At 54.6% G+C, this 57,671-nt stretch carries 53 protein-coding genes, 2 tRNA genes and 1 pseudogene (1 of these 56 running past the window's edge); 28 read left to right on the plus strand and 28 right to left on the minus strand.

Going from position 1 to position 57,671, the window contains the following annotated elements:
• Both KP705_RS05420 and KP705_RS05425 read right to left on the minus strand, forming a co-directional pair.
• Window positions 1-217, minus strand: a 217-nt coding sequence (locus KP705_RS05420) for a hypothetical protein (RefSeq protein ID WP_215764154.1), incomplete at its 3' end; no start/stop codon positions are given.
• Between the two features lie 162 nt (window positions 218-379).
• Window positions 380-1,031: pseudogene (locus KP705_RS05425) on the minus strand (SDR family NAD(P)-dependent oxidoreductase).
• Between the two features lie 1,817 nt (window positions 1,032-2,848).
• On the opposite strand from KP705_RS05425, the gene KP705_RS05430 reads away from it, so the two are divergent.
• Complete coding sequence (locus KP705_RS05430) at window positions 2,849-3,085, plus strand: hypothetical protein (RefSeq protein WP_235271806.1); 237 nt, start codon at window positions 2,849-2,851, stop codon at window positions 3,083-3,085.
• 101 nt (window positions 3,086-3,186) lie between these two features.
• On the opposite strand, the gene KP705_RS05435 is transcribed toward KP705_RS05430, so the two are convergent.
• From KP705_RS05435 to KP705_RS05450, 4 genes are all read right to left on the minus strand, one after another.
• On the minus strand, window positions 3,187-4,599 hold the full coding sequence (locus KP705_RS05435; RefSeq protein WP_215764155.1) for a GGDEF domain-containing protein: 1,413 nt from the start codon (window positions 4,597-4,599) through the stop codon (window positions 3,187-3,189).
• 514 nt (window positions 4,600-5,113) lie between these two features.
• The gene (locus tag KP705_RS05440; RefSeq protein WP_046902086.1) at window positions 5,114-5,713 is read right to left on the minus strand and encodes a nucleoside 2-deoxyribosyltransferase; all 600 of its coding nucleotides are present in this window, start codon (window positions 5,711-5,713) and stop codon (window positions 5,114-5,116) included.
• A gap of 66 nt (window positions 5,714-5,779) precedes the next feature.
• The gene (xylB, locus tag KP705_RS05445) at window positions 5,780-7,240 is read right to left on the minus strand and encodes a xylulokinase (RefSeq protein WP_215764156.1); all 1,461 of its coding nucleotides are present in this window, start codon (window positions 7,238-7,240) and stop codon (window positions 5,780-5,782) included.
• Window positions 7,241-7,358: 118 nt separating this feature from the next.
• Window positions 7,359-8,231: an N-formylglutamate amidohydrolase gene (locus tag KP705_RS05450; RefSeq protein ID WP_046901600.1), complete on the minus strand. Its 873-nt coding sequence runs from the start codon at window positions 8,229-8,231 to the stop codon at window positions 7,359-7,361.
• A 78-nt stretch (window positions 8,232-8,309) separates the two neighbouring features.
• On the opposite strand from KP705_RS05450, the gene KP705_RS05455 reads away from it, so the two are divergent.
• Together KP705_RS05455 and KP705_RS21410 are read left to right on the plus strand one after the other, a co-directional pair.
• A tRNA-Val gene (locus KP705_RS05455) sits at window positions 8,310-8,384 on the plus strand.
• 506 nt (window positions 8,385-8,890) lie between these two features.
• Window positions 8,891-9,100: a transposase gene (locus KP705_RS21410; protein WP_374195554.1), complete on the plus strand. Its 210-nt coding sequence runs from the start codon at window positions 8,891-8,893 to the stop codon at window positions 9,098-9,100.
• A 762-nt stretch (window positions 9,101-9,862) separates the two neighbouring features.
• On the opposite strand, the gene KP705_RS05465 is transcribed toward KP705_RS21410, so the two are convergent.
• A complete protein-coding gene (locus KP705_RS05465; protein ID WP_046901547.1) occupies window positions 9,863-10,372 on the minus strand; it encodes a hypothetical protein in 510 nt (169 codons plus the stop codon).
• A 589-nt stretch (window positions 10,373-10,961) separates the two neighbouring features.
• Between KP705_RS05465 and KP705_RS05470 the strand changes: the two genes are divergently transcribed.
• On the plus strand, window positions 10,962-11,129 hold the full coding sequence (locus KP705_RS05470) for a hypothetical protein (RefSeq protein ID WP_198150435.1): 168 nt from the start codon (window positions 10,962-10,964) through the stop codon (window positions 11,127-11,129).
• Between the two features lie 9 nt (window positions 11,130-11,138).
• Here the strand turns inward: KP705_RS05470 and KP705_RS05475 are convergent, their stop codons facing one another.
• The 5 genes from KP705_RS05475 to KP705_RS05495 form a co-directional block, all read right to left on the minus strand.
• On the minus strand, window positions 11,139-11,873 hold the full coding sequence (locus tag KP705_RS05475) for a transglycosylase SLT domain-containing protein (RefSeq protein WP_308267188.1): 735 nt from the start codon (window positions 11,871-11,873) through the stop codon (window positions 11,139-11,141).
• Between the two features lie 133 nt (window positions 11,874-12,006).
• Window positions 12,007-13,806: an aminopeptidase P family protein gene (locus KP705_RS05480; RefSeq protein ID WP_215764157.1), complete on the minus strand. Its 1,800-nt coding sequence runs from the start codon at window positions 13,804-13,806 to the stop codon at window positions 12,007-12,009.
• Window positions 13,803-14,333, minus strand: coding sequence for a GNAT family N-acetyltransferase (locus KP705_RS05485; protein ID WP_046901544.1), 531 nt, complete (start codon window positions 14,331-14,333; stop codon window positions 13,803-13,805). Before KP705_RS05485 ends, KP705_RS05480 begins: the two co-directional genes overlap by 4 nt.
• A 1-nt stretch (window position 14,334) precedes the next feature.
• The gene (locus KP705_RS05490; protein WP_215764217.1) at window positions 14,335-15,240 is read right to left on the minus strand and encodes a 50S ribosomal protein L11 methyltransferase; all 906 of its coding nucleotides are present in this window, start codon (window positions 15,238-15,240) and stop codon (window positions 14,335-14,337) included.
• The gene (locus KP705_RS05495; protein ID WP_046901542.1) at window positions 15,240-17,468 is read right to left on the minus strand and encodes an ATP-dependent helicase; all 2,229 of its coding nucleotides are present in this window, start codon (window positions 17,466-17,468) and stop codon (window positions 15,240-15,242) included. The genes KP705_RS05490 and KP705_RS05495 overlap by 1 nt, the downstream gene beginning before the upstream one ends.
• Between KP705_RS05495 and KP705_RS05500 the strand changes: the two genes are divergently transcribed.
• Together KP705_RS05500 and radC are read left to right on the plus strand one after the other, a co-directional pair.
• Complete coding sequence (locus tag KP705_RS05500) at window positions 17,460-18,191, plus strand: RadC family protein (protein ID WP_252348254.1); 732 nt, start codon at window positions 17,460-17,462, stop codon at window positions 18,189-18,191. The genes KP705_RS05495 and KP705_RS05500 overlap by 9 nt on opposite strands.
• 128 nt (window positions 18,192-18,319) lie before the next feature.
• Window positions 18,320-19,078 carry a RadC family protein gene (gene radC, locus KP705_RS05505; protein WP_215764158.1) on the plus strand — a complete coding sequence of 253 codons (759 nt, stop codon included), beginning with the start codon at window positions 18,320-18,322 and terminating at the stop codon, window positions 19,076-19,078.
• A gap of 12 nt (window positions 19,079-19,090) precedes the next feature.
• On the opposite strand, the gene KP705_RS05510 is transcribed toward radC, so the two are convergent.
• From KP705_RS05510 to rpmE, 6 genes are all read right to left on the minus strand, one after another.
• Entirely contained in the window at window positions 19,091-20,221 is a 1,131-nt protein-coding gene (locus KP705_RS05510) for a 5-(carboxyamino)imidazole ribonucleotide synthase (RefSeq protein ID WP_064273286.1), read from the minus strand.
• Window positions 20,218-20,742, minus strand: coding sequence for a 5-(carboxyamino)imidazole ribonucleotide mutase (purE, locus tag KP705_RS05515; RefSeq protein WP_064273283.1), 525 nt, complete (start codon window positions 20,740-20,742; stop codon window positions 20,218-20,220). The genes KP705_RS05510 and purE overlap by 4 nt, the downstream gene beginning before the upstream one ends.
• Window positions 20,742-20,942: a YdcH family protein gene (locus KP705_RS05520; RefSeq protein ID WP_046901537.1), complete on the minus strand. Its 201-nt coding sequence runs from the start codon at window positions 20,940-20,942 to the stop codon at window positions 20,742-20,744. Before KP705_RS05520 ends, purE begins: the two co-directional genes overlap by 1 nt.
• Before the next feature lie 161 nt (window positions 20,943-21,103).
• Window positions 21,104-21,688: a DUF1013 domain-containing protein gene (locus KP705_RS05525; protein ID WP_046901536.1), complete on the minus strand. Its 585-nt coding sequence runs from the start codon at window positions 21,686-21,688 to the stop codon at window positions 21,104-21,106.
• A 210-nt stretch (window positions 21,689-21,898) separates the two neighbouring features.
• Complete coding sequence (locus KP705_RS05530) at window positions 21,899-22,381, minus strand: Hsp20 family protein (RefSeq protein ID WP_046902068.1); 483 nt, start codon at window positions 22,379-22,381, stop codon at window positions 21,899-21,901.
• A 154-nt stretch (window positions 22,382-22,535) separates the two neighbouring features.
• A complete protein-coding gene (gene rpmE, locus KP705_RS05535) occupies window positions 22,536-22,760 on the minus strand; it encodes a 50S ribosomal protein L31 (RefSeq protein WP_046901535.1) in 225 nt (74 codons plus the stop codon).
• Window positions 22,761-22,954: 194 nt separating this feature from the next.
• Between rpmE and mscL the strand changes: the two genes are divergently transcribed.
• Entirely contained in the window at window positions 22,955-23,413 is a 459-nt protein-coding gene (gene mscL / locus KP705_RS05540) for a large-conductance mechanosensitive channel protein MscL (RefSeq protein WP_046901534.1), read from the plus strand.
• Window positions 23,413-23,745, plus strand: coding sequence for a hypothetical protein (locus KP705_RS05545; RefSeq protein ID WP_046901533.1), 333 nt, complete (start codon window positions 23,413-23,415; stop codon window positions 23,743-23,745). The genes mscL and KP705_RS05545 overlap by 1 nt, the downstream gene beginning before the upstream one ends.
• Before the next feature lie 78 nt (window positions 23,746-23,823).
• Here KP705_RS05545 and secF read toward each other — a convergent pair whose 3' ends face one another.
• Both secF and secD read right to left on the minus strand, forming a co-directional pair.
• Entirely contained in the window at window positions 23,824-24,768 is a 945-nt protein-coding gene (secF, locus tag KP705_RS05550; protein ID WP_046901532.1) for a protein translocase subunit SecF, read from the minus strand.
• Window positions 24,769-24,773: 5 nt separating this feature from the next.
• Window positions 24,774-26,315, minus strand: a complete 1,542-nt coding sequence (secD, locus tag KP705_RS05555) for a protein translocase subunit SecD (RefSeq protein ID WP_046902067.1) — start codon at window positions 26,313-26,315, stop codon at window positions 24,774-24,776.
• A 151-nt stretch (window positions 26,316-26,466) separates the two neighbouring features.
• Here secD and KP705_RS05560 point away from each other — a divergent pair, with 151 nt between their 5' ends.
• Complete coding sequence (locus KP705_RS05560) at window positions 26,467-27,462, plus strand: Gfo/Idh/MocA family protein (protein ID WP_046902066.1); 996 nt, start codon at window positions 26,467-26,469, stop codon at window positions 27,460-27,462.
• Between the two features lie 12 nt (window positions 27,463-27,474).
• Here the strand turns inward: KP705_RS05560 and KP705_RS05565 are convergent, their stop codons facing one another.
• Both KP705_RS05565 and KP705_RS05570 read right to left on the minus strand, forming a co-directional pair.
• Window positions 27,475-29,286, minus strand: coding sequence for an ABC-F family ATP-binding cassette domain-containing protein (locus KP705_RS05565; protein ID WP_046901531.1), 1,812 nt, complete (start codon window positions 29,284-29,286; stop codon window positions 27,475-27,477).
• A gap of 58 nt (window positions 29,287-29,344) precedes the next feature.
• On the minus strand, window positions 29,345-30,076 hold the full coding sequence (locus KP705_RS05570) for a response regulator (protein WP_046901530.1): 732 nt from the start codon (window positions 30,074-30,076) through the stop codon (window positions 29,345-29,347).
• Window positions 30,077-30,308: 232 nt separating this feature from the next.
• Between KP705_RS05570 and KP705_RS05575 the strand changes: the two genes are divergently transcribed.
• From KP705_RS05575 to recQ, 8 genes are all read left to right on the plus strand, one after another.
• Entirely contained in the window at window positions 30,309-30,785 is a 477-nt protein-coding gene (locus KP705_RS05575; protein ID WP_232309066.1) for a sigma-70 family RNA polymerase sigma factor, read from the plus strand.
• A gap of 114 nt (window positions 30,786-30,899) precedes the next feature.
• Window positions 30,900-31,475: a sigma-70 family RNA polymerase sigma factor gene (locus KP705_RS05580; protein ID WP_046901528.1), complete on the plus strand. Its 576-nt coding sequence runs from the start codon at window positions 30,900-30,902 to the stop codon at window positions 31,473-31,475.
• A gap of 208 nt (window positions 31,476-31,683) precedes the next feature.
• Window positions 31,684-31,857 (plus strand): NepR family anti-sigma factor, encoded by a 174-nt coding sequence (locus KP705_RS05585; RefSeq protein ID WP_160298815.1) that lies wholly within the window; start codon window positions 31,684-31,686, stop codon window positions 31,855-31,857.
• A gap of 91 nt (window positions 31,858-31,948) precedes the next feature.
• Window positions 31,949-33,754 (plus strand): sensor histidine kinase, encoded by a 1,806-nt coding sequence (locus tag KP705_RS05590; protein ID WP_235271804.1) that lies wholly within the window; start codon window positions 31,949-31,951, stop codon window positions 33,752-33,754.
• 84 nt (window positions 33,755-33,838) lie between these two features.
• Window positions 33,839-35,530: a thiol reductant ABC exporter subunit CydD gene (gene cydD / locus KP705_RS05595; RefSeq protein ID WP_046901526.1), complete on the plus strand. Its 1,692-nt coding sequence runs from the start codon at window positions 33,839-33,841 to the stop codon at window positions 35,528-35,530.
• Entirely contained in the window at window positions 35,527-37,200 is a 1,674-nt protein-coding gene (cydC, locus tag KP705_RS05600) for a thiol reductant ABC exporter subunit CydC (protein WP_046901525.1), read from the plus strand. The genes cydD and cydC overlap by 4 nt, the downstream gene beginning before the upstream one ends.
• Window positions 37,201-37,259: 59 nt before the next feature.
• The gene (locus tag KP705_RS05605; protein WP_046901524.1) at window positions 37,260-37,667 is read left to right on the plus strand and encodes an OmpA family protein; all 408 of its coding nucleotides are present in this window, start codon (window positions 37,260-37,262) and stop codon (window positions 37,665-37,667) included.
• 13 nt (window positions 37,668-37,680) lie between these two features.
• Window positions 37,681-39,531, plus strand: coding sequence for a DNA helicase RecQ (recQ, locus tag KP705_RS05610; protein WP_046901523.1), 1,851 nt, complete (start codon window positions 37,681-37,683; stop codon window positions 39,529-39,531).
• 15 nt (window positions 39,532-39,546) lie between these two features.
• Here recQ and KP705_RS05615 read toward each other — a convergent pair whose 3' ends face one another.
• Complete coding sequence (locus KP705_RS05615; RefSeq protein WP_202207421.1) at window positions 39,547-40,014, minus strand: copper chaperone PCu(A)C; 468 nt, start codon at window positions 40,012-40,014, stop codon at window positions 39,547-39,549.
• Window positions 40,015-40,121: 107 nt separating this feature from the next.
• Here KP705_RS05615 and nrdR point away from each other — a divergent pair, with 107 nt between their 5' ends.
• The 3 genes from nrdR to thiL are packed head-to-tail and all read left to right on the plus strand — an operon-like array spanning window position 40,122 to window position 42,055.
• Window positions 40,122-40,625 (plus strand): transcriptional regulator NrdR, encoded by a 504-nt coding sequence (gene nrdR, locus KP705_RS05620; protein ID WP_064273249.1) that lies wholly within the window; start codon window positions 40,122-40,124, stop codon window positions 40,623-40,625.
• The gene (nusB, locus tag KP705_RS05625) at window positions 40,622-41,104 is read left to right on the plus strand and encodes a transcription antitermination factor NusB (protein WP_046901521.1); all 483 of its coding nucleotides are present in this window, start codon (window positions 40,622-40,624) and stop codon (window positions 41,102-41,104) included. The genes nrdR and nusB overlap by 4 nt, the downstream gene beginning before the upstream one ends.
• A 3-nt stretch (window positions 41,105-41,107) precedes the next feature.
• On the plus strand, window positions 41,108-42,055 hold the full coding sequence (gene thiL / locus KP705_RS05630) for a thiamine-phosphate kinase (RefSeq protein ID WP_215764159.1): 948 nt from the start codon (window positions 41,108-41,110) through the stop codon (window positions 42,053-42,055).
• Window positions 42,056-42,076: 21 nt separating this feature from the next.
• Here the strand turns inward: thiL and KP705_RS05635 are convergent, their stop codons facing one another.
• A complete protein-coding gene (locus tag KP705_RS05635; protein WP_215764160.1) occupies window positions 42,077-43,246 on the minus strand; it encodes a hypothetical protein in 1,170 nt (389 codons plus the stop codon).
• Between the two features lie 150 nt (window positions 43,247-43,396).
• On the opposite strand from KP705_RS05635, the gene KP705_RS05640 reads away from it, so the two are divergent.
• Window positions 43,397-44,200, plus strand: coding sequence for an SDR family oxidoreductase (locus KP705_RS05640; protein WP_064273466.1), 804 nt, complete (start codon window positions 43,397-43,399; stop codon window positions 44,198-44,200).
• A 93-nt stretch (window positions 44,201-44,293) separates the two neighbouring features.
• Window positions 44,294-45,262: a glucokinase gene (gene glk / locus KP705_RS05645; RefSeq protein WP_046901518.1), complete on the plus strand. Its 969-nt coding sequence runs from the start codon at window positions 44,294-44,296 to the stop codon at window positions 45,260-45,262.
• Between the two features lie 150 nt (window positions 45,263-45,412).
• Here glk and KP705_RS05650 read toward each other — a convergent pair.
• A tRNA-Cys gene (locus tag KP705_RS05650) sits at window positions 45,413-45,486 on the minus strand.
• Window positions 45,487-45,639: 153 nt separating this feature from the next.
• Here KP705_RS05650 and KP705_RS05655 point away from each other — a divergent pair.
• The 4 genes from KP705_RS05655 to KP705_RS05670 are packed head-to-tail and all read left to right on the plus strand — an operon-like array spanning window position 45,640 to window position 51,187.
• The gene (locus KP705_RS05655; RefSeq protein ID WP_046902063.1) at window positions 45,640-47,097 is read left to right on the plus strand and encodes a TolC family outer membrane protein; all 1,458 of its coding nucleotides are present in this window, start codon (window positions 45,640-45,642) and stop codon (window positions 47,095-47,097) included.
• Between the two features lie 36 nt (window positions 47,098-47,133).
• Window positions 47,134-47,604, plus strand: coding sequence for a DUF2497 domain-containing protein (locus KP705_RS05660; protein ID WP_215764161.1), 471 nt, complete (start codon window positions 47,134-47,136; stop codon window positions 47,602-47,604).
• Window positions 47,605-47,649: 45 nt separating this feature from the next.
• Entirely contained in the window at window positions 47,650-50,316 is a 2,667-nt protein-coding gene (locus tag KP705_RS05665; protein ID WP_215764162.1) for a valine--tRNA ligase, read from the plus strand.
• Window positions 50,273-51,187, plus strand: a complete 915-nt coding sequence (locus KP705_RS05670; protein ID WP_252348256.1) for a hypothetical protein — start codon at window positions 50,273-50,275, stop codon at window positions 51,185-51,187. Before KP705_RS05665 ends, KP705_RS05670 begins: the two co-directional genes overlap by 44 nt.
• Here the strand turns inward: KP705_RS05670 and ilvD are convergent.
• Window positions 51,165-53,021, minus strand: a complete 1,857-nt coding sequence (gene ilvD / locus KP705_RS05675) for a dihydroxy-acid dehydratase (RefSeq protein ID WP_215764163.1) — start codon at window positions 53,019-53,021, stop codon at window positions 51,165-51,167. The two genes, KP705_RS05670 and ilvD, sit on opposite strands and share 23 nt — an antisense overlap.
• A 153-nt stretch (window positions 53,022-53,174) precedes the next feature.
• Here ilvD and KP705_RS05680 point away from each other — a divergent pair, with 153 nt between their 5' ends.
• Both KP705_RS05680 and msrA read left to right on the plus strand, forming a co-directional pair.
• On the plus strand, window positions 53,175-55,106 hold the full coding sequence (locus KP705_RS05680; RefSeq protein WP_215764164.1) for a CocE/NonD family hydrolase: 1,932 nt from the start codon (window positions 53,175-53,177) through the stop codon (window positions 55,104-55,106).
• A gap of 50 nt (window positions 55,107-55,156) precedes the next feature.
• Window positions 55,157-55,699, plus strand: coding sequence for a peptide-methionine (S)-S-oxide reductase MsrA (gene msrA, locus KP705_RS05685; RefSeq protein ID WP_046901514.1), 543 nt, complete (start codon window positions 55,157-55,159; stop codon window positions 55,697-55,699).
• Window positions 55,700-55,736: 37 nt separating this feature from the next.
• On the opposite strand, the gene KP705_RS05690 is transcribed toward msrA, so the two are convergent.
• Both KP705_RS05690 and KP705_RS05695 read right to left on the minus strand, forming a co-directional pair.
• A complete protein-coding gene (locus KP705_RS05690) occupies window positions 55,737-57,050 on the minus strand; it encodes an AAA-associated domain-containing protein (protein WP_046901513.1) in 1,314 nt (437 codons plus the stop codon).
• A protein-coding gene (locus KP705_RS05695; RefSeq protein ID WP_215764165.1) for an ABC transporter permease subunit crosses the window boundary here: on the minus strand, window positions 57,047-57,671 show its 3' end. Its footprint extends 1,022 nt past the window's final position; only the last 625 of its 1,647 coding nucleotides appear in the window; the start codon falls outside the window, past its right edge; the stop codon is at window positions 57,047-57,049. Before KP705_RS05695 ends, KP705_RS05690 begins: the two co-directional genes overlap by 4 nt.

Raw genomic sequence — 57,671 nt, forward strand, 5'->3', positions numbered from 1 at the left:
GTGGTGCCGAGCCGGTGCGCAATCGCAGTGTTGTTCTCCCATCGGCTGAGGCCAGAACAATCTGCGCACGACGAACCACACTGTGTGGAGCGGAATGCGAACGGCTGATCCGCTCCAACTCTTCACCCTCGCTTTCACTAATGCAAAGGCCGCAGTGCTCCACAGAAAACAGACTGGCGGTGCTACAGGAACCGCAACCGCATCGAGCGATGTTCAACCACCTCAAGCAGATGCGTTGTATCACGACCCGCTACGACAAAACCGCCTTATCCTTCATGAGCTTTCTCAACCTCGACGTCGTAAGGCTCTGGGTCCGATCTTTTGTCAATGTGACCTAAACGATGTCGTGCTTGATATCGCTGTCAGCGAACTGCATGCCTTAGGACATCAGGTTCAGGTCTCGGACCTCTATGCCATGAACTGGAAAACCACTGTCGATTGTGACGATTTTCCTAGCCTCAAAACGGCCCATCGTTCCGCGCGGGATCAGGGATTCGAACATTTGTTTGGCTTCCGGAGTCAGCACCTGATCCTGCATTGGTGTGGCGATTGGCCCTGGATGCAGCGTGGCCTTGCTCGCCGCATACACGCTGTAGCCAGGGAAACCTTTGAGGCCGCAACGGACCCGGTCATGAAGATCGACCCACAGTCATTGAATAGTGGAAACGCCTTCTGCACCGTGAACAGCGTGACACGCACATTCAGGTTAAAGGTCGTATCGAAGTGCCGCTCGGTAATCTAGCCCAGTGGGAGGGCTTCACCAGTACCTGCACTGGCGTAAAGGATGTCGATCGTGCCTTTTCGCGTTTGATCGTCTCAAAGAGGCGATCAAGGTCATCAAGATTGGCGGCATCCCCACGTAGGCCCGTTACGTTTCGGACGATCTGCCTAACAGCCTCGTCCAAGGTCTCCTGCCTTCGGCCCACGATAAAAACATCGGCGCCTTCTTCAACAAACAGTCGTGCGCTCGCCAGCGCCATGCCGCTTGATCCACCTGTGATGACAGCGATCTTACCTTCAAGCTTTCCCATGAGTTTTTTTACTTTGTCTTTGGTTAGTCGGGACATGCCCCGTGCCACTCAAATTAGGCTGTTGTTCATGAAGCGGTGAGTGCGCAATCGTACATATTGGTGGTGCAAAATCGATCCGGACTTCCGCATGACACAAACCGAGTGCTTGGATCTTACTCGCGGAAGGCCCAGCGACGACTGTCTGGGGCCGCTAAGGTCACATGATGGTCAGGAGAAAAAAATGTCGAATATGGTTTTGAAAGAGCCGCATCATGGTGCCCGAGCGCACTATGATGGACTGGGATGACGTTCGTTACTTTCTTGCGGTAGCACGGGGGGCAGTGCGATCTGTGCAGGCTACCGCCTGACTTTAGCCGGTCGGGAAATCATTGAGTTTGCAACCCAAATGGAAGCGTCATCTCACCAACTCGAGACGAGCGTTCTGGGACGTGATCAGACCGTACAAGGCCTCTCACGCGTAACGTTGCCGCCGTTCCTGGCGACACATCTCCTGATGTCCAAATCTCGCCGAGTTTTCACGGCTACATCCGGACATCGAGATGAATGTCGCGCCAACAGGTGAAGTCGTAAATTTGACCAACCGGGACGCTGATGTCGCCATCCGCATCGTGCGCTGAACCATGACACATTATCGCTTAATCTTCACGGTCTGATCGGCCTGTTTTATCCACCAGTATCTATATGTCTCGTGATCTTTTGGCGGCGTGGCACTCTGATAGGCTGGCCCCCATACGCTGAATTGTCGCAAAAACCGAAGGACAACCGAGGTGGGCACGCGAAGGGAAGGTACATACCACTGGGGCTCTATTCAAAACGCCTGATGCTGAAACGCAGATTGGTGCTGTTCAGCAAAGGATCGGGACGACGAAACTCCCATGTTTCGTGGGAGATGTGGCCCGTCGCTCGTCGGGATCCCTGGCGCCGAGTTGTACGGGCACGGAACGCTGTGACTTCTGACCCAGAGACAGACACGCAAGACAAAACGCGTGCGATTATTCACCGAATTTACATCCCGAAGGCTTGCCGCCCATGCCCGCTTCTCGCAGGGATGTCATCGTCGAACGATTAATGCGCACGTGAGGCAATTCGTGTCATCCGATTAAAAGCTCCGAAAAAAACTCTTCTCAACTATCTCCATACTTAAGACCCGGTGCAGCATTCGGAAATTAGCTGTCCCATTCGCACAATTGAGATGACTCTGATCTTATCAGTAAAAAGATATCTGTGAGGCGATAGAAAAAGCTTCAGATGTCTTTTTTCGAAAATTAAAAGAAGATTACAGGCTTGTAAAATATCAACCGTATTAATTAAAATATATTCTATACTAATACACGACAACATAAATATAATTATGTTTAATAAAAATAATCCTTCGATATAGTTAATTATAAATAAACAAAAAAAATTTCTGGTATCATCATTTGTTCTGGCGCAATCAGTTGCCAATGATGCAGTCGTGACTAAAAATTTTCTTCCCCCTATGCCATTGTCGGCGGGAACTCGACACGTGTTATAAAATATCGATTTCCTGAAGGCATAATAGAACAGCTTTTAGAAATTGCGGAGTGGGATTGGCCTGAAGACGTTATCCGAACGAGAATGAAACTGTTGATGAACGACGATATAGAGGAATTTCATAAGGTCATTTTACGTGGATTATCCAAGAAAATAGTATCATATTTTTGTAAATACTTACAATAATCTTATCTAGTTCAATATATTCACCACGACAAAGGCAATGCTTCAGTTTCTTTTTGTTTCAAGTTCGCCATCCTCCTACTTCAAAGTTCGTGCGTTAATGTCATTAGGAGGAACGTATGAACACGATTGTAAAAATTAGTACAGGCGTGAGCCTAGCACTTGCTCTGTCAGCCTGTTGGGGCCCTGGGCCCGATGGTATGGGCGGCGGCCATCATGGTGGTGGCCATCGTCACGAGGGCGGTCAAGGCAATTATGGTAATGGGCCGGGCGGCAATGGCGGTGGTGGATACAGCCAAGGCGGAGGACATGGTGGTGGAATGGGCGGCGGCAACGGCCCAAATGGCGGCATGTGATTTAAAACCCAGCTTCGGCTGGGTTTTAAATTAATAAGCATAAACCAAAAATTTTTCTAAATCCCAATCAAATACTAACTCCGAGGATTGGAAAAATATTTTTAAATTGACGAAGAGTATTTAACAATGCAATTACGACCAGAAGCCTTAGCTTCATAGAGAGCTGCATCAGCTTGCGTCAAAATAGACTGAAAATCCACAACTTTTACGTCCTTTCGATGAACAACACCTATACTTACTGTCATTTGCAAGCCTGCTTCAGGGGTGAAGCACGAAACATTCTCTACTGTTTGACGGATTTTCTCTGCCAGAGCGAGCGCCATGTTTTCATCGATAGCGGCAACAGTAATCGCGAACTCTTCTCCGCCAACCCGACCAAATATCTGCTCGGCACACAAAATATCAGAAATAGCTGTGCTCACGGCAACAAGTGCTGCGTCTCCGGTGAAATGGCCATACGTGTCGTTGATATCCTTGAAGCGATCAAGGTCCAGCATGAGTATAGCGACGCCCTCATCCGTTCGCGTTTCCACAATATTTTTGATCAGAGCCACACTTCTCTCCAAATAAGCTTGGCGGCTTAGAGCATGCGTCAGACTATCCCAGGTAATGGACTGATTCAGTCGAGCAACGAGAGCACGCTGGGTATTCATAATGGCTGCAACCGTAAGTGGGCCAAGCACTAAAAAAGAGAGCCCGAGCCGAAAAGAAACAGTAACGCCGATAGTTTCATTCGTTTGGTGAAAATTCAGTAGACCCGCTTCTACAATTCCCATCACCGTGACGTTGAAAATCAGAACGACAAGGCACATTGGCAACACGCTATAGGTGAGAGCACACCACAGCAGGGCAGGGACGGGAAAGGCAATAGCACCCGGGCCGCCAGTAAGTGTCGCAAGAACAACTGATGCGGCCAAACTTACAATCGGTGCAATATTGAAGCTTTGCGCTGACAAAACGCTGCGCCATCCCGCATGTACGAGATCTGAGAACCATTTTTTCCCCGCAAAACAGACAGGCAGCAAAACGAGATATCGGTTGAGTTCGCTACTGAACCACAGAATGAAGCGGCCCCAAGGCGTACTACTAGGAAGAGAAAATGCTATTCCTGTTCCGACCAATGCGGCCGCAGCCGCTGCACCGGAACACACGAGAAGCAACGCAAGAACAGACTGAGGGCCATCCAGCTCTTTTTCTTGTCGCTCCAATCGTCGGAACAGAGCGTACCCTACGCTGACGCCAGCTAGATTAGCCGTGGCCAGCCAAATATTTACGAAAAGTGGATCCGACATTATCCACCCCGCGAGCAAATAACCGGCCAATGCGCTGATCCAGCAGCTTTTTTGGCTAAAGCGCGGGTAAGTGATCATAAGCCAGAGCAGCAAGGCGTTTGCTGGCCAGATTTGGGCAAGTTGCCCGATATAGCGGGAGGATATGCCAATCGTTGCCGCTAAAAATACAACGACGCCGACAAAAAGAAATGGTGGACATTTTTTTGTCAGACGTAAAAGCATGAAAAATCAAACTATCCCAAATCTAAAATAAGCCGACCTTTTAAAGTCTGCATCAAACATGTTTTCCAAACAATTAAGAAGCGCTTATGGGTGCAGGCAAACACCCTGATAAAGACCTACCAAACACAACTTGTCATGTTTCCCGAAATGGAAAAATCACTTTTGATGATTGAGTTTTTTACCAGCCGCCCAATGGCCCAACGTTTCCCAATCCATTAGGCGCCCGACCGGTTCCAAAACCCGTGCTCATCGACATGGAGCCATGCAATTTGCCATCCTTCAACTCATTCATCGCATTACTTTCTGGAGATGCAGAATGAATTGGCTTCAAAAGATCCCCGCGGACATCTTTGTGAGGTGAAGAAGCACACCCGGATAGGATGCTGAAACAGACAAAGGTCAGTCTGTGAAATCGCAAGGCGGTAACCTCTCAAAATGATAGGCGCCACCGCTCTTGATCTTAAAGCCTGCTGGCGAACCTGTTCAGATCCTGTACCAAAGAGTGGAATACACTTTAACTCCCAAGGCGCCCTGAGAGACGTTTTGCTGCTTTTCGAAATGCTTCATAAAAATCTGGATCCACAGAAATTTCCCCACCCGAGAAACCAATAAATCCATCGACCATCCCATTCTGAAAAAGGCCTTCAGAATGAACCAGCATTCCATCCGGATCTTCCTGACTTCCTGATGCTGGCGCACCATCCTCTACCCGCGGGCGAAGCGTCTGCTTCCAGGATTTCCCCCAATAGGATTCAACTTTTTCGGGATACAGCCGGCCATCAACCGTATAGCCCTCCATCGGCTTCCCTAGACCGTGCATATACCCGATCTCCACGGCAGTACCTGGATCCATATCCGCCGCACGACGAAAAGGATCCACACAGAACAAGCCAGCATCGCACTGATCCATCAGTGCGCGGTCAGCGCGAACAAATGCCAAAATAGTCTCCCGTCCTGGCGGCATCAGGCGAGCCTCTGCCTGCCCATCGAACGGAGCAACTCCTTCAAGCCCGTAGTCTGCGCAAATGGCTTTAAGACGCTCAAATATGGAGAGGGCCTCAGGTCGGAAGACCAAATCCCCAGCAAGATAGACGGATGGAAGTTTTGTCTGCATGAACATGGGCCCTATCACGCGTTTGCAGCAGAAAAAACCTCTTCTTCTCGCAGCGCTAAAATTAATTCATGCATTCTGAATATTACGAAGTGCCGGATACACCTTCCGGTATCTGCGATATGCTGCGGCATACTCATTTTGAAGATGTGAATCAGGGTCTGTCGCCGAAACGCGCTCCGGAGACGTGCAAACGCTCTCCACGCTCTCACCCGTTGCTGCGATACGAGCCAGTCTAGCGGCGCCGAATGCTCCACCATGCTCACCATGTGCCAGACAATGGAGCCTGAGCCCCAACACGGACGCCAGAATGGAAATCCAGAATGGGCTTCGCGAACCTCCGCCAATCACATCAGCTTCCTGAATGGAAGATCCTGACACTTTCAGGCCCTCAAGAGCGTCCCGAAAGGAGAATGCTACTCCTTCCAGCACAGCCTGGGTCAGTTCAGCACGGCTTGTATCTTGTGAAAGCCCAATAAATGCCCCGCGAATAGTACCATCGTTGTGAGGCGTTCTTTCGCCAGAGAGATAAGGCGCAAACAAGACAGGGGCAGGGTAAGCAGGTTTTTCAGGGAGTTCGGCCAGCAAATCAATCTCCTTCATTCCGCATGTTCTCGCCCACCAGGCTAGCGAGGCCGCAGCAGAGAGGGTGACACCCATCTGATGCCATGTCTTGGGAACGGCATGACAAAACGCATGGATGGCAGATTGGTGCTCGGGCCGAAATACGTCGGTCGTGACCCAAACCACACCGGACGTTCCCAACGAAATGAACGCATCGCCATTGCGAATTGCACCCAACCCGACAGCACCCGCAGCATTATCGCCAGCACTTCCAGCAAAGACAGGAGCGGCGGCCATCCCCCACCGTTTCGTTAGCTCGTCGTTCAGATAGCCTGCGGCCGAGGTTCCTTCACGAAGCTCAGGCATGTTCGCGCGCGTCAGACCCGTTGCTTTCAAAGCCTCAACTGACCATTCACGCTTTCCCACGTCCAGCCAAAGTGTGCCTGACGCATCGGACATGTCTTCAATCATCTGGCCCGTCATTTTGTAGCGCAACCAGGCCTTGGGTAGCAGAACATGCTGAAGACGTTCGAAGATTTCAGGTTCATGTCGTGCGACCCAAAGAATTTTTGGAGCGGTAAAGCCAGGCATTGCCACATTGCCTGTAATTTCCCTGCTCCCTGGGAAGCGCTCTTCAAAAAGGACGCATTCAGCTTCTGCACGGGTGTCATTCCATAGAATGCAAGGCCGCAGAATATCTCCTGCAGAATCCAGTAAAACCGCACCATGCTGCTGGCCAGAAAGACCAATTCCCCGGATCGCAGAAACAGCGTCCGGAACTCTGGACTTCAAAACGTCGATGCCGCGACAGGTCGCAGTCCACCAGTCTTCCGGGTTCTGTTCACTCCAGCCATAGTGCAGCCGGCTAACCGTCAATCCCTCTGTATGGGACGCAACTTCCTGCTGGTTTTCGTCCACTAACAGAACCTTGATTCCGGAAGTTCCGACATCAATTCCCAGAAACATGCCTATGTCCCAAACCCGAGTTTAAAATCTGGAGCTTAGCGCATAGTTTTGGAGAATAATCAGGGCACAATTTAGTGACCGCGTTTCTCAGTAGAAAACCATAAAAAAGCCATTAGGATCATTCGGCTGCTTCTACTTCGGCCGTCTCAAAAGAGTGACATACGAAGTCAGCCAATTCCCGAACGAGACCTTCCATATCTGCTTTAACCTGCTCAAAACCGCGCGACGGCTCGAGCGTGGCTGGATTCAAATATCGGGATCGACAGATTTCCAGTTGAAGAACGTGGACTCCATCAGATGGCTGGCCGTAATGCCGCGTAATGTAACCACCCGCATAGGGCACATTTCTGCGAACAGCATAACCTTTTCCTGAAAGATACTGCTCCACACAGTCCGTCAGGGCAGGGGAACAGGATTTACCATGCAAATCCCCCAAAACCATGTCGCAGCTTTTCGCTTGATGGAGGCGAGGCATGGAGTGAGCTTCGAGAAGAATGACCGAGCCAAACTGCTCCTTCACTTCGCGCAAAAGATTATGCAGGGCCTCATGATAGGGCACCCAAGACGTAACCAGCCGCCTTTGGACCTCATCCAATGGCAGGCAATGCGTGTAAATTGGCCGACCCTGCGTGGCACAACGGGGAATAACACCAAAGCCCGCACGAACTTTGGAAGTCTGCAGAAGACCAGAAGGAGGAAGGGGAGGTTTGAACATTCCCGAATCCAGCTCTCGACAATCCCGGTTTACGTCGCACCAGATCCGGGGAAATTCTGTTGAAAGCAATGCGCCCCCCGTGACCGGAACACACTCAAACAACTGATCGACAAATCGATCTTCCGTCTGTTGCAACTCCCATAACGAAAGACGACTGCTCTGCAAAAAGTCCTGAAAATATTTCTGCCCGGAATGCGGAGAGGAAACCACCAGAGGAATGGCCGTTTTCTGAGGCTTTTGAATGATTACAGCAGGATAGGGGGTAGGGGTGGTCATAACCTCAGTGCATTTTTTTGTTCAAAGGGGGGTTGTCACGCCCATTCGAGACAGCTAAACACCGCCTCACCGGATCGGGGGCGCATAGCTCAGCGGTAGAGCACTACCTTGACATGGTAGGGGTCACAGGTTCAATCCCTGTTGCGCCCACCACCCGATCCGGTCAGAAAATCCTTATGAAATATGCATATGAACGCTGTGTGCTGCCGATATCTATCGGGCAAAATAATGCTTCACCGAAAAAATCTGTGCAGAAGCTAGCAACAAGTCGAATGGATTTTTTTGATTACACAGTATTCGAGGCGTACTCTAGAATTCTGACGTTGTGGCGGTATGGACAAACATACTTACGGGACAGAGGTGACTATTCGTTCGATCTGAACGCCTGACATAATGCGCCTGAAACTGCATCGACCGCCGGTATCGAGCTCGGCCCGCAGCAACTCATCAGCTTCTTTTACAAGTTAACCACCCGGAACCTCCGGATAGTTTAATCCCGCATAATTTCATCCTAGATAATCCGGGCAATGACGATGGCGCATAGCGGGTGAGGATAATCAGTGCAACGACAGCTATCTTTTCAAGCATGTCCGTAACTAGGGCTGCAGCCCGATATAGCCACCAATCGAGACGCACGGTCTGCGGCCTGGAGGTTTGTCCTGAGCAGCAATTTGTCACGGACCCACATCGCGTCGGATCTGGAGATTAGCAAATCAGCGCTTGAGCACTGGATTTCGCAATATCAGATGACTGATCTGACAGTGCCTGCAGTAGAAACAGATCTTGCTCAGGAGAACAAGCGCCTCTGCCTGGAAACCCGCGTTCTTCATTCAGGAGACGAGGGAGATCCTAGAAAAAAATCTATGTAGTTCTTCGCGAGCCAAACGACGTAAGATTCGCGTCTATCTGCGCGCCCCATGACTGGTCCATCGAAAGATTGTACCGGACTCGGAAAATAGCGGAAGCCTGATGGTCAGCACGAGGTAAAATCTTATTGTGCGTCCTTGGGAAAAATGAAAAGATTGCTTTGCCCCGCAGCGAGAGACGATATGAAAAAGACTATTGCAATTATCCTTGGAATTTCTTTTGCCTCATTCTGCATCAAACAGATCCCGAGTTACATCATCATAGAACTGTTTGAAGAAACCGCAGCGAACGTTCTGGAATGGATTACGATTCTAAAACATCGGGTTTCATCAAAAAACGTCAGGTAATTGCGCTTTTTGCTGCGACACAAAAAAGACGACCGATAAGGGCGACCAAGGCATCACGCAGCAATACTAACCCGCTTGAGCCAGACATAAGAAACGAAGCTCATAAACCAGAGCTTTCTCTTTAGTCCGATGGAAGACTAAGGCGCGTAGGCCTCCATCTCGTACTAGGGATCCACTTCAATCTAATCAGCAAGAACGCCATTCCAGCACCGAGGCTCCCCAAACCTGAGCGCGCAATGCCATTTAACATATAACGCAAGGTTCGAAACCAAACCGCGACACATCCATAATACACTTACGCCAAATTTTTCCTCATCGGAAGATTAAACCTCCCTTGTATTTCAATACATAATAGGAAAAGGCGTAAATTTATTACAGGAAATATTTATAAATTAAAAATATAAAAACAATTTCAAATTACACCCCTTTGCAAATACGATCCCTGATAAAATCGGCATTATATGAAGAAATTATTCCATACGGACCCGAAACTAGACCAGATAATATTTCAACAAGAGGAATAATTGACTGAACGGTTTGTATATAAGTACTGGCAGATGGATAATAGACTTGTACAATCGGGCTTGCGATGTTCAAGAGCCCCTTTAGATCAACCCCAAGAGATTTAGCCCAGTCTCTGCCAGTATCGACCGTAACAGCTCCACCCGAACTGGCTTCAATCGAGGCCGTAATACTTTTGATTTGCGCCACAAGACTATCGAACTTGGCCTTATCATCAGCCGAAAGGTGATCAGCCACGCCAGGCATCGTTTCAATAACCTGCACGGCATAAGCAATTGCCGTGGCATCTTTATTGAGAGCCGCAGTATCGAAGGTGGTGGTGTTGCCGTTAGTAGAACAAGCTACCGTGGTGACTATCAAATAAAATAAAAGACCCAGAGCGGCAAGGCGACTGAAAATACGCATGAAATACAAATCTCCGGATATAAAAAAACCGCCCATTTGGGCGGTTAAAGAAACGAATAGCTAATATTGATCGGGCCAGATGGCGTTTGAAATATATCAGGGAATTCGTTCCTGAATTATGCGCTGTAGCGAAGTTCATATGCGCGCAGCAACCGCGCGAAAGGTGTCAATACACCAATCCTCCTTCATATCCTTCATTCCTCTGATGCCTCTCTGCCACATTCAAGCAAGGCATCAGGAAAAACTGGCGAGTAGCTACTGACCTCAAGCTCTCCAAAAATCTCAGTCCGTTGTGACGTTCATGAGATCTTTCAGAACGCTTTGAAATCATACACGGGCTTCTTAAGGAGATATTTTTCGTTTATCGAAAAGCAACTTTAAAACCCGAAGGAACAGCCAGCTGTCAGTTAGCGCAAATTTTGATCCATTTGAGGTCTTTCGTGCTTTCTGGGTGCTCCTGAAAGAACTCTACTGGCTTATGCTGTATCTCTATCATCTTTTGACAGGTTTCTCCCCGCAACGTTGATCCCCTCTAACGCGTTGTCGTCAGCCTCCTGCTGCTAGGCTGGCTATATCGTGCAGAGAAATCATGAGGTTCCGCTTTCTTCTGGGGCCTGTTCTGTTGGCTCTTGGGCTAACATCCTGCGCCCACGACCATCATTCTGATCGTGTCGATCGCACGCATTGGCGTCAGGGCGACACGCCAGGTCCATATTCCGGATACAAACACAACAACTGGACCGCACCTGGCAGGTAATAAGCCACGTTAGTTTTGTCGCCAGGCCATCCTGACGGGACTTGCACGATAAGACATCAGGTCGCGGCCATGGCTTTCAGTTCCTCCTCCGTTATTTGTCACGTGGTGAATAATGCGCGGAGGAGGAGCGTAAGCAGTATGGCTCACAGTTGATGGCGGGAAGCTACTAGAAGTAGTCGTTCTCGCCTGCAAGGAACTTCTTGGCACATTGGTTGCTATTCGTTCATCAGACTGCGGCACGATAACCCGCAGACCTGAACCAGTCATGACCACCTGCGGCAAGAAATCTGGCGGCCTGTAGAGGTCATTCTTCCCATTCCAGACTGCCATGACGTGCTCTTCGTATTCCGCGCCCAAAGCAGGCGTTAAAGAGTGATAGGCAGCCGTTGCCGCATTCCAGCCACGCAATTGCGTGAAAAGATTTTTTAGAAAAGAAGCCCCATATCTGACATTGGTGAGGGGGTCAAAAGCCTCTTCTAACGAGAGAAATGCATTCGGGTGATGATGAAGATTGACCTGCATGCAACCAACATCAATCGATGTGATACCTGCACTCTGAAATGCCTCGACCGCAGCAACAGCCTCGACTTTTGAGGGATAAAAATATCCTTTTCCGGCGGCATTCACAGTCCATGGCCAAGCGACCGTCCGGCCCGATAAAGGGTCACGACGACCACTCTCTACACGGCTGATAGCCCCCAAAAGACCATTCGGAATACCAGCCTGCGGCTCTGCAATAGACACGGCCTCGCTACATGCCCGCGCCATATCCCAGTCATTGGCGCCTGCCGATGAGGTGGCAACACTTATGCAGAATAGAAAAAACAGGAGTTTCCCGGTCATACCAACCTTATGACCGGAAAAAATGAATAAACGCTTACTGAATACCGGGCGTTTCGCGGATCATCGGCGCACAGACCTTCTCAAGCCACTCCTGCACATCAGGCTCAACAACCGGTCCTACGCGCGTCAAAACCTCTGCGTGATACGCATTAAGCCATGCGAGTTCAGCATCATCCAGTAGCGTCACATCAATGAGTGCTCGATCAATCGGTGTGTAGCTCAGGATTTCAAATTCGAGAAATACGCCCTTCGCCCCTTGATAGGAGGAAGGCTTAACAAGCATCAGATTTTCAATTCGGATGCCGTAAGCCCCCGGCTCGTAATACCCTGGCTCATTGGAGACAATCATCCCCGCTTCCAAGGCTGTTGGACGCGGCGCAGGGGAAATATTCTGCGGGCCTTCATGCACGGACAGATAACTGCCAATGCCGTGTCCGGTCCCATGATCATAATCCAGCCCAACCTGCCAAAGAGCAGCACGCGCCAGAACATCCAGACGATGCCCTGTGGTCCCCGGGGGGAAACGTACGCGCGACAACGCAATATTTCCCTTCAGAACACGCGTGAACGCCTCTTTGACGTCCTGAGGAGCTGACTCCGGCCCAACCCAGAGCGTCCGTGTGATGTCAGTCGTCCCGAACGGATACTGTCCACCACTATCAATCAGATAAACGCTATTGGCCGGAAGCACGCGATCCTTGCCGACTTCTGCACGATAATGCGGATAGGCCCCATTCGGTCCTGAGGCCGAAATCGCATCAAAACTCTGTTCCCGATAGTCGGCAGAGCGTTGGCGGAACATCCCAAGACGCTCAACAAGATCCGTCTCCCGTTGTCCTGCAGCAGACATCGAAACGGAATGGAGGAAACGTGCCATCGCAATACCGTCGCGCTGGTGCGCCTGACGTGCACCATCCTGCTCGGTCAGGTTTTTGACAGCCTTGGGAAGCGTGCAGGGATCATTCCCATCAACCACCGAAGCGCCAGCGGCTTTCAGGGTCATTTCGAACCAGACTGGCGTCGTCACAGGATCAAGCCGTACGACTTTGCCACCCAGCGCAGCAAGGCGTTTTTCCAATGCACTTGGTGCCTGAACTGTGACCTCTTCACCAAGCGCTGCAGCCAATCCACCTTCAAGGCGGGCAGGGTCCACAAACAGCTCTGCCCGACCGTCAGCATGCAGCAGGCCATAGCCATGGGCCACAGGCGTTAGCGGGACATCACTACCGCGAATATTCAGGAGCCAGGCGACGGACGTGCAGTCCGCCAGAACCACAGCATCCTGTCCGGCCTTCCGTAACCCGGCCGCGAGGCGCTGGCGCTTACTTGAACTTGTTTCCCCCGCCAGTTCCACACCATGATTAATGACGGGATTAGCTGGCGCATCAGGGCGGTCGAGCCATGCCTGATCAATCGGGTTAAGTGCCAGCGGCACCAGTTCAACCCCGGGAGCACTCCAGGATACCAGCATGGAACGACTAACCAGTTTGGGGTCATATCCAACGCGTGCACCCTGCGCATTTTCTTCCAGCCAGTCGGACGCAGGTTCCATGCTCACATGTCGCCGCTCCCAGAGATCATGGGGAACCTGTTCCTCCATCTGAACGGTATATCGGCCATCAGAGAAGACGGCAGCAGCGTCTTGAAAAATGACCGCCAGGCCCGCACTCCCGGTAAAGCCCGTCAGCCAGGCCAGACGGTCAGAGCAGGGGGCAACATATTCTCCAAGATATTCATCCCCCCGCGGGATGATGAAACCTGCAACGCCTAGCGCCTTACACGCCTTGCGAACAAGAGTAGGGCGCTCTTTGAGCGGAATGGAGGAAAGGGTCATGGAAAGTCCTTTTCCGGTTTGGAAACAGCCTCAAGGCAGAGCGTCATGAACAAAAGATCCAGCCAACGGCCACCCTTTCGTCCAACCTGAGGCAAAATACCGTTATTTTGAAAGCCTAACCGATGATGCAGCGCGATGGAGGCCTCGTTGCCAGCCGTAATCCCGGCCACCATTACGTGAAACCCGGCCTTTTTTGCGTGCTGGATCAACCGGTTTAGCAAAAGCCTGCCTAGTCCGCGCCCCTGGCACTCGGATGAAACATATACGGAGTGTTCGACCGTGCCAGCGTAGCCTTCGAAAGCCCGGAACGGCCCATAGGATGCGTACCCACAGACCACGCCATCTCCATCAACGGCCACGAAAACCGGGAAGTTCTGAGCCTGTCGATCAGCAACCCATTTTTGACGCTGCTCCATCGTGAACGGCGTGCTGATCCAGAGTGCATCAGTATGCTCGATGGCATCGTTCGTAATCCGCAGAATTGCGGGAAGGTCGGCCTCCTGAACCTCACGGATTACGATAGACATCTTAGCCTCTTTTACGCAAAATCAGGGTCGCCCAGTCGCCTTCACGCAACAGACGCTCTAGAACGAGGCCCTGACGGCGATGAGCAGCCAGAACCATATTCGCCTGTGTGTATAACAGCCCAGCAAGAATGCCCGTGCCGTTCGGTGCCAGATTGATGGCGAGAGACTGCGCCATCCGGCAAAGGGGACGCGCCAGGATATTGGCAAACACGAGATCATACGGCGCCTTGACACGCACCTGAGCCGTATTCCAGCCATTTCCGAAGCGACAGTCCAGCAGATTACCCTGTCCGTTCAGACGGGCATTGGCTTTTGCTGTCCGCACAGACCATGGCTCAATGTCGACAGCCAGAACCGGGCGATGCAGCAGCTTCGCTGCAGCCATTGCCAGAATACCCGAGCCACACCCCATATCCAGAATATGATGAGGTTTGCGATACGCCACCATTTCCAGCGCGCGCAGGCACCCCCGCGTTGATCCGTGTTCACCCGACCCAAAGGCAATACCGGCATCAAGAGTAATGGTCAGGCGCGAGCGGTCAGGCTCGCCATGCAGATGGGTTCCTCGGATGGCAAACCGCTTGCCAACGTCCTGCTGCGGAAAGGATTCATAGGTTCGTGCCAGCCAACCTTCGGCTTCCGTTGCCTCACGAAGCAGTTCTGCCTCACAACCCGTCAGAAGACGCGCAACGGACAACGCGCTTTCAAGCTCGTCTTCCTTGTAACCAGTGTCTTTGACACCTTCGATACGCCAGTATTTCTGCGCATCATCAGCCTCAAAAATCCCGACAGTCTCACAGACACACATCAGGGCCTGCTCGAAAAGAGGAACAAATTCCTCTTCCACCGTAATGGACAGGGTTTCAAGCGCACTGGCATGGCGTCGGCCAATGCTGCGGGGTGCCATCACGATCTGATCTCCACGAAATTTGCCATGACGCGCTTAATGCCGCCATTTTCAAAGTTGATTTCCAGTCGGCTGCCATCCACCGCAATCACGGTGCCTTCGCCAAACTTCTGATGAAAAACCGTTGCTCCAAGAGGGACATTCGCCTGCGGTTGCACGTCCGTAACGCGCGGGCGAGGGGTCTGAGGCCCTCCTGAAGAACGACGCGTACTCATAAACGGGCCGGACGCAAACATGGAAGGCGCTGCCGCAGCCTGCCTCCGGCTCTCAAGAGACTGCCCGCTCGTCTGAACGTATTCTGATGGAATTTCCTCAATAAACCGGCTCGGCATCGAGGCTTGCCAGTTCGCATAAATGCGGCGGCTGGCCGCATGAACAACGATGGCCCGAAGCCTTGCCCGTGTCAGCCCGACATAAGCCAGACGCCGTTCTTCCTCCAGCGCCCGGTTGCCGCCTTCGTCCAGGGACCGCTGAGACGGGAAAACCCCTTCCTCCCAACCGGGCAGGAACACCGTATCGAACTCCAGTCCTTTGGAGCCGTGCAACGTCATGAGGCTAACTTTGTCGTCGCTCGTCTCGCTTTCCGTATCCATGACAAGCGCGACATGCTCCAGAAAACCTTCGAGCGTCGCGAACTCGCCAATCGCCCGCAAAAGCTCACGGATGTTATCAAGCCGGCCCGGAGCTTCCACAGACCGGTCATCACGCCACATTTGCAGATAGCCGCTGTCTTCCAGAAGCTGCTCAACAGCTACCACTTGGCCTTCGGTCTCGAGCGTCGCTTTCGCGCGCTGAAACGCTTCCATCAGACTGGTCAGGGCCTCTTTGGACTTTCCCTTGAGCGCACCTTGTTCAATCTGCGTCAGAACACCAGCAGTTAACGGGCCGGGCAGGGTGCGCGCTACACCGTGTAGCTTCTGCACAGCCACAGCCCCTACGCCACGCTTCGGAACATTGATGATCCGTTCGAACGCCAGATCGTCTGAAGGCTGCGACAGAACGCGCATGTAAGCCAGACAGTCCCGGATTTCCGAGCGTTCATAAAACCGCAGACCGCCAACAATCCGATAGGGTATGCCTATGGTCATGAGACGCTCTTCAAATGGCCGCGTCTGGAAGCCAGCACGCATCAGGATGGCCATTTCAGACAGCGGATGACCATCGGCATGAAGGCGTTCAATCGCGCCACCAACAATCCGGGCCTCCTCATCAGAATCCCGAACCCCGATAATCTGAACCTTCTCGCCCTGCGCATCTTCGCGGCCGGGACGGAGCGTCTTGCCTAACCGTCCTTCATTGTGAGCAATCAGTCCCGCCGCCGCCGCCAGGATTTGCGCCGTCGAGCGATAATTCTGTTCCAGCCGCACAACAGCGGCACCGGGAAAATCCTTCTCAAACCGGAGAATATTTTCAACTTCGGCACCACGCCAGGAATAGATCGACTGATCGTCGTCTCCCACGCAGGCAATGTTGGATGGACCCTGCTCGCGCTTCGCCAGCAAACGCAACCACAGATACTGGATCGTGTTGGTATCCTGATACTCGTCCACCAGAATATAGCGGAAGATCCGATGATACTGCGCCAGCACATTCGGCTGGGACCGCAGGATCTCCACCATGTGCAGCATCAGATCGCCGAAATCGCAGGTATTCAGTTCGCGCAGCCGCTGCTGGTAGCCGCGATAGATGGCCAAGGCCTGCCCATTGGCAAAATCAGTATCTTCGGCAGGCGTCACGCGATCCGGCGTCAGGCCACGATCTTTCCAGCGCTGGATGATGCCCATGAGCTGGTTAGGCGGCCAACGCTTCGTATCCAGCCGGAAAGGCTCCATGATCTGCTTCAACAAACGAAGCTGGTCATCCGTATCCAGAATATTGAACCCGCTCGTCAGGCCCACATATTCCGCATGCCGCCGCAGCATCCGCGCGCAGATGGCGTGAAATGTGCCAAGCCAGAGCCCTTCAGCAGGCTCCCCCAGAAGAGCGCCAACACGCTCGCGCATTTCACGCGCAGCCTTGTTGGTGAATGTCACGGCCAAAATCTGACTGGGGTAAGCCCGTCCGGTCAGAAGAAGATGGGCAAAGCGCGTCGTCAACACGCGCGTCTTTCCCGTTCCTGCACCGGCAAGAATCAGCAACGGGCCTTCGGTTGTCTCGATGGCACGTCTCTGCTCCGGGTTCAGGCGGGAGAGATACTCGGGGGTGGGGATGAGAGGGTCTTGCGGCACACTCCCGATATAGAGTGTGATGGCCCTATGGCCAACACATCATCTCCTCGGATCGACCTGACACGCGGCACAGGCCCGCAGGGACATCGTGCCCGGATGCGGACCCGCGTTGAAACCAATGGCGCAGAAACCCTTGCAGATTACGAAATTCTGGAAATGCTGCTGTTCTTGGGCATCCCGCGCAAGGATACCAAGCCGCTCGCAAAAGGCCTCATCAGCCACTTCGGAAGCCTGATTGACGTCTTCCGCGCACCCTCACAGGATTTGAGAAGCGCAGGCCTTAACGACGACACCATTCGTACACTCAGACTTCCAGCCGTTGCGGCTGAACGACTGGCATCTGCCGAACACCGCGAACGCCCCGTTTTGGGGGATTGGGCTCAACTGATAAAATATCTTGAGACCGCCCTGGCGGGAGCCGTCCGTGGGCAATTCCGCCTTTTTTATCTGGACAATCGCAATCGTCTTTTATCCGACGAAGCGGCTCCGGAACTCGAAGATATTACCTTGCTAAATCGCGCTATCGCCATTCGCGCACTTGCCTTGCACGCCACCGCCATCATCGGACTTCATGTTCAGCCAGCTTTAAAGCCAGTCGCGCTTTCAACCGCTGCTCGAACGCTGGAAATGGCACTCAGGCCACTTTCGATTGTTCTGCATGATATTCTCTTGGAGGAGCCCGACACCCCGGTTCGCAGCTTTCGACAGGAAGGCTTGTTATAAGGGCCATAGAAACGTTGGGTTCTGTGCCCCTGCCGTGTGAAGGCAGTGGTCACAGAATTCATATCGGAATACTCCAACACCATATTCTGTGGCTTGATAACAACACTTGGGAAATGCCACAAAAACACATGGACGATATGCTGGCAGCCGAAAACAGATTTTCTGAAGTTCTGAATAGCTCTCTGCTTCAGACCATAAAATCCGCGGCCGTGACCACTCAGCGATCAATCGAGTTACCCGAGCCTTCAAGGGCATTGCTGAGCGGACGAGGTCGTCATCTGGATGACGATACTCTTCTCAGAATGGTCGTCACTCTTTTCACCGGCCACGAAGCAAAAGCGCAGATCCTGAGCCCGTTACTGCTGGAGCGGTTCGGATCACTGGCGGGCATTCTGGCGGCAACAAACAGGGAGCTGGCCGGTATAAAAGAGATGGGATCACACATGATCCCAATGATCCGGGTCCTGCATGAAGCTGCACTTCGCTATAATCGTGAGCGGTTACCCAAAATTGATATTCTCGATAGCGAGCAGAAGCTTCTCGACTATCTGACAGCCAGACTTGCCCGAGAAAATATCGAGCAATTCCGTATCCTTTTCCTCAATGAGAAAAACAGCCTGATCGCTGATGAAGCTCAGGCGCGCGGTACGGTCAACCACACCCCTGTGTACCCCAGGGAGGTCGCCCGCCGCGCAATCGAAATTGAAGCCGCATCCCTCATCTTGGTGCACAACCACCCAAGTGGTGACCCAACGCCCTCACAAGCCGACATCCAGATGACCCAGCAGGTTCAGGCCGCACTGGATGTTGTGGGCATCAAGCTCACGGATCACCTCATCATTGGCAACGGCAAACATACCAGTTTCCAGCGGCTTGGCCTGATCTAGCACAAGCCACTCTCAGCCCCTTGGAGGCAGTAGTCCTTCAAGGGCCAGTTCGCCCGGCAATGCGCCACGCGGAAAGAGCGTGTTGACGTGCCCCATCTTCCGGCCCGGACGTGCTTCGTGCTTGCCATAGAGATGCAGTGATGCACCGTCCGTGGCCAGTATGGCAGGAACCCGCGCCATATCTTCCGGCCCGACAAGATTATGCATGACAGCGTCCGAATGACGGCGCGCGGGTGGAAGGGGCAGCCCCGCTACAGCCCGAATATGCATTTCAAACTGGTCGATTAGGCAGGCATCCATTGTCCAATGCCCCGAATTGTGGGGCCGGGGAGCAATTTCATTAACCAGTAACTGACCATCAGCGGCATGGAACATCTCCACTCCCATGATGCCAACCAGCTCAAGATCCGTCGCAATGCGGATTGCAATAGCCTGAGCGCGTTCTGCAACCTCTGGCATGACGCGCGCGGGAGCAAGGGTGATGTCCAGAATACCGTCGCGATGGCGGTTTTCCACTGCGTCGAAACACCGTACCGTTCCGTCACTTCCGCGAACAACCATCACGCTCAGCTCACGCTGAAAGTCGATCATCTTTTCCGCAACAAGCGGATAGGGCAGATCCGTCAAAGCCGAGAGAGCTTCCGCATTCTCAACCCGAAACTGTCCTTTCCCGTCATAACCAAAACGGGTTGTCTTCAGGATGAGAGGGAAACCAAGCTCTCCCACAGCAGAAAGATCAGCCGGTCCGGATACTTCTTTCCACGGGGCAAGCTCCACCCCAGCCTGAGCCAGCCGGGTCTTTTCCAGAACCCGATCCTGACTGATCCTGAGGATCTCGCCACCTGGACGGACGGGGCGGCGTTTTTCGAGCAGTGACAGCCCCTCGACGCTGATGTTCTCGAACTCGAACGTCACAACGTCACAGCGAGCAGCAAACTCTTCCAGCGCTACGGGATCATCGTAAGACCCGACCGTCGCGGACGCTGAAACTTCAATAGCCGGGCTCGTGGCTGCCGGATTCAGGATATGAACACGATAACCAAGCTTGGCCGCAGCCATTGCTGACATGCGTCCCAACTGGCCGCCACCAATAATCCCGATTGTACTTCCAGGTGCAAAAACCTGATTATTCTGAACCGTCATTCGACAGGAATGTCCGCAACAGCTGCCGTCTGAGTACCGCGCCACGCATCAAGACGTGCAGCCAGCTCCGGATCGGCCAAAGAGAGAATGGAAGCCGCCAACAGGCCAGCATTCTTGGCCCCAGCCTTGCCAATCGCCAGCGTTCCAACAGGCACGCCACCTGGCATCTGAACGATGGACAGCAGGCTGTCCTGTCCCTTCAGGGCATGACTTTCCACCGGAACGCCGAGAACGGGAAGGGACGTCCACGCCGCGCACATGCCGGGCAGATGGGCAGCACCACCCGCGCCCGCGATAACGACATGCAATCCACGGCTGCGAGCCGTACGCGCATAGTCCGCAAGACGATCTGGCGTCCGGTGAGCAGAGACAATCCGACGTTCATGGGCAATGCCCAGTTCGTCCAGAATGTCACAGGCGTGTCGCATGGTTTCCCAGTCAGACTGGCTCCCCATAATGACACCAACGCGCACAGCGTCTTCTGCTTGAATGGTCTCGCTTGGAGAAAGGATCTGGCTCATCAGGCAATGTTATCCGGAATCAGACGGGTCTCGATCCAGGAAATCTCGTCTTTTAGCTGCAGCTTGCGTTTTTTGAGACGCAGGATCTGGAGCTGATTGAGGGGATGGTCCACCAGGCGCTCAATAACCGTATCAAGATCGCGATGCTCGCTCCGGAGTTCGTGGAGGCGGCGGAGCATGGCATTGTTATCGGTCATCATTGCTATCGGTCCCGGAACTCTGTCACGGCATGATGACGAACAGAAATCATTCCGTCCATCGTCATGAATCCATATCACGGCTGAGGCGGCCTAAACCAGTCAGGCCCGCACCAATAAAAAAAGGATGCAGCTTCGTGAAAAGCTACATCCTTGATCTCAGCTCAGTGAGCGCTGTCTTCATGAGCGTCGTAAGCACTTACCACAGGAAGCGTCTGACCTTCACGGGCAAGACGGTCGTTGGCGGCTGAGACCGCTGCGTTCAAATCCATCTGGGTGCAAAGACCGAGAATGACTGGATCGCGCGGCTTGATATTGGCGCTGTTCCAATGCTGGCGGTCACGCACCTTAATGATGGTGTCCTTCGTCGTGCCCAGCAGCTTTACGATCTGAGCTTCCGTCAGATGCGGGAACTGACGAAGAACAAACGCAATGGCGTCAGGGCGGTCATTGCGCTTTGCAACAGGCGTATAACGCGCGCCCTTGGCGCGACGCTTCACCGGGCTGCCAGATGACAGGATCTTCAGCTTGGAGTCCGGGTTCGCTTCGCAGCGCTTGATCTCGGCGTCAGACAGCTGATGATTTTTGACCGGATCGTAACCGTTGATTCCGGCTGCAACTTCACCATCAGCAATTGCCTGAACTTCAAGCGGATGCATGCCACAGAATTCAGCAATTTGAGTAAAGGTCAGGCCGGTTTTCTCGATTAGCCAGACGGCCGTGGCCTTGGGCATCAAAGGCAGGGTCATGTCAGTGCGTTCCTTTTGGGGCGCTAAGGGGCCGGCGAGAGCGCAGGCACCGATTGGCGTACCCGGAGAGGAACGAAAGGCCGCTCGGGATATGATCGCGGCACCTGCTGGATGCACGGCGATAATGAGAAACGGTATGGGGCACCATCACACATCTGGTCAAGGTCGAAACGGCAGGGCAAATCCAAAAACCGCCCTGCCGATCCTCCGTCATGCAGCGTGCTGCGTGCCAGCGTATGAGGATGCCGCTACGTTCTGATGATCAGGAACACCATTTCCTGTGACGATCGGGATACGGCGCGGCCGGACAGCTTCAGGAACAACCTGCCGCACCACGATGGTCAACAGACCATTCTGAAGCTCGGCCTGATCAATTTCTGTGTGATCGGCAAGCACGAAGCGCCGCTCAAAAGCTCTCGTCGCAATGCCGCGATGAAGCCACTCACGATCCCGGGTATTGTCGGGAACGCTTCCACGGATGACAAGCGTATTGTCTTCCTGGAGAACCTCAACATCATCCGGGCCAAAACCGGCAAGAGCCATGGTCAGGGCGTAGTCTGTCTCGGCAGTTTTTTCGATATTGTAGGGGGGATAGCTCGGCATAGCCTGAGCATTGGCAGCGTTGCCAGCCATACGGGCAAGGCGATCAAAGCCAATTGCGCTGCGGAACAGCGGCGTAAAATCGTATGTCATGGAAACCTCCTCAAGGCAGGGTTCATCTGATGCAATCCCCAATTGGCAGACTGCGTTTGGTTTACCGGCCATGACCCCGAAGGCATCATGACCGATATTCCAGATGGTACCTGTCCTGCGCCCCTTCAAGAGGGGAGCGCGGAGGCAGACAAGCTTACTTGCGGGTACCGATACCAGCGAAGCGCTTGTTGAACTTGGCAACCTGGCCTCCGGTGTCGAGCATACGCTGCACGCCAGTCCAGGCCGGATGGGACTTCGGATCAACGTCGAGACGCAGCGTAGCACCAGGCTGACCATAGCAGGAGCGGGTCTTGTACTCGGTGCCATCGGTCATGATGACGTTGATTTCGTGGTAGTCGGGATGAATGCCGGATTTCATGAATTCTCTACTCCAGGAAAAAAGCTCCGATACCGACCGGAGCGAATCATGAGGCGCGTATAACGGAAACCGCTCAAGGATGAAAGCACACTTTACGGGATCGTATGAGTCCGTTTATCCCTTGGGCGATGCAGGTAGCGCTTTTCCGGCCTGCAACCGCAGTGATGCGGGTTCCCCCAAGAGAGGTTCGAAATATGAGCGAAACGAAACATGCCCTGCATACTCCGGGCTGGCTGAGCGACTTCCAGAAATTCATTATGCGCGGAAACGTGCTGGATCTCGCCGTCGGCGTCATCATCGGTGCGGCCTTCACCACGATTGTGAACAGCGCCGTCAAGGATGTCCTGACGCCCTTCATCGGCCTCCTGACAGGCGGCGTGGACTTTTCCAACCTCTTCATCACATTGAAGGGCCCAGTTAAGGATACCCTTTCAGAAGCACAGAAGGCAGGCGCCGTTACCGTTAACATCGGCGTCTTCCTGAATGCTGTCATTCAGTTCCTGATCGTGGCATTCTTCATCTTCTGGGTTGTGCGCCTCATCGGCAAGCTTCATCGCAAGGAAGAGGCTGCACCAGCAGCGCCGCCAGCACCGACCAAGGAAGAAGTTCTTCTGACAGAGATCCGCGACATTCTGGCCACCAAGGCTTCCTGATGTCACGGCAGGCTCCTTTCGAAGCAACTTTCACCCGCAAACTGACAGGTTTTGTTTTGGTGGGGAGCCTGCTCTGTGGATGCGTGGCACGTCCTTTCGAAGGCGTGCCACCATCTCCGAATGCCAGACTTTATGCGTATCTGATTGCTCACGGCATGGCACGAGGGGCGTTAATGAGGGGAAAAGTTACCCCTCAGAATGTTCAAAAGCTCATAAGCCTCGACCATAATGCTCAAAAAGCAGTTCTGAATGCTACAAGGCTTCAGACATCATCGGAAAATCGTCAGGCAGATGCCGCAATCGCAGCATTTCTGACCAGCTTCGATAGCTAGGCATTCCGCCTCAAGGCACAAAAAAAACCGGCTCAGTCAGAGCCGGTTTTTTTTGTGCCTGATAAGGACTTCAGAGCGTCATTCCGTATCGGAGGAAGGAGTTTTCCGAAGTCGCTTTTCACCCATCAAAAGCAGCAGGGGAGCAGCGATGAAGATGGAAGATGATGTTCCAACAACGATACCGAACAGCATAACCGTTGCGAACCCGGTCAGCGTGCTGCCACCGAACAAAGCCAGCGGCAGGGCCGCCAGAAAGACGGTCATGGAGGTACCGAGCGTACGATTCAGAGTCTCATTGATGGAGAGATCCAGAAGCTCTCGCAGCGGCATTGTACGGTATTTGCGAAGATTTTCACGGATACGATCATAAACAACCACCTTGTCATTGGTGGAATATCCGAGGATCGTCAGCAACGCGGCAACCATCACCAGATCAAACTCAAAACGCGTAATGGCGAGGAAGCCCACGGTTTTCGTCAGATCCAGAATAAGTGTCACCACAGCACTAATGGCGAACTCACGCTCAAAGCGGATCCAGATATAAGCCAGAATCATGGCCAGACTGAAACCAAGTGCCAACAGGCCATCCCGGAAAAGCTCGGAAGATACCGAAGCACCAACAGCATCCGCCCGCAGAACCTGCGTACCGGGTTCGGCCGCTGAGATGGCGGTCTTTACGCCATCGACAAGCTTCTGTGTCTGCGCTTCACGATCCGCACCTTCCGGCGCATTGATCGAGATGCGGACATCCCGCGGAGAACCGAAGGCCTGAACAGCATCCGGATGAATGCCGGCCTTTTCCAAAGCAGCGCGCAGCTTGCCAAAATCTGCGGCTCCCGGCGTCTGGGCTTCGACGATGATACCACCCCGGAAATCGAGGCCGAGTTTCAGGCCCGGCTCGAAAAACAGGATGACAGAAGCAATGGAGAGAACCGCCGAAACGATAAGCCCCATATGACGGCCGCGCATGAAGTTGATGCGCCGATCGTCACGGACAAAACGGAGAAGGGGACGTGACAGCATGACGTTCAGACCGGCAGTTCTTTGGGACGGGCAAGGGCATACCACCGCACGACAAGGAAGCGTGACAGCAGCAGGGTCGTGAAGAGGGTCGTCACGATGCCGATGGTAATCGTCAGGGCGAAGTTCCGCACGGGACCCGTGCCGAACACGAACAGCATGACATGCGCGAGAAACGCCGTCGCATTACTGTCAACGATTGTGCTGGTTGCGCGCTCGAAGCCAGCTTGCAGTGCCTGAAGCGGCGCACGCCCGCGTTTCACTTCTTCTCGGATGCGCTCATTGATGAGGATATTGGCATCCACAGCCATACCAAGCGTCAACAGCATACCCGCCATACCTGGCAGCGTCAGCGTCGCCTGGAAAAGAGACAGGATCGCTACCATCAGGATCAGGTTGGCCAACAGCGCAATATCCGCATACAGGCCGAAGCGACCGTAGAAGAGCACCATGAACACCACGACCAGGACAAATCCGGCCGCAAGGCTAAGAATGCCAGCGTGGATGGACGCAGCGCCCAGGCTCGGACCAATCGTGCGCTGCTCAATAACAGCCAACGGAGCGGGCAGCGCACCAGCACGCAGCAGAAGCGCAAGATCAGACGCACTGTGGGCATCAAAGCCACCTGTGATCTGACCACTCCCTGCCGTAATCGGATTAATAATGTTCGGCGCTTCGATAACCTTGTTATCAAGCACGATCGCAAACCGCTTACCCACGTTGGCGCGGGTCGTATTGGCAAAAGCCGTTGCACCAGCGCTATTGAGCTGGAACGTCACGGCCCAGCCACCGCTCTGCTGATCGATCACCGCACCTGCGTTCGTCAGATCCGTACCATCAACATCCACATGGTCCTGTACGGCAACCTGAGAATGGGTACTGATGTCTTCCAGCATCGCCGAACCGGGGCTGGCAACACTGGGGTTTGGCGCAAGCAAACGGAACGTCAGACGGGCAGTTGTTCCCAGAAGAGTCTTGATCCGCTCGGGATCACTGACACCAGGCAGTTCCACCACGATCCGGTCATCGCCCTCACGGGCGATACTCGGATCAATCGCACCCGTGGCATCAATACGGCGGCGAACGATCTCAATGGACTGGGCAACAGCGTCCCGGGCACGCGCCAACATGGCATCATGCTGAAGCGTAAGCACGATGCGACCGTTGGCCTCAGTGACATGAAATTCATCAGGCACAACGACAGGAAGATCCTGCATCGTCTTCAGTGCAACAGCGCGCTCCGCATCTGAGCGTGGCTCAAAGCTCAGGCTGGCCGTCTGATCATCCTTCTGGAAGTCACGGTAACCGAGAGACTTGTCCAGAAGGGTCTGACGTGCCTGATCCTGCAAGGATTGCAGGCGGTCATGCTCCAGGGACTTCAGGTCAAGCTGCAGCAGCAGATATGAACCACCACGGAGATCAAGGCCAAGGTGGATCTGCCGCCAGGGCAGGGACTGCGTGGGGGCACGCATGAAATTGGGCAGACAGAACAGGAGGCCGATCAGGCAGATGCCTGCGACGCCCAGCAGTCTGAGCCGGCTATAATACATCATAACGGGTCGAGATGTCCTCGGCGGGTTTGGACGGTTCGAGTTTCTTGCGCGGGACCATGCCGCTTCCGCAATGCCGATGCAACCTTTCACCAACATTCCGCCCGTGACGGCTTTGCGAAGCCGTGATGGACTGGTAATCCTGTCACTCATGAACACTCGGCGACAGCTTCGGGTCGGCATCGTCGGTGCCGGTCACTTCGGGCGATTTCACGCCCTCAAATCAGCCGCAAATCCGGCTGAAAATCTGGTGGCGCTTTTCGACCCTGATCCGGCACGTGCAGCAACAGTCGCTCGTGAGGCACGTTGCGCCGTTGCAGAAACTTACGAGGCCCTGCTGAAGTCGGTTGAGGCTGTGATTATTGCGGCTCCAGCCGAACATCATTTCCGACTTGCCAGCGACGCCCTTAACGCGGACCGTCATGTTCTCGTTGAGAAGCCGATCGCAGCCACTTTGGATGAAGCTCGCAATCTGGCGGATCTCGCATCCCGGACGGGCAAAGTTCTTCAAGTGGGCCATCTGCTGCGCTACTCCGCAGAGCACCGGGCAATCACGGAGCGTATCGACAAGCCGCTCTATATCGAAGCCACACGCATCGCGCCTTTCAAGCCGAGAGGGACAGATGTGTCTGTCATTCTGGACCTGATGATCCATGACCTGGATCTGGTTCTTGCAATCGTAGACAGCCCAATTACGGACATCGATGCCATTGGCGCAGCCGTTTCAAGCGAGCACGAAGACATTGCGAATGCGCGGGTCCGATTTGAGAACGGATGCGTCGCCACAATCACAGCGAGCAGAATTTCCCTTAAAACAGAACGCCGTATGAGACTTTTCTCACAGGACGGTTACCTGTCAGCAGACTTCATGGAGCGCAAACTCAGCTTCATTGGCAGAGAACGTGGCCTCCCTCTACCGGGAACCGGAGGCTTCAAACGCGAAGCCATCAGCTGGCATGACCACGACAACCTTGCCGTAGAGCACGAAGCTTTTGCTGAATCATGCCTTAACGGCGCACCAGTGCTGGTTGATGCTCAAGCGGGAATCAGAGCGCTCGATGCGGCAATCCGTGTCACCGAAAGCATCCATGCGTCTCGCAAGGCCATGGAGCTCTCAGGCCTTATCCCGGTAGCAGATAAGGCCTGAAAACCTTATTTTTTACTGGCTTTCCAGCTCTTCTTTTTTGGCTTCCAGTTCAAGCCATTGCTCTTCGGCGTCAGTCAATTCACGCTCTGCCGCCTGAAGAGCATCACTGATCTTGGTGAATTTTGCTGGGTCCTTGCTGTAAAGCACGGGGTCAGACAATGCCTCGCGATACGTGACAATAGCCTTTTCCAGCTTAGTCATTTTGCCAGGAAGAAGGTCAAGGGTCCGCTTGTCATTATAACTAAGCTTCGTCTGCTTCTTTTCTGATTTTACAGTATTTTTTGATACAAGATCATTCTCACCCCGATCTTCTGAATGACGCTCAGCAGGAGCTTCACCGCGCCTCTGAACCAGCATGTCCGAGTAGCCGCCGGCGTACTCAATCCATTGCCCATCACCCTCGGATACGAGAACAGAGCCTGCTACACGATCAAGAAAATCACGATCATGGCTGACCAGAAGAACGGTCCCCGCATAGTCCGCCAGCATTTCCTGCAACAGATCCAACGTTTCCAGATCAAGGTCATTGGTAGGCTCATCGAGCACCATCAAGCTGGATGGCTTGGCCAGTGCGCACGCAAGAGCAAGACGCCCGCGCTCTCCACCAGATAATTTTCCAACGGGCGTACGTGCCTGTTCCGGACGGAACATGAAGTCCTTCATATATCCGATAACGTGACGCTTCTCATTCCCGACCTGAACCATATCCCCACTGCCGCCTGTAAGGGTGTCAGAAAGGCTTTTGGCAGGGTCCAGACTTTCACGCTGCTGATCCAGCGTCACCATGGCAACAGACGGTCCGATATAAACAGATCCTTCCTGCGGAGGCATGCGACCGGTCAGAAGACGAATAAGAGTGGTCTTTCCTGCACCATTGGCGCCAACCAACCCCAACCGGTCTCCGCGCAGAATCTTGAGATCGAGATTTTTTACAATCGTGCGATCCCCATACGCCCACCCCAGGCTTTCCGTACCGACCGTAATCTTGCCGCCGCCATCTGCTTCTGTCGCAGACATACGCAGCGTGCTGGTGCCGCGCGCGGAGATTTCTCGACGGTTATTCCTCAAGGACGCCAGTTCCGCGACACGACGGACGTTGCGCTTCCGGCGTGCTGTCACACCATACCGCATCCAATCCTCTTCCCGGGCAATCTGACGGTCCAGCTTGTGAGCATCACGTTCTTCCTGCTCCAGCACTTCATCCCGCCAAGTCTCATAGCGCGAAAAGCCCTGATCCAGACGCCGCGTCTTGCCCTGCTCAAGCCACACCACACTCCGGGATAGCGTCTCAAGGAGGCGTCGATCATGGCTGATGACAATCATGGCGCAGCGCGATGAGGCCAGCTCTTTTTCCAGCCATGTAATCGTCGGAAGATCCAGATGGTTTGTCGGCTCGTCCAGCAGCAGAAGATCTGGCTCCGCGGCCAAAGCACGGGCGAGGGCGCAGCGGCGAACCTCGCCACCAGATAACCGTTCGCACCCTTCGTCACCCGTCATACCAAGTTCAGCGAGCATGGATCTGGCCCGATAGTGCTCCGTCTCATCCAGCCCATCTGCGACATAATCAAAGGTGGAGGAGTAGGCCGTCAGATCAGGCTCCTGCGCAAGGTAGTGCACCTTGACGCCCGGCTGTACAAACCGGGTCCCGTCGTCAGCAACAATGTCGCCAGCCGCTATTTTGAGGAGTGTAGACTTACCGGAGCCATTCCGCCCCACAAGGCAGATGCGTTCGCCCGGAAGAACGCCGAGCTCGGCGCCATCAAGGAGCGGGCGTCCGCCAAGAGTGTAAGTAATATTCTGAAGAAGAAGAATGGGTGCCGACATATCCCCTATGTGTCGCAGGGAACGTTTGCCCGCAAGGCACCCAAAGACGGATTTTCTCTCAGACGGACTTTATACCACCCGTGACGGCCTGATAGGTCGCCACAGCCAGCGCCATCGGCTCGAATGGTTTCGTAATCACGAAGGAGGGCTCATGCGCTTCTCCGGTCAGCAAACGCTCCGGATAAGCCGTGACGAAAATCACAGGCGTGTCATGCGTTTTCAGAATACGCCCGACAGCGTGCATTCCATCACCGCCACCGCCGAGATTGATATCAGCCAGGATAAGGCCTGGCTTCGTCTCGGCAGCCAGCTTCACGGCGTCAGCCTCCGTATAAGCAACGCCTGCGATTTTATGGCCACAGCGCTCCACCAGATCCTGAATATCCATGGCAATGATCGGCTCATCTTCAATGATAAGCACCGTCGTCTGTGCAATGCCCTGAAGAGCCTGTCGAGCCACAGCCAGATTTGCAGCGGCATCCTCTTCAGTAATGGAGAGAGCCCGAGCGGCCGACGACAGCGACTGCTCCTCAAGCGAGGTCAGAAGCATGAGAGCTCTTTGAACAAGAGTCATGTCTGGCCGATCAGCATTCTCCTTCGAGAACTCCTGCACGAGCTTGCCGTATAGTGCTAGCCGGGGAGGAAGGTCTGATTTCTCTGCTGCCAGAAAATCCTTCAGGGCACCGGCTACCAACCGGTCTCCCTGCGCCTGATCTCCAGCCAGGGCACGGGCAAAACGGCGAGCATAGGGTAGCGCCGCAATGAGTTCGTGACGTGACGTGTCAGCCATGGATCCTCAGCCTCTTGATATTGGACAGCCGCGCGGAAACCTTATGAAGGACTATCCGTTTGTGGCGATTGAATAATCATGACACGAGCGACCGGATACGCCTAGTGTCTGTCTGCATCCGCAGACTTCACCTTCCTGAAAGGACCTCCCTCTGACGGCACCTGTTTCCGAGCCTGAAACGGCTCCACAGGAGAAAAGAGGCGTTTCCTTTCATCAGGAACTCCTGAAGACCTTGCCAGACCTCCGTGGTTTCGCACGGTTCCTGACACGTGATGCTGTCGCAGCAGACGATCTGGTGCAGGACACAGTTGTTCGCGCACTCGCTGCGCAGACGCAGTTTCAGGCAGGAACTACGCTCAAGGCCTGGCTGTTCACGATTCAGAGAAATGCCTTCTACGAGCAGCGTAGACGATCTTCCCGTGAACAGGAGATCATGCAGAACGTCGAAATGGACATGCCCCTGTCGTCCGAAATTCCCTCCATGCAAAGTGCCCGAGATGCCGTAACGGATCTCGGAGAACTTATCTGGAAACTTCCGGACCTTCTGCGCGAAGCTATTATCCTCGTGGGCGCACAGGAGCTGTCTTATGAAGAAGCCGCCTGCATCTGCAATGTTCCATCGGGAACCATGAAAGCCCGCGTCTCACGAGCAAGAAGTCAGCTTTCCATGTTGGCCGAAGGAAAAAATCATCAGGAAATTACTCTCTAACTAACTGACAAATAATAATTTTTGAAAAATATCAAAAAAATTCCTTTCTGATGCAACGATCTTGGAACCCCGTTCATTGATCCCATGAAACAGGACGAAACCAGGAGTACTCCCATGACGTTCCATGATCAGGTCATCGCAATCCTACCGAAGCTGCGTGTGCAGGCCCTGTCCCTGACGCGCAACCGCGCTGCTGCGGAGGACCTTGTTCAGGACGCCGTGTGCAATGCTCTAGCCGCCCAGAACAGCTTCATTCCCGGCACGAATTTTTCAGCATGGATGCATCGTATCCTGCGTAACCGCTTCATCTCGGACCTGCGCAAGCGTCGTGAGACGACAGACATTGATGATGTGCCAGCATCAACATTCGCAAGCCCGGCAACCCATGAAGATCGCCTCGCTCTGAAGGATCTATCGCTGGCACTATCTCGCTTGCCGGCTGATCAGCGCGAGGCACTCGTCATGGTCGTTATTCAGGGCATGAGCTACGAGGCCCTGGCTGAAGCAACTGACTGCGCTGTTGGTACAGCTAAAAGTCGCGTTTTCCGCGCTCGCCGACAGCTTGAAGCATGGATGACAGGTGATATGCCGAGCAACGACAAGCTGCGCGTGAAGGTAAAAGCCCTTCGTGATGCCATCGATGTGCGCCATCGTGCCGGACAGTCAGCAGACGATCTACTTTTCTCGTAAGCCCGGATTGAACTTTTCGCCTCTCGGAGACGTTCGTATTTCGCCCATTTCGGAATTGAAGCGATTGCGGTAACTGAGCCGTTTTTGTAAACAGTTCTTTACCGCCGTGCAGGTCTGTAGCTTTCGAACAGCCTCAGAACCGCACGGCGATCTGCAGGGAGCAGAGGCGATTATTCTGCGTTGTCACAGAGAGGCTCAGGACTAGACAATGACCGGAGGAGACAAGTCCCAATCCTCATCCGGAAAATCCAAAGGTGATGATCAGGATTCTCCCTTTGGTATCTGGCTGAGCCGCGGACTTCATCAGCTCTTTGACGATGTTGCGAGCGAACCTATCCCTGAAGAGCTTTTGAAGCTGATCGAAGAAGACCGGAAAAAGTGATTGCACAGGAAGCCCGGCCTGAGATCCTGGGCAGCAGGTCATAAAGGGTCTCATCATTCCTTATCGCAGAATGGTTTTTCGCAGCGTTCGCATGTTCGATACGGTAGGAGCCCGCGTTATGGCTCTGATCGTCGCGACAACGCTTCCTCTTGCGACAATTGCAGGTCTTCTGGCTTGGCATAGTTACCAGGAAAACGTTGGCAATGCTCTAGCCAGAACCGAACGGGACGCACAGGCGGCGCTTTCCGAATTATCAAGCGATCTGGACCAGACCCATAGCGTACTGGACATGCTGGCTGACAGGGACATCACCACAGAAACAGCTCTTCGTGAATTCGGCCTCGTCCAGACGATTTCCCAGCATCACTACTGCTCGCTAATGCTGACTGACGCCCAGGGGCGTCCGTCAGTTGTACTTCCTCCACCGTCGTCTCAAGACCCGGCTATCTGTCCATCTGGACAGCTTCTTACGACGCTAAACCAGAATGGTGCGCGCCCTAATATTGGTGTCGATGTCATCAAGGGAGGGCGCGGCCCACTCGTAAGATTTGTCGTTCCTTTAATGAATCAAGGCACGATCGCAGGCTATATCATCGCGGTCCGGACACTTGGTTGGCAGCGCAGCCACCTCCCTGTCGGAGATGGAAGACTTCTGCTTGGCGTCAATGACAACGCGAGAAACCTCCTCATGATGGGAGATGGGTCGATTTTTTCGCTTTTTCCAGATCGACCCAACATTCCGACGCTTCCCACGGCCGTGCATGATCGCCTGAAGAAAGATATTACGAATCATGCTTTGCATGACTCGTTTACGTTTCACGGAACAACTTACGTTCTGCAAAACGCCTATGGCCCAGTCAGCCTTCTTGTTGCTACCGAACGAACCCGCGAAGAAAGCCGGGCACTTAATATTTTCCTCATCCGCGTAGGTCTGATTGCGACGCTTCTGGTTCTCGAACTGTTGATCGTCGCGTGGGCTGCACGAACTTTCCTTGTAGAGCCGCTGGAAAGACTTGCCCTGGCCGTAGCGGACTGGCGGCGAGGGGCACCATTCGATCCGCGTATTAATCGATCTATCCCTTTAGAAATCCGCCATCTGGAGCGTGCCTTTCTAAGAGCAACGCGCCGACTTACGCGCCATGAACGCGCCCTTGAGAAGTCCGCTCATCATCAGGACATGCTCATCCGGGAAATTCATCATCGGGTTAAAAACAATCTTCAGGTCATTGCATCTCTCCTGAATCTTCAGGCCAGCCGCATTCGGTCCCATGAGGCCCGTGAAGAATTCAGGCTGGTGCGGGACAGGGTCCGCGCACTCGCCACGCTGCATCGTTATCTGTACTCTGAGAACGGCCTTTCCGCTCTGGATGTTCAGAGTTTTCTGGAAGAGCTGTGTTCAATCCTTTTCTCCGCCCACAGCATGAATACGCAGACACGCATTCGGCTGGAGCTGGACATCGAGCATGTCCTGATCTCACCCGATCAGGCCGTGCCCATTGCTCTGATCGTTACTGAAGTTGTCAGCAATGCTCTGCGTTACGCTTTTCCAGAAAATCGCTCGGGCGTCGTTCGCATTTCGCTTCACCGCGTCAAAAATCCACCTACCGACAAATCCGGGTTGGTAGAATTTGAACTCGGAGATGACGGGATTGGGCTTGAAGCATCACGCGCGACCGAATCACGGAACAGACGAGAAGGGATCGGCATTCAGTTGATCCGGGGATTTGCCCGCCAGATCAATGCGGATCTTCTCATCTCAAATGAGGACGGCACATGGTACAATATGAAGTTCGTACCCGCAGATCCGTCGCCAACAGCTGTCGCGATTGCCCATAAAGCAATCCACAGCGAAGAGTCGCCATCGTCCACAGGCTCCGATAGCCCGTCCGACTCCTGAAATAACCACTTAAAATCTAAATAAGCAGCAAGAAATGCGTCAAAGACTGTCTTGTGGCGACTTTGCGACCTATATGCAGGGATCATGAAGGCCGACAAGACAATCGCAAAAGCGTGGATAAAAGCTCAGGGGCGTGCCAGCCGTTCCCTGACCTCCGTTATAGTGATCCTCGGACTGCTCTCGACTCTCCTGGGTCTTCTGCAGGCATGGGCTCTGGCCCGGACACTTGCCGCCATTCTGACCGGACATCCGGGCAACGCCCCCCCGGCTATCGGAATGTTCATTGCCGTGAGCGTGATCCGCGTAGCCCTGACGGCAGGACAGGACATCAGAGCATCGTCCGCAAGTCTTTCGGCCCGCCGCCGACTTCGTTCTGAAATCATGGCCCGTATTATTGGCGAAGGTCCTGCGCTCCTGCGTCGGCAACACAGTTCGGCAATCGCCTCCACCCTTGTGGATCGCGTGGAAGCGCTGGATGGCTATTTCGCACGATGGCTCCCGGCATCTGCGCTGTGGCTCGTCTCACAATGGATCGTTGTTGCGGCAGTCTTCTGGCAGAACCATCGTGCAGGCATCATCCTCGCAATCTGCTGCGCGTCCCTTCCGGTCTTCCAAGCATTCTTCGGGATCGCCACTGCCGTTGCATCCCGCCGTCAGTTTCTGGCGATGACACGTCTGCAGACGCGCTTTCTGGACCGCGTAAAGGGAATTGCCACGATTGTCCTGTCTGGCAGCACGGAACGTGAAGCTCAGGCGCTGGCAGCAAGTGCTGATGATCTGCGCCTACGGACCATGAAGGTCCTGCGTATTGCCTTCATTGCATCCGCTACGACAGATATCGCCATGGTCGTAGCGCTGGTGTTGATCGTCATCACCCAGAGCCATAATCTTAGTAGCGCGACGCCTGAAATTGCCCTGACACGCGCCCTTTACGCCATTCTTCTTGTGCCAGAAGCATTCGCGTCTTTCCGGGCCTTGTCTGCGGCTTATCAGGATCGCGCCCATGCGACAGCAGCCGCCGAGGCTATGCACGAGTTGGCTGACCTTCCTGAAGAACTGTCGTCAACGCCCGCACTTGCTGCTGTACAGAATGGCCGTGGCCTCACCGTGACTGCTGAAAACCTATCGTTTTCCTGGAACGAAGAACGTGGTCCCGTGATCGAAAATGTGAGTTTCACGCTCCCGGCCGGCGAGACATTGATTTTGGAAGGGCCATCGGGCGCGGGCAAGTCTACACTTTTCGAACTTCTTCTGGGTTTTGTAGACCCGACACAGGGCCGCATCCTTCTGGACGGCACAAACATGGCTACCCTGACGCCACGACAGATTTCATCCCGCATTAGCTGGATCGGTCAGAAACCGGTCCTTTTTGCAGGAACAATTCGTGAGAACATTCTTTTCGCTAAACCCGAGGCTTCCGAACAGGAGTTGCAGTCAGCCATTTCTCACGCAGCAATGGATAGCTATATCCCGCATCTTCCCGAAGGCTTGGAAACGCGGATCGGAGAAGGCGGGTTTGGTCTTTCAGGCGGACAGGCCCAGCGCATTGCGATTGCCAGAGCCTTTCTCAAGAACGCGCCGCTTCTGCTTCTGGATGAACCCACATCACATCTGGACCCGGCGACAGAGGCAGACATCCTGACCAGCCTTCATCGTCTGGCTGAGGGGCGAACAGTCGTCCTCTGTACACATTCTGCGCAAGCCCAGAAGTTCCATGGTCGCCACCTTGTTCTCAGCAAAGGTCGCGTTATCTCCTATACGGAGCAAGCAGCATGAGCGCTTCTCTTCAATCGCAGCGCCAGAAGAACAGCACGGCTCTCTCGCGTATTATCCGCGTCTGGAAGCCACATTACGGCCGTCTGATCACAGGCATTGTCATTGCAGAACTGGCTGTATGTTCCAGTCTGGCTCTCATGGGGCAGGCCGGTAGTCGCGTTGCGGCTGCAGCCGTAGGAGTTGCTGCTGGCTCGATGCTGTTACAGGCAGCCGGTGCCTCCCAGATCGTCCTGCGATATCTGGAACGCCTCTATACGCATGATGCGATGTTCCGCGCCCTGTCAGACCTGCGCGTGTGGTTCTATCGCCGTCTCGCAAAAGGCGCAGCAGCAGGCCTCGGCTTCCAACGCTCTGGAGATCTCCTGTCTCGTCTGGTCTCAGACGTCCAGACGCTCGACAACCTCTACCTGCGCATTCTGGTCCCGATGGCGTCTGCTGTTCTGACGCTGCCTGTTGCCGCGTTTGTCTGGCTTAAAGCTGGAACACTCCCCGGCTTGCTCACAACCGTACTATTCGCGGTCCTTGCTTTCGCCATGCCTTGGGTGGCAACCCGAGTGTCACGGCGTTTCGGCCCGGACATTCTTCACGCTGAGGCCGATCTGCGCGTAGCAGCTCTTGATCTGACGTCAGGTCTCCGGGAGGCTCGTGCTTTTGGCGCCGAAGACGTCCTTGCAAACGCGGTGACTGAACGCCAGGAAGCCCTGTTCTCTGCCCAGCGCAGACAGGCCATCCGCATGGCGCTGACAAATCTTGTGGCTGGCCTGGTCGCCAAGGCAGGTATCGCTATCATTCTCTGCGCAGTCGCAGGTCTGATTTTCCAGCAGGCCGCGCCAGTTGCTGGCATCGCAGCACTTTTTGTTGCCATCACCGCTCTGGAAGGCGTGACAGGCCTCTCTCGTGCAGGCCTTCTATATGGCCAGGTTTCGTACGCTGCTGAACGCATCATGGAAGTGGCGGAGAAGATCCCGACTGTCGCCGAGGGAACAACGCCGCTTCCATCTGGACGAGACATCAAAGTCGATAGGGTAACCTTTCGATGGACTCCGAATCGGGAACCAGTTTTTCGTGATCTCACCCTCTCTCTTCGGCAGGGCGAGCGCGCAGCGCTGATTGGCCCGTCAGGTGCTGGAAAATCCAGTCTTGCAGCGCTGATTCTGAAAGTTGTTGCGCCTGAAAACGGAGAAATTCGTCTGGGTGGCGAAAATATTGCCAATCTGAACAATGATGCTCTGCGCTCTCAGGTCGCGTGGCTCTCGCAGTCCAGCCACCTTTTTGATGATACGATCCGCAATAACCTTCTTCTCGGTCGCACCGACATTCCAGAAGCCGCACTCTGGAACGCTCTCGATCAGGCGAAAGTCGCGGATCTGGTGCACAGCCTTCCTGAAGGTCTGGATACATGGATTGGCGAAAGCGGATCGAAACTCTCCGGCGGGCAGGGGCGGCGCATAGCACTCGCCCGTGTCCTGCTGTCAGACGCCCCGATCCTGATCCTCGATGAACCAGCAACAGGCCTCGATGCAGATACCGAGAAGGCGTTCCTGGAGACCCTGAACAACGTTGCAGAAGGCCGCAGCGTTCTGCTGATTGCTCATCGCCTGACAGGCGTTGAAAGGCTGGATCGCATCTGGCGCCTTGAGAACGGACAGGTAGTTTCAAGCGCAGGTTGACCAGACTCTGCCGACAAGGCACCTAGGAGCCTCAATTCTTTCTCTCAGGACGTAACGCCATGGTTCGTATCCTTTCTTCCATCCGTATTGCGGCTCCGGCTTTCGTCCTGACCGCCGCTCTGGCCGGTTGTGCCGACCAGCCGACACGCGACAGCTACGTTGTTTTTTTCGACCGTGATTCCGTTTCACTGAGCCCGGTTGCTCAGGCTGTTGTCACAAAAGCAGCTACGGCAGCACGCAATGAGCACGCTCAGAGCATTCGCGTTTCCGGATCAGCTGGCATGAACGGTGATCCGGCCGTTCTTAAGGAACTTGCTGATAGCCGCGCGCAGGCCGTTGCAACACAGCTTGCCAATGACGGCGTGAATGGTGCGAAAATCGAGATCAAGCCAGAACCAGAGACAACCATCGACGCCTCCCACGTTGCGCTGCGTCGCGTCTCCATCACGATCACACCGGGTCTTTGAGCCGGAGCCCGGAGTGACGGAGGGACAAAACCACCCTGCGGCCAAACCGGGCCAATCTCCCGAACAGGTCCTCGCAGACGTGTTCGGGTTTCCAGGATTTCGCGGCCTTCAGGGAGAGGCCGTTGAAACTGTCATGCGGGGCGAAGACGTTCTCGTTTTGATGCCCACTGGTGGAGGAAAGAGCCTCTGCTATCAGGTTCCCGCATTATGTCGGGACGGCATGGGTCTCGTTATTTCTCCCCTGATTGCCCTGATGGACGATCAGGTAGCAGGTCTGAGGCAGCTGGGTATCCGTGCCGCAGCTCTTCATTCCGAGCTGGATGCTGAAGAGCGCGATGTCCTGCATCAGGATCTTCGCAATAATCAGATCGACATCCTGTACATTTCGCCGGAGCGGCTTTTACAGCCCGCGACCAGCAACTTTCTCTCCAAGCGCCGTATTTCCCTGATCGCGATTGACGAGGCTCACTGCGTTTCTGCATGGGGACACGAATTCCGACCGGAATATCGAGCCCTCGCATCGCTTCCTGAACTCTTCCCGAACGTCCCCCGTATTGCCCTGACCGCAACCGCTGACCCGCGCACACGCGACGATATCCTAAATGTTCTCGGGATGCCCGATGCACGCGTCCTGATGGCGAGCTTTCACAGGCCTAATCTTTTCATGGAAGCCCGCCCAAAGGGAGGCGAAAGCAAGCAGCTGACCGAGGCACTGGAAAGCCATCGGAGCGGTGCGGCCATCGTCTACTGTGGAAGCCGTAACAAGACCGAACGTGTAGCAACAATGCTGCGGGGCAAAGGCCTGACTGCGCTTCCGTTTCACGCAGGTCTGTCTCCCATTGAAAAACGCGCAACCCTCATGCGGTTCCGCTCTGGCGAGGACATGGTCATTGTTGCCACAGTAGCGTTCGGAATGGGCATTGATCGCCCGGACGTCCGCTGTGTTGTGCACCTGGACATGCCATCCTCTCCGGAAGCCTATTACCAGCAGATTGGACGGGCAGGGCGTGATGGTGAGAAGTCAGACACGCTCCTGCTTTATGGCGGTGAGGATATGGCTCGCGCGCGACACTGGCTGGAGCAGTCAAGCGCGCCTGACAACGAAAAGCGCGTCATGCAGTCCCGTCTGGAAAGCATGATTGCCCTCACGGAAACCACAGGCTGCCGGACACAAGCTCTTCTCGCCTGCTTTGGAGAAAATCTGTCCTCTCCCTGTGGCCATTGCGACAACTGCATCAATCCCGTGTCCACATTCGATGGCACCGAGGCCGCACAAAAAGTTTTGTCAGCCATTTATCGCACAGGGCAACGCCTTGGCGCCGTCCAGCTCACCAACGTCTTACGCGGCAAAACCAACGAAACCATCGAACGTCACGCCTATCAGCACCTTTCAGTATTTGGGATCGGAAAGAATCAGACGGAGAACTGGTGGCGTGCCGTGGTCAGACAGCTCATCGCGCGCGGTGCAATCCGGACGCACGGCGAACATGGAAGCCTTGCGCTTCAGAGCGAGATTGCGCGGCCAATCCTTCGTGGGGAAGAAAGGGTCTCTTTGCGACTGGACGCCAAACAGAGCCTTATTGCGCGGTCTCCGACCACCAATCCGGAAAACGACAGTCTTTCCGCAGAAGAAAAATCTGTTTTCGATGCCCTGCGGCAATGGCGCCTTTCAGAAGCGCGGGAGCAGGAAATTCCCCCCTACGTCATTTTCCACGATTCGGTTCTTCGGGACATCGCAAGAGAGCACCCCGTCAGCCATCAGGAACTCGGTAGTATCAAAGGGGTCGGGGCCTCGAAACTCGACCGGTACGGCGAATCGGTTCTGGCCGTTATCAAGGAGATCTCAGCCACCATCATGGCCTGAGATCTCCAAATCAGTTTATTTGGCCGCTTCGACCGTAAAACCGATCGTTATGCTGTCACCATCGAGGAACTCGAAGGTAAACGGTACTTTCTGTCCGATCTGAAGACCCTGCTGCACACCACCGCACAGCAGATGATAACCGGAAACCGGAAATATCATGTCTGAGTTATGGGGCAGGGCCAGATGCGAAAATAGATCGTTCGTAGCCTGCGTCTGCTCCTGGTTCGTGTGATGCGCAGTGATGGTGGAGCAGGCCGGTGACGTGATGCCCTTCAACAGATGATCACTGTCATCGTCATTGCGAATCGTAAAATACGCATTAGCCCGTGTATCGTCATGCTTCGACGGGGCAAGTGTTCCATCCAGAACGACAATTTTTTGGCGATTATGCTGTGCAACTGGCAGAGCGCCAGTTTCCTGCGCGAAAGCAGGAACAGCAGAGAGCGATAACAAGACAGCAAAAGCCGCAGATACCCGTTTCAACGATAGTCTCCCGGTAACGGACAGGCCCATTTGGGCCAGAACGGATGATCCGGTAAACTGCTCCTATTTTCCTGGCCCCGACAAGGCCCGAACGATCAGGACTGTTCATGCGTTGCCCTTTCTGCGGACACGACGACACTCAGGTAAAGGACAGCCGGTCCAGTGAAGACGGGACCGCGATCCGACGTCGGCGCGTCTGCTCGGTCTGCACACAGCGCTTTACAACCGTAGAGCGCGTCCAGCTTCGCGAGTTGAACGTTATCAAGGCAGATGGCCGGCGTGTCCCCTTCGATCGGGACAAGCTCAGCCGTTCGATCCGCGTAGCCTTGCGCAAACGCCCCGTTGAAGAAGAGCGGCAGGAACGCCTGGTCAATGGGCTCGTCCGGCAGCTTGAAGCGTCCGGAGAGCAGGATATTTCTTCACATCGTATCGGCGAACTTGCGATGGACGCATTGCGCGAGGTGGACGGTGTGGCTTATGTCCGCTTCGCCAGCGTTTATCGCGACTTCCGCGAGGTCGAGGCTTTCTCGAAGATCCTCGCCGACATGAACCCCATAACCGGGGACGCAGATGCGTCCTCCGGAAAAAACGACTCCCAGGAGACACCATGACCGCATCAGACGCGCCCAACAGCCGCCCAACGCGCCGCAGCCGGACCATTGCCCGTGTTGCAGCCGTTCAGGCTCTGTTCCAGTGCGAACAGTCCGGCGACAATGCGGAGACCGTTCTCGGCCAGTTTCTCCGTCACCGCCGCGTCAGCCCGACAGCATCCTTCGAAGACGGCCACATTCCTGATGCCGACCTGACTCTGATGCAGGAAATTGTTCGTGGCGTAACGCTCGATCAGGACAAGATCGACCACACGTTAAGCGATCTGCTTCCCGAGCAGTGGCCAATGACGCGCCTCGATCCCGTTCTTCGCGGACTGCTCCGGGCTGCAACGTTCGAAATCGCTGACACCGATACGCCCGACCGCATCGTAATCAATGAATATATGGACGTTGCGCACGGCTTTTTCTTCGGGGATGAGCCAAAGATGGTGAATGGCATTCTTGATGCCGTTAGCCGGCGCAACGAAAGCAACACCTGAAGCATGTCGGGCGAATTCAGTTTCATCGCCCGACATTTCCGGCCGCTCGCGGGCCCGGAAAGTCTCGACCTTCGAGACGACTGCGCGCTGATCTCTTGCCCCTCGGGGCAGGAGATGGCCATTTCTACCGACACGATGGTCGAGAACGTCCATTTTCTGACGGAAGATCCCCCTGAAACAGTGGGGCGCAAGCTTCTTCGCTGCAATCTTTCAGATCTCGCTGCCATGGGCGCAGAGCCTTATGCCTACACCCTGAACGTCACCATCCCACACGCATCTCGCTACGATGATGTATGGTTCAGTGCGTTTGCTGCGGGCCTGGCGGAGGATCAGAAGCTCTATGGCGTAACGCTGCTTGGGGGAGACACAACCTCGACGGCGGGTCCACTTGTTCTGTCAGCAACAGTTTTTGGACGACTGAAAAAAGGTACTGCTCTTCGCCGGAGCGGAGCCAAAGACGGTGACAGCCTGTGGGTTACCGGAACAATCGGCGATGCCGCGCTTGGCCTGTTAGCCCTTCAAGGGAAAATTTCTGATCCAACAGGTTTCCTGTCAGAGCGATACCGTTTGCCCCGCCCACGAACGGGTTTGAACCTGAATGGGCTTGTGCATGCGGCGATGGATATTTCCGATGGCCTGATACAGGACTGCGGTCATATCGCGGCAGAGTCGGGGGTGGCCATAGATATTCTGGCAGACACAGTTCCGACGTCTTCGGCTGCCAACGCACTCGGGTCAGAATGGCTCGAACAACGTCTCACAGGCGGCGATGATTACGAGCTTCTCTTAACCTGTGCCCCTGAAAACGAGAGCATGTTGGTTCAGGCGTGCTCTCAAAGAAACGTGCCCGTCACTCGTATCGGGGCCATCCGCTCAGGAGCCGGAGTTCACGTTCTAAATGCAGAGGGACAGGTTATGGAAATACAAAGAAAAGGGTGGCAGCACTTCTAAAGCTGGCACCCCTTTCAGATCTCAATCCTGGATTGAGCGTTCGTACAGGCGATAACGCTTGTAAGGATGCGGAACCACAGCTTCCGCCAAATTCTTCATCCTCGTATCAGATTCCTGAATCCACCCAAGTTCTACCCAGGAGTAGGGTAGCGAGCGCCCGCGACGCAGAAGCTCCGAAATTGCCAGAGAGGGCAGGAGAGAGCCCAGCATCGTGCCCTGAAGCTTGCGCGTGACGCCCAACAGAATCACACGCGCAGAATGGAAGCGATGCAGTCCCAGACGGGCAGCAAGCTTGATCCAACCGAGCGGCGTAGGATCGCCACCGAGATCGCCTGCAATATCGTAGAGATTGGGAACAACCAGAGCCATGGCCACCGGCTCACCGTCCTGATCAATCTGAACATAGTGCTCGGGTCTCAGCAGCGGCTTGAGCTGATTGATCATCGCCTTCATTTCGTAGTCCTGCAAAGGCACGAAATTGTACTTCCCACTCCAGGCATCGTTGTAGAGCGTCCGCAGGACTTCACCTTGCGCTGCGATCTGCTTCTTGGAAAGACGCGTCACGGAGATAGATCCGAGACGACCTTCCCCAATTCTCAGATCCCCCGGAACGCGAAAATTGGCCCTGTTTTCTTCAGTCAGATCAAAACGATAGCTCAGAAGGTCTTCGCTTCGTTCGTAGCCAGCGCCTTCGACCAACTGCCCCAGAAGTTTGGGGTGCCAGGGCATCGCAATCATGAGTGGCTGATCCTGCCCCTCGATCATGAGCCCGGATTCACCATTCCCGCTCAGCGTAACCGGACCACGCACGCGATCCATCCCCTGGAGGCGAAGCCAGTGACGGGCAGCGCTCAGGAGGGCTGCAACAACGGACCCCTCTGGCACAGCATCCAGTGCGCCAAAAGACCCTGTTTTCTCACCCCAGAATTCAATCGCACGATGATCAACAATCGCAGCAATACGCCCGACAGGCGTCTCACCACGCCACGCCAGAAAGTAACGAATGCTGGCATGGCGGAAAATGGCAGCCTTCTTGGGGTTCAGAAGGTCATTCTGCTCCATATCCAGCGGTGGAACGAACCCGGGCATTCCAGCGTAAATACGGCGAGGCAGGGTAATAAAGAGCTTCAAATGTGCCCGCGTCGTAACCGGACGGACTACTAGATCATCTTGCGGAGCGGGCGATGTCATAGGGTCGGGCCTTGCACCTCTGGTTGAAAAATTTTTCAGAGCTAATGGAGTAATATGCCTTAACAGCACAGGGTCGCATTTTTTCGCACCGGAAGGCTATACCCTCCCATTACCAATCCGACCATGACTTTCAACCTGGATATTTCTCCCATGGCAACCTTTCCGCTTTCCAAACGCGGCCTTCAGTCACGAATTCTGATCACTGGAGCCTCCAGCGGCATCGGTGAAGCACTCGCACTTCATTACGCGCGGGCCGGAACACATCTTATTTTGTGGGGCCGTAACCAGTTGCGTCTGGATAAGGTCGCAGCACAGGCCCAACGCCACGGCGCCACGACAGAAACTCTCGCTCTTGATCTGTGTGACACAGACGCGGCCCTTGTTGCCTTACGAGAAGCCGACGACGTCAGCCCGATTGATATTCTCGTTCTCGGTGCAGGGCTGGGAGACATCCGCCCGGAAAATGAACTCACGGAACTCCCGGAGCAGGTAAAAACCATTTCACTTGTCAACTTCACGACGCCCGTGACCCTGGCCACCGAAATGGCACGGCGCATGGCTCCACGGGGTGGCGGGAATATCGCTCTCATCGGTTCTGTTGCTGCATTCCATGATCTTCCCGTCGCGACGGCCTATAGCGGCTCAAAAGCTGGTCTTGCCCGTTTCAGCACAGCGCTTCATGCCGCCATGACACCGCACAATGTTCATGTGACGCTTGTCTCTCCGGGATATGTCGATACGCCCATGAGCCAGCGCCTGGAAGGGGCTCGGCCGCTATTGGTGTCTTCCACCAAAGCAGCGCGCCTCATCGCACGCGCCATCGGGCAGGGACGGGCTCATCTTCTGTTTCCATGGCCCTTCGCTCTGGCCCGACTTCTGGAGATGCTGGTCCCGCGGCCAATCGTTCATCGCCTGCTGCGTTCCGCCGAAGTGCGACAACGTGCTGCAAATTAAGAAAAGCCGCCTCTCACTAACTTGACGGCATGCTGCCGGTAGGCGACTGCTTCCACATTCAACAGATGCCAGACAGGCCAGAGGATAGTTGTCATGAGGGAAATCGTTGCGGTCGATATCGGCGGCACCCATGCCCGTTTTGCAATCGCAAGCATCGAAAACGGAACCGTCGCTGAACTGGGTGAAGCCGTCACCCTGAAATGCGCGGAACACGCAAGCCTGGCTCTGGCCTGGGAAGCTTTTGGCAGGACACTGGACCGCCCTTTACCAAGGGAAGCCGGGATTGCCGTGGCTTGTCCGGTTACAGGTGAAATCCTGAAGATGACCAATAATCCCTGGGTCATTCATCCGACGCAGCTTGCCAGCCGTCTGCATCTCGACAACTTTGTTCTGGTCAACGATTTCGGTGCCGTGGCTCATGCGGTCGCCCAGGTTGATTCATCATACATGAGACATCTGTGCGGCCCTGATGTGGATCTGCCATCGCAGGGAACCATCACGATTGTCGGGCCGGGAACTGGCCTGGGGGCAGCCTGCCTCCTCCGTCGTGGAGAAAAATACTTTGTCATGGAGACCGAGGGCGGCCACCTCGACTACCCACCACTCGACGAAGTTGAAGACAACATCCTCAAGGCGCTCCGTCAGCGTTTCCGGCGCGTTTCAGCAGAACGCATCGTGTCTGGCCCCGGCCTGACCAACCTTTACGAAGTCATTGCTGAACAGCAGGGTCTACCCATTACGCTACGCGATAACAGAACGCTCTGGCAGAACGCCATGGAAGGTTCTGACACGATCGCAGCCGCAGCTCTGGAGCGCTTCTGTCTGAGCCTTGGTGCCGTTTCTGGTGATCTGGCACTGGCACACGGCGCCCATGCCGTTGTGATTGCCGGCGGCCTCGGACTGCGCTTGGCGAATATTCTCGGTGAATCCGGCTTCGCCGAACGTTTCGTCGCAAAAGGGCGCTTTGAGACCATGATGAGTGAAATGCCTGTCAAAATCATCACGCATCCCCAGCCTGGTCTCTTTGGGGCGGCCGCAGCCTATGCAGAGGCTCACTCCTAACAGACTGAGCAAGACGGCTGGCTGACGTGACGCGATATACAGGGCCAGCCGATCAAAAAAGCCAATGCTTTATTTGAAACTGTAAATCGAATTCCCTGACCTTTAGAACGTCAGGAAAAAACGGCTATTTTCTGCGGGGAAAAGTCTCTCTGGAGGTCCGGGCGGGAATCGAACCCACATTCGCGGATTTGCAGTCCGCTACATCACCATTCTGCCACCGGACCTCGGAGGAGACAGGGGCTATATCGTCTTTCAGGACATTTTGGTCAAGAGAGATATTTCAGCCTCGATGAGGATTTTTCTTCTGAGAGGGATCAGGCTATTAAGGGCTGATTCACGAAACGCTGCGATACAGTGTTCAGATGGCAGGATATCTCATGACTTCAGGATGCAACGGCACAAAGGCTCTATCTGGTCCCTTGGGACTGGGTCTTCTGAGCTTTCTCCTGAGCGGAACAGCCCTGGCTCAGAAGTATGACGGGAGCGGGTCCCCAACCTTCGTCCCACATACTTTGCAGGAAGCTCTTTCCACTGCCTATCTGACAAACCCCACACTTCGCGAGGAGCGTGCCCGCCTGCGTGCAACAGATGAGCAGGTTCCGACCGCAATGGCGGGCTGGCACCCAACCATCCAGACAACAATGAACCTGACCTACTACGACGGTCAGACCAACTATGCAGCCGGCAGCGGTAATCTGGGGACGAACCAGCGCTATCAGACCCCTGGATACAGCGGCGGTGTGAATATTACCCAGCCTTTGTATGAAGGCGGTAAAACTGTCGCAGGCATTCACGCAGCGACAAATCAGGTGATGGCTGAACGCGCCAAACTGATCTCGACAGAACAGACAGTCTTCACAAATGTCGTCAATGCCTATGTAGGCGTCGTTCAGGACGAGCAGCTTTTGCAGCTCGCCATCAATAACGAGCGCGTTCTCCAGCAGCAGGTTCAGGCTACGCAGGAACGCTTCCACGTCGGCGAAATTACCAGAACTGACGTCGCCCAGGCGCAAGCAGCTCTTGCAAGCGCAACAGCGCAGCGGCAGCAGGCGGAAGGAACTCTTCAGGGAGCACAGGCAACCTATATGCAGGTCGTGGGGATTGCCGCGCCTCCAAACATTGAAGCGCCCCAACCACTCAAGCTGCCCGTTCAAAGTGAGCGCGAAGTCGTTGCTCTTGCAGTCCAGAACAATCCGGACGTTGTGAATGCTCTCTTCACTGAAGCACAGCAGAAAGACAATGTGTCTGTACAGATCTCTGCGATCATGCCCAAGGTCTCCGCTGAGCTTGCTTACCAACACTCCATAAACCAGGGTTACAGCCGCTCTCTGACAGATAATAAATATGGAATGCTGGCCTTCCAGATTCCAATTTATCAGGGCGGCTCAGAATATTCTGCCATTCGCGGTGCGCGCCAGCAGGCACAGGCCGCCCATCGTGAAGTGGACGTACAACGCCGTACCGCCCTTCAGAAAGCTGCAGCCAGCTGGCAACAGATGGTTGCTTTCAAACAATCCATCGCCAGCGACCGCGTGGCCATTTCCGCCAACGTAATTGCGTTAGATGGTGTGGAACGCCAGGCTCTGGTCGGAACCAGCACGACACTGGCCGTTCTCCAGCAGCAACAAACACTCCTGCAGGCCCAGCAGACACTGGTTCAGCATCTGTCCAACCTGGTCATCTCCTCGTATGCGGTCGCAGCGTCGATCGGAAGACTGACGGCATCTGACCTTAAGCTGGGTGTCCCGCTCTACGATGAAAAAGCCTACTACAATGCGGTCAAAAACAGACTGTGGGGCACCAGCGACTACGCGATCAATCAGCCTGGACGCTAATGCTTTTCCTGTAATGCTCAAGATGCCCCATACGTCATGACCTCTCCATCTCCGGAGCCGCAGCGTGGTTCCGCTGACAATACAATCGACACCGTCTTAAGCTCGATCCGTCGGATCCTGAATGACGACAAGACTTTGAGCAAAACAATGGAGAGCACACTCGTGACGTCAGCTATCGAAAATGACGAACTGACCCTTGAACCATCCATGATGGTGTCGCCTGCAAAAACAGAGCCCGGCAACTCAGCGCCGCAGGATGATCTCATGGGCGCACAAACCATTGCTGCTGCAGAGCATTCACTCAATGACCTGCAAACCGCATTCAGCAGTAACGGAAAATCAATCCCGTCCGATACCGTCGTGAGCGGAAGCAGCGGCATGACGATTGAAGACATGGTTCGCACCGAAGTGCGCTCCATGGTACGGACATGGCTGGATGCTCACCTGCCTTCGCTTGTAGAAATTCTGGTGCGCGCCGAGATTGCGCGCCTGCGCCCGAATAACTGACTACCGTCTTTTACCAACATTTGCCGCTGAACTTTCTGGATTATCATGCTCGAAAAAAGTTTTGTTCCCGCTGATCATGAAACGTCTCTCTACGAAAGCTGGGAGAACAACGGGGCTTTCCGTGCCGACCCGAGTGCACCGGGAACGCCATTTTCGATCATGTTTCCGCCACCAAATGTCACGGGCACACTGCATCTAGGCCATGCCCTGACATTTACGTTGCAGGACATTCTGATCCGCTGGAAGCGTCAGGAGGGCTACAATGTCCTGTGGCAGCCAGGAACTGACCACGCGGGTATCGCCACGCAAATGGTTGTCGAACGCTCGCTCGATAAAGAAGGCGTCAGCAGAACCGCTTTAGGTCGCGAAGGCTTTCTTGAGCGGGTGTGGGAGTGGAAAGAGCAGTCCGGCGGGGAGATCGTCCAGCAGCTTCGCAAACTTGGTGCTTCGGCAGACTGGGACCGCGAGCGCTTCACCATGGACGAGGGGCTTTCACGCGCCGTCCGCAAGGTCTTTGTACAGTTACACCAGGAAGGGATCATTTATCGTGATCGCCGACTGGTAAACTGGGATCCAAACTTCCGTTCCGCGATTTCCGACCTTGAAGTTGAGAACCGTGAAACCAAAGGATCCATGTGGTACATCCGTTATCCGCTCGAGGACGGACGTACGATAACGGTTGCAACCACGCGCCCTGAAACGATGCTGGCAGACGTTGCCGTTGCCGTTCATCCTGAAGATGAACGCTACGCCGACATGGTGGGCAAGTTTGTCACGCTCCCGCTAACGGGTCGCCGTATTCCTGTTGTGGCAGATCTCTATTCCGACCCTGAAAAGGGAACCGGCGCCGTAAAAATTACGCCTGCTCACGACTTCAATGACTTTGAAGTGGGCAAAAGACACAATCTGTCTGCGCCCACGATGCTGGATGAAACAGCCCATATCTGGCTCGACGAAATCCGTGCCGAACTGGCTGAGATCGACGGCCTGTCGTCAGTAGCGTTTGTGGAATCGCTTGCTGGCCTAAGTCGGGAAGAAGGACGCAAACGCATTGTCGCTGAACTCGAACGTCTCGAGTGGCTTGAAAAAATTGAACCACATAAGCTTCAGGTCCCTTATGCCGAGCGCGGTGGCGCGGTTGTCGAACCGCGCCTGACCCTGCAGTGGTACTGCGATGCAAAAAAGCTTTCAGGCCCAGCAGTAGAGGCCGTGGAAAGTGGTAAAATCGTTTTTGAGCCAAGACAGTGGCAGAATACGTTCTTTGCTTGGATGCGAGACATTCAGCCATGGTGCATCAGCCGCCAGCTCTGGTGGGGGCATCGTATTCCGGCTTGGTATGGCCCTGACGGCAGTGTTTATGTCGCTAATACAGAAGCTGAGGCCCAGGCCCAGGCCGGCGATGGCGTTCCACTAACGCAGGACGAAGATGTTCTCGACACGTGGTTCAGCTCTGGCCTTTGGCCCTTCACAACTCTCGGCTGGCCGGACAAAACGCCCGAGCTTACTCACTATTACCCGACGAGCGTCCTCGTCACGGGCTTCGATATTATCTTCTTCTGGGTCGCCCGGATGATGATGATGGGCCTGCATTTCATGGACGACGTGCCTTTCCGAACGGTCCTGATCCACGGCCTTGTCAGGGACGAAAAAGGGCAAAAAATGTCCAAGTCCAAAGGTAATGGACTGGACCCTCTGGATCTGATTGCAGAGTTTGGTGCTGATGCAACCCGTCTGGCAATCTGTGCAGGCACAGGCCCAGGACGCGACATCAAGCTCGGTCGCAAGCGCGTTGAAGAGCATCGTGCATTCGTCACAAAACTCTGGAACGCGTCCCGTTTCCTTGAAATGAATGGCGCACGGCCCGTAGAGGGCTTCGATCCAGCGAGCGTCCAAAGCAGTCTGGGGCGCTGGATCCTCTCTGAAGCAAACACCTCCATTGCGGATGCACAGCAGGCACTCTCGAACTATCGGTTCGATGAGTACGCTAACTGCTGCTATCGTTTCGTGTGGAGTTGTTTCTGCGACTGGTTCGTAGAGTTTTCCAAACCCGTTTTCGCGGCAGAAAATGACGAAACCATCGAACTTCGCGCGGTCAGTGCCCATGTTTTAGGACTGATTCTGCGCCTCATGCAGCCTGTGACACCATTTGTAACAGCTACACTTTGGAAAGAACTGGGCTATTCCGGTGACTTCACAGCAATTCGCTGGCCGGAAAAAATGCCGGTACAGAACGCTGAAGAAGCCCGTGCAGAACTGGATTGGGTCGTACGTCTGATCAGCGAACTTCGTACGCTTCGCTCTGAGATGAATATCCCCCCAGCACAGAAAGCACCGCTGATTTTCCGCGATGTTTCGCCTGAAAACCTTACTCGTGCAAAAACATGGGCAGAAGCTATTGGCCGCATGGCACGCGTCTCGGACGTTGATGTTTTCCAAGGCGAAATTCCCAAAAACGCCGCTCAAATCGTTCTTGATGAAGCGACGATCTTTATCCCGCTGGAGGGCCTGATCGATCTCGATGCAGAACGGGGACGTCTTGCAAAAGAGATCAGCAAGAACGACAGTGAGATCATCAAGGTCCGTCGCAAACTGGACAACGCTGATTTTGTTGCACGTGCAAAGCCGGAAGTGGTTGAAGAAAACCGTCAGCGCCTTGAAACCTTCGAGCATGATCTCGAACGCCTCAAAGCTGCACTTGCGCGGCTTGGCTAAGCCTCCCAAGCTTTTCCTGATTGCCCTGGCAATGATGCTTTCCCAAACATCAATTGCCAGGGCCACAGAACTTCCTGTCGGACCCAGCTCCCAGAAAGCCATTCTGTATGGTCGGTCGCTGGATATTGACGCGTTCCGACCTTCCGGTTGTCGTTTACGGGCTATCCTGTTCGTATTGGCGGCAAAAGACCGTGATAACGAGGCATACCGCGATCAAAGCATTCCACTTGCACGCGCTGTCTGCGGGGTGATCTTTTCACCGTCGTTTCCCCTCAAGCAGTTTCCAACCTGGCAATATCAGCGCGGCGGCTTTCCCGTACGGCAAAACGAAATCCCAGCAGCGACATTGATCAAACCCATGGAACAATGGGCCTGGGAGGAAACCCAGCAGCCTGATCTTCCTATTATTCTGATTGGTCACTCAGCTGGCGCGCAGTTTTTGGACCGCGTGGCAGCATATGCTCCGGCTAATGAGGTCGAAATCATTCTCATGAACCCGGCAACATACGTGGAGCCAGAAACCGACAGTCCAGTCCCTTATGGGTTCAATGGCTGGCCGGAGAATACTCAGCAGCAATCCATTAAACGTTATTTGGCTGAACATCTCACCATCCTGCTTGGCTCGGACGATGTGGAGACTACTCTCGAGGCAGGCCGCATTGCCCAAGCCATGGGACAAGGCCGCAACCGCCTGGAGAGAGGGCAGTGGGCCTATGCCCAAGCCAGAGAAGAAGCCTACAGGCTTGACGTCCCTTTTAACTGGGACATCGATATCGTGCCCAACACAGGGCATGACGGGCCCAAAATGCTGGCCTCTCCCGAGTTGAGAGAGGCCGTAGAGCGCGTGATCAGCCGCGTGTCTTCACAATAATCTGAGACAGATCACGGACAGCACCGTTGGCAGCGCTTGTTGTCATCGCCGCATATGCCTGCAGAGCGCGGGATACGACACGCGTACGGTTCGGCTTCCAGGCATTTTCGCCACGGCCATTCATGGCTTCACGGCGGCTCGAGATTTCCGCATCTGAAATATCAAGACGCATCGTCCGGTTTGGAATGTCGATCACGATGCGATCACCATCTTCTACCAAGCCGATCACACCGCCTTCAGCAGCCTCCGGCGAGACATGCCCAATGGAGAGGCCTGAGCTACCACCCGAGAAACGGCCATCCGTCACCAGAGCGCAGACTTCAGCCAGCCCTTTGGATTTCAGATAGCTGGTCGGATACAGCATTTCCTGCATCCCTGGACCACCGCGCGGCCCCTCGTAGCGAATAACAACGACATCGCCAGCAACGATCTTGTTTCCAAGAACAGCGGCAACAGCATCATCCTGACTTTCAAACACGCGAGCCGTACCCGTGAAGGTCAGAATGTCTTTGGCCACGCTGGCCGTTTTCACAATCGCGCCGTCTTCCGCGAGGTTGCCGTACAGAACGGCCAGCCCACCATCCTGCGAGAAGGCATGAGCACGGCTTCGCAGGACGCCATTTTCACGATCCGTATCCAGTTCATGGTACTGGCTGGACTGTGAGAAGGCATGCACGGTGCGCACTCCACCAGGAGCGGCCTTGAACATTTTAACCGCTTCATCGCCGCCGTTCATGATGTCCCACTTCTGAAGGGCATCGGCCAATGTGGAAGCATGAACGGTTGGAAGAGATGTTTGCAACAGGCCTGCACGATCGAGTTCGCCCAAGATGGCTGGAACACCACCCGCACGATGCACGTCTTCCATGTGAACGTCTGCTTTGGCAGGCGCAACTTTGCAAAGATGCGGTACCTTGCGGGACAGACGATCAATGTCTGCCATGTGGAAATCCACTTCACCTTCACGGGCGGCAGCCAGCAAATGCAGTACGGTGTTCGTTGATCCACCCATGGCAATATCCAGCGCCATGGCATTTTCAAACGCACTCCGGGTTGCGATGCTGCGCGGCAGCACGGAAGCATCGTCCTGCTCATACCAGCGACGTGCGAGCTCAACTGACAAACGACCGGCCCTCAGGAAGAGATCGCGACGGTCAGCGTGGGTTGCCAGCAGAGACCCGTTACCAGGCAGCGCAAGACCTAGCGCTTCCACAAGGCAATTCATGGAATTGGCCGTAAACATACCAGAGCATGAGCCACAGGTCGGGCAAGCTGAGCGCTCGATCTGTTCGGATTCACTGTCCGTCACGTTCGGGTTCGCCGCAGCAACCATCGAATCTACAAGGTCCAGCTTGCGCTCAATACCTGGGCCATTGAGCTTGCCCGCTTCCATGGGGCCACCAGACACGAACACAACAGGAATGTTCAGTCGCAGGGAGGCCATCAGCATACCCGGCGTGATCTTGTCGCAGTTGCTGATGCAGACAATGGCATCCGCACAGTGCGCGTTCACCATATACTCAACGGAGTCAGCAATCAGCTCTCGTGAGGGCAGGGAATACAGCATTCCGCCGTGTCCCATGGCGATGCCGTCATCCACAGCGATCGTGTTGAATTCTTTAGCGACGCCACCGGCTTCCTCAATGGCGGAAGCCACGAGAGAGCCCATGTCTTTCAGATGCACATGCCCAGGAACAAACTGGGTAAAAGAGTTGGCGATCGCGATAATAGGCTTTCCGAAGTCACCGTCCTTCATCCCCGTTGCGCGCCAGAGCGCACGCGCGCCAGCCATGTTGCGGCCATGGGTCGTGGTACGGGAACGATAGGCAGGCATCAGAATAGAACTTTCATATCAGAAGGAGCCATGCTCCATAACGAATCAAACAAAAAAAGACCAGCGCAGGAAAGATATGAAAAGCATTCTCTCCCGCTCTTGCTAGATGGGAACACACAAGGCCAAAATCCATCCAAAGATCAGGAGCCTTTTGTGAAACGTTATCTTCTCAGCCTTGGAACGGCTCTTTCCATTGCCTGTATCCCTGCCGCACTGGCTGCCCCGGCATCTGCTGGACCCGCCGTAACGCCAGACATGATCCAGACCGGAAACGACATTCCAGCTCATGCCGCCCTGCCAACTGATCAGCAGGACTACATCAAGCGTGACATCATGATTCCCATGCGGGACGGAGTGAAGCTCCATACCGTGATTGTCATTCCCAAGGGAGCAAAAAACGCACCAATCCTGCTCACGCGCACACCCTATCATGCCAGTGAGCGCCTGAACCGAATTCCCAACGCGCCAACCATGCGTGAAATTTGCCCTCAGGGCGATGGGGTCTTCGTCGAGGAAGGATATATCCGCGTTTTCCAGGATATTCGTGGAAAGTACGGGTCTCAGGGCGACTACATCATGACCCGCCCGCCGATCGGCCCCCTCAATCCAACCAAGACAGACGATACCACCGATGCGTGGGACACGATCGACTGGCTTGTGAAAAACCTTCCAGAAAGCAACGGCCGCGTTGGCATGACTGGCTCTTCGTATGAAGGTTGGACCGTTGTGATGGCATTGCTGGACCCGCATCCAGCCCTCAAAGTAGCCGCTCCGGAAAGCCCGATGGTAGATGGCTGGATGGGTGACGACTGGTTCCACTACGGCGCGTTCCGTCAGCCTGGTCTTGACTATTTCACCATGCAGATGAGCGAAGCCGGCGAGGGGCCGACAATTCCTCGTGCAGATGCTGACGATTACACCAATTTCCTGCAGGCTGGCTCAACAGGGGCATTTGCGACCAAAGCAGGGCTGAACCAGTATCCGTGGTGGAACCGCCTGAAAGCACACCCATCCTACGATGCATTTTGGCAGGAACAGGCGCTTGACCGGATCCTTGTCCGTAAGCCTCTAAAGGTCCCGACAATCTGGGAACAGGGCCTGTGGGATCAGGAAGACATGTGGGGGGCGATCCATTCCTGGATGAACCTCAAGGCTCACCACACACAGGTCCCGAATGTTCTCGTCATGGGACCATGGCGCCATAGTGGCGTTAATTATGACGGATCGACGCTGGGTCCACTGCACTTTGAAGGTGACACGGCGCTTTGGTACCGCTCCAACGTCATGCGGCCATTCTTCGATCATTATCTGAAGGATGGCGCGGACCCGCATCTTGATGAAGCGATTATCTACAACACGGGCGAAAACCACTGGGATCATTTCCGCAACTGGCTCGCAGAGTGTGACACGACCTGCATGATGCGTGGGGAGCGTCTGTATCTTCAGCCTGACCACGGCCTGTCATTCAAGCGGACGCTGCCGGGAACGGATGCTTATATCTCTGATCCCGCCCATCCTGTTCCTTTCATGCCGCGCCCCTACAACGCAGGGGATTCACGCTGGAAAGCATGGCTTGTTACGGACCAGCGCTTTGCCGAGAGCCGCCCGGACGTTCTGACTTACGAAACTCCCGTTCTGGACGCGCCCGTCCGCGTGTCAGGCGTCCCGACCGCCGATATTTTTGCTTCCACGACCGGCACGGACGCCGACTGGGTTGTAAAAATTATCGACGTACAGCCTGGCGTTACGCCGGATCGTCCGGAAATGGGCGGGTATGAGCTTCCAGTTTCGATGGACATCTTCCGTGGGCGCTATCGCAATGACTTCGCGCACCCATCGGCCATACCCGCAGGACAGATTCAGGAATACAAGTTCACGCTGCCGGCGGTGAACCATGTTTTCCAGAAGGGCCATCGGATTCAAATCCAGATCCAGTCCAGCTGGTTCCCGCTTTATGACCGCAATCCGCAAAGCTTCGTTCAGAATATCTTCGACGCGAAGGCATCGGACTATCACTCTGCAACCCAGACCATTCATCGCGGTGGCAATGCTGCAAGCGCAATCTGGTTACCAGTGGTGAAATAAGGAAGAGGCCTCCCCATATGGGGAGGCTATCGTCTCAGGAGACTCAGTTTATGAGTGCACACTCTTCCATTCTTCTTGGTGCAGGCTGTTTCTGGTGCGTGGAAGCCGTCTATACCGGCCTGCGCGGCATCATCTCGGCAGACCCGGGATACGCAGGCGGTCATGTCGATAATCCGTCCTACGAAGCTGTTTGTACCGGGAATACCGGACACGCAGAAGTCGTGAAGGTCGTGTTTGATCCAGCGGAAATTTCTCTGGCCGATGTCCTGCGGGTCTTTTTCACGACCCATGACCCCACGCAGCTCAATCGGCAGGGCAATGACGTCGGGACGCAGTATCGTTCTGTTATTTTCGGAGACGCGGACCAACAGCGTGTTGCACAGGAGGTAAAGGCCGAGATCACTGCAGAGCAAATCTGGCCCGCACCGATTGTCACGTCTATTGAAGGTCCGGCGCATTTCTGGCGCGCCGAAGAAAAGCACCTCGACTATTTCGCCCGCAATCCGGAAACAGCCTATTGTGCGGCTGTTGTCGCGCCCAAGGTTGCCAAGGCGCGCAAGCTATACCGGGACCGTCTCAAGACACCGGCCTAAAGGGTTTTCTGCTTCTGCTGAAGGGCAGAAGCAGATCCTATTCTTCCGTTTCCAGATGGAAGCGGTCTGACTCTTCATCATAGTCGAACAGTTCAGCATACCGTGCCCAGCCGATAGCTGTTGTCAGTGTCTGCTGGGCATAATCGGGAGACATGTTCTCTTCGAGAGCTTTGCGAAAGCGATTGGCATCCACCACGTGGTTCGGCCGCTCATCCAACGTGCTTCGAATAACGCGAAGGAGCGGCAGATAATGCAGGAGCGCCGTGCGCATAATATCCCTGCGGGCATCGGCGTCTCCCTCGACGAATGATCGCCCATCATCCGTGAGAAGAATGTCTCCGTCTTCCAGTTCTGCAAGATCAAGCAGTTGCAGGGACTCTCCCAGTGGCAGAAGATCATCGAGCGTCATCTGCAAACGCTGACCAAGTTCCGGAAGATCAGCACGTCCTGAAAGCGGCTCTCCGCTCAGAACTTCCATAAGGCCAACCAGCACTTCAATCTGAAGGTCTGGCAATACAATGGACAGAGGCGGCAACGCGGCAGCTGACACACCAACCGTAGTATCGACTTCCGAAACGATCGGCGCGCGTCGCGTCATAAGGGTGTAGATCTGATCCACGAAGCTCCGAAAATCAGCGCCTTCTCGATTCCGCGGATGAGGGAATGGAACGGAAATTTCGTGCGTCACCCGCCCTGGGCTGGACGAGAAAATCAGGATCCGGTCACACATCAGCACGGCTTCTTCAATGCCATGCGTCGCGAGTATCATCGCATTGAGCGACGAGAGGCGTTTCTCGGCCCAGAGTTCAATCAGGTCCGTTCTTAGATTTTCCGCACTCAGAACATCGAGGGCAGAAAAGGGCTCATCCAGCATAAGAAGAGAAGGTTGAAGCGCCAGTGCCCGTGCAAACGAGGCACGTTGGCTGAGAGCTTCAGACAACTCCTTGGGATAGGCGTTTTCGTATCCCTCAAGCCCCATGACCTCAATTGCGGCACTGGCACGCACCTCCCGCTCAGACCGTGACAGACGCTGCGCTTCCAGCCCCAGCAACACATTCTGTCGAAGGGTCAGCCATGGAAACATCGCGCCCGACTGAAAAACTGTCGCCACCTTTTCCAGTGGGCCAGCTACCGGCTTGCCTTCCCAATAGACCTTTCCCTCTACAGGAGGCGTTTGTCCGGACATAATCCGCAGGAGGGAAGACTTTCCGGAACCAGACCGGCCAAGAAGCCCAAGGATTTCACCAGGACGCACATCGAAACTGACCTGATCAAGCACCACAAGATCAGCATTGCTGTCCTTCTGGTAAATCTGTCGGCAGTCCTGAAGGCTAAGCAGGGAATAGATCATCGGATTGCATATTTCTGTGCGGCGTAAACCGCGAGGGGCTGAAGAACAAGACGATCAAGCAGCATGGAAAGAAGCGTAAGAAGCATAAGAATAACGATCTGTGCGCCGATTTGCCCCTGAAGCATATCGGCCAGCAGCGTCGCACCCAGTCCGCTATCAGAAGGCACAAACGCCTCAGCCACCATCACGGCATCCCAGATCGGAACAGCGGCCAAAAGCAGGCCACCACACAGATCAGGTGCAATGGCTGGTAAGATCAGGCGCTTCCACAGCAGAACGCCTTTAAGCCGCAGTCCTCGCGCAACCTGCCTGAATGGCGCCGGAATAGCCTGAATGGCGTCAAGTACCGTCCCACCCGTGAGCCAATGGGCACCGAGGAACAGAAGAACAGCGGTGGGAACGACATCCAGCCCACGGAAGGCAGGATAAAGAAGAACGGCCGGGAAAAGCGACCCTGCCAGAATAATCATCCTACTGACCCGAAAAATACCAGCCCCAGCATCAAAGAAAAACAGAGCCAGCGGTAACCAGAGCATGATGCAGAGGATAAGAGCCCCGCAAACATGCAGAAGCGTCAGAACACTCTCAAGCACATCATAGGGCAGACGCGCCGCCAGATGG

It is taken from the genome of Gluconobacter sp. P1D12_c (assembly GCF_018812105.1).
In the GTDB taxonomy this organism is placed as follows: Bacteria; Pseudomonadota; Alphaproteobacteria; order Acetobacterales; family Acetobacteraceae; genus Gluconobacter; species Gluconobacter oxydans_A.

Bases quoted from the DNA above. Each gene is read 5' to 3' on its own strand.
- KP705_RS05430 (WP_235271806.1), top strand. From the start codon at position 2,849: ATGAACACGATTGTAAAAATTAGTACAGGCGTGAGCCTAGCACTTGCT.
- KP705_RS05435 (WP_215764155.1), bottom strand. From the start codon at position 4,599: ATGCTTTTACGTCTGACAAAAAAATGTCCACCATTTCTTTTTGTCGGC.
- KP705_RS05440 (WP_046902086.1), bottom strand. From the start codon at position 5,713: ATGCAGACAAAACTTCCATCCGTCTATCTTGCTGGGGATTTGGTCTTC.
- xylB (WP_215764156.1), bottom strand. From the start codon at position 7,240: ATGTTTCTGGGAATTGATGTCGGAACTTCCGGAATCAAGGTTCTGTTA.
- KP705_RS05450 (WP_046901600.1), bottom strand. From the start codon at position 8,231: ATGACCACCCCTACCCCCTATCCTGCTGTAATCATTCAAAAGCCTCAG.
- KP705_RS05465 (WP_046901547.1), bottom strand. From the start codon at position 10,372: ATGCGTATTTTCAGTCGCCTTGCCGCTCTGGGTCTTTTATTTTATTTG.
- KP705_RS05470 (WP_198150435.1), top strand. From the start codon at position 10,962: ATGAGGTTCCGCTTTCTTCTGGGGCCTGTTCTGTTGGCTCTTGGGCTA.
- KP705_RS05480 (WP_215764157.1), bottom strand. From the start codon at position 13,806: ATGACCCTTTCCTCCATTCCGCTCAAAGAGCGCCCTACTCTTGTTCGC.
- KP705_RS05485 (WP_046901544.1), bottom strand. From the start codon at position 14,333: ATGTCTATCGTAATCCGTGAGGTTCAGGAGGCCGACCTTCCCGCAATT.
- KP705_RS05490 (WP_215764217.1), bottom strand. From the start codon at position 15,240: ATGGCACCCCGCAGCATTGGCCGACGCCATGCCAGTGCGCTTGAAACC.
- radC (WP_215764158.1), top strand. From the start codon at position 18,320: ATGGACGATATGCTGGCAGCCGAAAACAGATTTTCTGAAGTTCTGAAT.
- KP705_RS05510 (WP_064273286.1), bottom strand. From the start codon at position 20,221: ATGACGGTTCAGAATAATCAGGTTTTTGCACCTGGAAGTACAATCGGG.
- purE (WP_064273283.1), bottom strand. From the start codon at position 20,742: ATGAGCCAGATCCTTTCTCCAAGCGAGACCATTCAAGCAGAAGACGCT.
- KP705_RS05520 (WP_046901537.1), bottom strand. From the start codon at position 20,942: ATGATGACCGATAACAATGCCATGCTCCGCCGCCTCCACGAACTCCGG.
- KP705_RS05525 (WP_046901536.1), bottom strand. From the start codon at position 21,688: ATGACCCTGCCTTTGATGCCCAAGGCCACGGCCGTCTGGCTAATCGAG.
- KP705_RS05530 (WP_046902068.1), bottom strand. From the start codon at position 22,381: ATGACATACGATTTTACGCCGCTGTTCCGCAGCGCAATTGGCTTTGAT.
- rpmE (WP_046901535.1), bottom strand. From the start codon at position 22,760: ATGAAATCCGGCATTCATCCCGACTACCACGAAATCAACGTCATCATG.
- mscL (WP_046901534.1), top strand. From the start codon at position 22,955: ATGAGCGAAACGAAACATGCCCTGCATACTCCGGGCTGGCTGAGCGAC.
- KP705_RS05545 (WP_046901533.1), top strand. From the start codon at position 23,413: ATGTCACGGCAGGCTCCTTTCGAAGCAACTTTCACCCGCAAACTGACA.
- secF (WP_046901532.1), bottom strand. From the start codon at position 24,768: ATGCTGTCACGTCCCCTTCTCCGTTTTGTCCGTGACGATCGGCGCATC.
- secD (WP_046902067.1), bottom strand. From the start codon at position 26,315: ATGTATTATAGCCGGCTCAGACTGCTGGGCGTCGCAGGCATCTGCCTG.
- KP705_RS05560 (WP_046902066.1), top strand. From the start codon at position 26,467: ATGAACACTCGGCGACAGCTTCGGGTCGGCATCGTCGGTGCCGGTCAC.
- KP705_RS05565 (WP_046901531.1), bottom strand. From the start codon at position 29,286: ATGTCGGCACCCATTCTTCTTCTTCAGAATATTACTTACACTCTTGGC.
- KP705_RS05570 (WP_046901530.1), bottom strand. From the start codon at position 30,076: ATGGCTGACACGTCACGTCACGAACTCATTGCGGCGCTACCCTATGCT.
- KP705_RS05580 (WP_046901528.1), top strand. From the start codon at position 30,900: ATGACGTTCCATGATCAGGTCATCGCAATCCTACCGAAGCTGCGTGTG.
- KP705_RS05585 (WP_160298815.1), top strand. From the start codon at position 31,684: ATGACCGGAGGAGACAAGTCCCAATCCTCATCCGGAAAATCCAAAGGT.
- KP705_RS05590 (WP_235271804.1), top strand. From the start codon at position 31,949: ATGTTCGATACGGTAGGAGCCCGCGTTATGGCTCTGATCGTCGCGACA.
- cydD (WP_046901526.1), top strand. From the start codon at position 33,839: ATGAAGGCCGACAAGACAATCGCAAAAGCGTGGATAAAAGCTCAGGGG.
- cydC (WP_046901525.1), top strand. From the start codon at position 35,527: ATGAGCGCTTCTCTTCAATCGCAGCGCCAGAAGAACAGCACGGCTCTC.
- KP705_RS05605 (WP_046901524.1), top strand. From the start codon at position 37,260: ATGGTTCGTATCCTTTCTTCCATCCGTATTGCGGCTCCGGCTTTCGTC.
- nrdR (WP_064273249.1), top strand. From the start codon at position 40,122: ATGCGTTGCCCTTTCTGCGGACACGACGACACTCAGGTAAAGGACAGC.
- nusB (WP_046901521.1), top strand. From the start codon at position 40,622: ATGACCGCATCAGACGCGCCCAACAGCCGCCCAACGCGCCGCAGCCGG.
- thiL (WP_215764159.1), top strand. From the start codon at position 41,108: ATGTCGGGCGAATTCAGTTTCATCGCCCGACATTTCCGGCCGCTCGCG.
- KP705_RS05635 (WP_215764160.1), bottom strand. From the start codon at position 43,246: ATGACATCGCCCGCTCCGCAAGATGATCTAGTAGTCCGTCCGGTTACG.
- KP705_RS05640 (WP_064273466.1), top strand. From the start codon at position 43,397: ATGGCAACCTTTCCGCTTTCCAAACGCGGCCTTCAGTCACGAATTCTG.
- glk (WP_046901518.1), top strand. From the start codon at position 44,294: ATGAGGGAAATCGTTGCGGTCGATATCGGCGGCACCCATGCCCGTTTT.
- KP705_RS05655 (WP_046902063.1), top strand. From the start codon at position 45,640: ATGACTTCAGGATGCAACGGCACAAAGGCTCTATCTGGTCCCTTGGGA.
- KP705_RS05660 (WP_215764161.1), top strand. From the start codon at position 47,134: ATGACCTCTCCATCTCCGGAGCCGCAGCGTGGTTCCGCTGACAATACA.
- KP705_RS05665 (WP_215764162.1), top strand. From the start codon at position 47,650: ATGCTCGAAAAAAGTTTTGTTCCCGCTGATCATGAAACGTCTCTCTAC.
- KP705_RS05670 (WP_252348256.1), top strand. From the start codon at position 50,273: ATGATCTCGAACGCCTCAAAGCTGCACTTGCGCGGCTTGGCTAAGCCT.
- ilvD (WP_215764163.1), bottom strand. From the start codon at position 53,021: ATGCCTGCCTATCGTTCCCGTACCACGACCCATGGCCGCAACATGGCT.
- msrA (WP_046901514.1), top strand. From the start codon at position 55,157: ATGAGTGCACACTCTTCCATTCTTCTTGGTGCAGGCTGTTTCTGGTGC.
- KP705_RS05690 (WP_046901513.1), bottom strand. From the start codon at position 57,050: ATGATCTATTCCCTGCTTAGCCTTCAGGACTGCCGACAGATTTACCAG.